The following is a 42306-nucleotide window of genomic DNA, read 5'->3' as shown; positions in this document are numbered from 1 at the left end:
ACCACGGACACCCTTGCTCTTGGCTATCCCCTACTTCTGTCTCCGGGGGTCGGGACTTACACCCTATAGTTCATGCGCATGCCGGGCGCACATAATAACCCTTGACTCGTTCTTACACGAGACAAGGGTTTTTTATATAGCAGTGTTCTAACGAAACACTCCCCTACTATTTAGTTCAATAACCAGCCTTTTTTAAAACCTGCATAAAATAAAAACGATACGTATTTTTTACGAAAGTATCTAAAGGAAGCCCAACATTTAATTGATACTTTGTAAAAATAAAATAAAAACGCTTATCCCATTTTAAACGTAATAATTCCCCAGCATCTTCACCGTATTTCTCTGTAAATTCCTCAATTAAAGGTTCGACCATATAGTAGCAATAGTCTTTTAAGTTTGCGAGGGCCTCTATATCTTTCTCCTTTTGAAAACGCGTAATCCAATCAGCTAATTGTTCATTCATTTAAAAATTCATCTCTCTTTATATTGAGTTTCTTCCTATTATATTATAACTCTTTTTCTATAAATTCTCGCTTCTCACGTTTCTTCGATACTTCAATTCGGATAAGGTCACGCTGAATAAACGTTGATAAAAAAACGCTTTAATCCCTACTAAAGGATTTAAAGCGTTTCGTAATATTAATTATATGAAAGTTTTGCAGCAATGCTTACAGGATTCAATATAAAGATGATTAATTATTGAAGTAGACGACTCATCACCATGGCATTTATTCCTCATTAAACCACAGTTCATCTTTGTTATCAACGTCACCATTATAATTGATTAGAATTTCTTCTCCAGCTTTTATATCTTTATAAGCAAAAAAGTCAAATGTTTGATTTCTAAAATTAATCTCATATGTTGCATTTGGTTCATAAGAATGATTAAACAACATTCCATAACCAAGAAGGATCGCAGAACGACCTATGCCATACTCAAAAGCGTAATCAGCGAGCAAGGTTTGCTCAATGTATTGATGCTCTTCATTTGGATAAGCAATTACAGGTGCCTCATGTAAAAGCTCTCCTTTTTGGATATCGCATGTAGCAAATACCCCTCTATTGAATTCTCCATCACTTAATGGAGATGTTTTTATTTCAATCATGTTTGTTCTCCTACTCATTAATAAAATTTACTTTCTAACTGTAACATTAATTTGAACATTGAGCTCTAAAAAAATGAAATTATTTTAAATTAAACACCTTTAGTGTCACCGAATAATGACTCATCACTATAACGTGTGGTTGATTTCCGTTCCGACTGGGCGCTTTCCTGTCCAGCCTCCACTCCAATCAACCTATATGCATGGCATATGATTTAACAAATGTCATCCACAACTTTTGGTGATAAGCCCGAAAAATTGAAGATCAACAAGGATTATCAAAAAAATCTTTTTGTTTGTGCAGAAAATGTGTAGAGTCTTTTCATTTTCTATCCTTGTCAAACGTATTTAAAGGAAAAGCGCTCCGAACCCTTTATACTTAAGGATCGAAAGCACTTTTCAATTGGTTTGGTCTAGCGTTCCCAACTAAAATTAAGCAGTTGCTTTTTGCGGATTTTTTTTACTCATTTTACTTAACCAAATAAAAATAAACACAATAATTAATATAACCGGGGCTAACTCTTTTGGGAAAAATAGCATTAGAGAAATCCCAACTAGTAAAGGTGTCTTTAAAATAGCAATCGAAGCACTACCACCAATAACAGCTACGATAAAAAGCATATCTAGTTGCGGGAAAAAAGTCGCGATCGCGTAGCCCTGTAAAATGGAAGCAAAGATAACTGGTAAAACATTTCCACCAACCCAACCTGACTTAAAACAAAACTCCATAAAAATCAGTTTTAAAACAGATGCTAAAATTAATGTAGCCATCGAAAGTGTCGGTACTAAACTAGGTAAAGCTTGCATAGACAGTTGACCGGAAAAAAGTAATTTAGGAGCGATTAAAGACATCAAACCAATCCCAATACCACCAATAACAGCACTTAAAATAATTTTATTGTTGATTTTAGAAAAGATTTTATTCATTGCTCTTTCCATTAGTTCATAAAGTTTACTAAACAAAATACCAAACAACACAAAAGGAATAAAAAGATACAATTCATCCAATCCCCAATTCGTTTCGCCTAACTTGGTCACAAAAGGAGGTTGATCTGATATTTTAATAAAAAACATAAAGGTTACTATTCCATTAATGATAAATAATATATATAAGAATTTCTTCAATAAAAGCAGTTTTTTCTCTTTAGGTGCCTGTTCAGGATTATAGGGAATAAGGTAATTATGAGGTAAAGCAAATTTTTTTAGCCTAATTAACCAAGACTCCTTTTTCCATTCATTGTAGGAAAAATAAAAGTAACGCATTTTATCTGCCTGCCATACTGATAACGCAATAACAGAACTTAATATGGCTGCTGCAGGACCAACACTTGCACCAAAAATTAAAATTAAAAAAGCAATTAAAAAATTGAGACCTACATTTGAATAGTTCATTCTTTGAGTTGTTTTTAATTCAACAATAGCTTCATTAGCCGTTTGAGGCAGGCCCCCCCACTTATACTTGCTAACGCCTACTAAAACACCACCAAAAACACATAAAAGTAATGTATAAATAGCGGGTACTTTTAAAGTATTGGATACGTCAGTCCATAAAAAATCTGCCAAGCCATTAACTATTATTAAAAAAACAGAAGAAATAAAACCGATAATCCCACTTAAAATTAAGCCATAAACTAGTAATCCGATTATTTTAAAATACTTCTCATTCAATACAAAATTCACCACTTTTATACATATATTAAGACACTCTCTTGTTAGTAACTATATTTATTTGAAATACAGCCATTTTTATAATGCCCATATAACTATACTAGACTTTGTGCTGAAAGAGCTAGTATTTTCCTCTCTAGTATCTAAACAAACTAATAGATAGATTGCCTATAAAGCAGTAATGGATTATTTAATAGAGCGAGGGACTTTCAAAGGATTCTCTTAAAACAGAGCCATTCATGGCAAATTTAAGCGGTTCAAAAAATTGGATGGTTTCCGTTAAAATCGAAGGTGATTCAAAAACGTATTACTATTACTTGAATCGTGAAAATAAAGTTGTTTTAGAATCTTATGTAGAACATGGTGTAGAAAAAGTAATCGATTAGGTGTGTTGATTAACTATTTTATCCATCCTAATTAATTAGAAGGCTCTGATTTCCGTTCCGACTAGGCGCTCTCTTAGAGGCGTCCAGTCGGAACGGAAATCAGCCACACGTTATGACGATGAGACTACTAAGTGTTAATTTATGAGTCTTTGGTTATATTCAACCCACTTTTCCATTTCTCTCTCAACCGCTCGATTTTGCCATTCAAACCATATACCCGAACACTCACTACAATGACTATCTACTCCACTTTTTTTATGTGCATCTTTACATGTAAATACAGTCTTTTTACGACAACTATAGCAGTAAACTTCTTTTTCTTTATAAAATTCCATAACCATCAACTCCCACATTTTACACATATTCATTTCCGTTTTGTACACAAATTATTCTTATTTACCAAGTAATCGTGCCCGATATACCAGGGCCATACAATAAGCTCAATCGCATTTAACGCATCTGTGAGGGTTGATAATGAAGGAAAGTAATTAAATTGCACAGGTTGTCTAAAAGGAGCTATCACGCCATGTGTGGGGCTACAGGAGTTTCTATGCGCAAACAAAAGGACTTGCAGATATGAAGGATAATCATCATGCAAGTCCTATCTTGAAGTTTATGTCAAATTAGATTATTGTTTCAAGAACCGAATCTTTAAAAATCACACTTTCAACAATCGAAATTCAATATCAAACATTTAAATTTACCTGCCTCCATTAGTCGAATAACAGGTACTCACCCCTTCTTGAATCAACGTACCGATGCAAAGCTAATTTTAACATCTAACATACTTGCGTTTGAATCCGATTCTCCCTTTATCCATTTCTTTTTGAATACTTTCGTAAGCATTTAGGAAACTTGTTTTTTTCTTGTCCCGTTTGACTTCTACTATACCTACTTCCTTTGCGGTCTCGACAGCCTTTTCATGTAGTGGCAAATATGAAAGTCCTACTGTGTATAGAAAATTATTCATAGCAGATTTCGTTCTTTCTGGCGAATTATGAATAGAATTTTTCACAATATCAAGCATATTGGAAATCTTGCTTTCGGAAAATTCATTGTCTTTGCGATTCCCTAAAAGCCAGCAGTAGCAACTCCAACCCGCTGACATTCTTAGCTCGTCACCGCTTGCAATCCATTTATCTGCAACGTCTTGTGCAATAGCTGACTCTGATAAAGTTACTGCCACTACATAATCAGACAGCATATAAAAATACGCTTCATCTATCCAACGATCAAAATCCGGCTCAGTCATAGCTTTTGGGTCTGCTATGATGCCTGCAAAATACATTGCATCATAGTTACCTGTAGCATAAAGCTCTTCAGCTAAAGATTGATTTATTTTTATTTTCTTCGCGATTGGTTTCATAGCACCTGTAGCCACACCAAAAAGAGGCTCGTGTGCACCATTAGATATGTACATTTTTTTAGTGCGTTCCTTACCGAGGGATTCAAGCTCCTGCATAACTGTTTTAAAATCCATAGTTTTATACTTCCTTCCTTAATATTAATACTTTTTTAATGATAACCAACTAGTTTCTATTCCTTATCAAGTCTTCCATACTTCCTGATTTTTTAACCATAATCGTATTCAAGTATTCCGCTTCGTTAGTCTAAGTACATTTCTTCACAATCTTCAAATCTATTTTAACGTAAATATCCAATAAAAAAATCACCTCTTAGAAAAAAACGAGGTGATTTTATCAAACTTTATTACAAATTATCAATCTTTATAGTGAAGTTAATCTAGCACATTAAGTACGAACATGTTTTGATCAACCTTTTTCAAAACATACATTTATTATTAATTTTCATTTCAATGTTAAACCTTAAAACGAAGCTACATCATATTTGAGAAAGTACCTCTCATGACTAATACCTAATTAATAATACCTGTTGGGTATAATGTAGTTCCTCCAATTGAAACATTTATTTCATTCGATAATGGAACATTGTATTCATCAATAATTGTTCTCCACCACTCCCATGCAAGACCTGTACATTCTCTTGCATAAATTCTTATATTTTTTGAATTAGGCGGAAGTGGTATTACTGTAGAGAAATGAGCTGTTTTATCTTTCCAGCTTCCATCCCAAGTTTTATGGGATAGTACTTCATTTCCATTTTCATCATATGAAAATTCATCCCAGGCTACTTCAAATTGAGCAACATATGCACCAGAATGATCAAGATTGATGCTTCCTTTAGAATATTCGGTAGTTGTCGTCTCGATATAATCTGTATTGTTATGAACAGCAGCAATTGAATTATCCTTTAAGAAAACACTTGTATATGATATTGGGTATGCTGGATTTTTAAGACTAAATTCTGCATTATCTTTAATTATTTTTCTAATATCATTAAAGTCTTTTGAGACAACCTGATTATGCGCTTGTGAATCTCCGCCTAATACTACAGCAGTAAAGGAACTTTCTTCAAAAATATCTTTGTACTGTCCACTAGTTTCTACATTGGTATTGACATCATTCAGTAAGGCTTTAAAAGCAGCTTGTACATCCTTGCTCTTAGAGCTTGTTTCTAATTTCACATAAATTGTTCTGCCATAAGCTACATTTGACACCATAACGGGAGGAGCATCATTACTTACTCCTTTACGAGTTAACTCTTCAAAAAGAACACTATCATCAAAAAGGTCTGATGGATTGTTAGGTAGTTCTGCACTTACGGTATAAAATATTTGTTTATATGCCGCAACCATCACCTTTTTCTCTCCACTTTCAATCGCATTAAAGTCAATTCCCAGTGAATTGTCAAGAACTTTGGCGTTAACATTCAGAGTGCTTGCTATTTGAGATTTGCTATAAACCATAGATTCTGAATATTGTAGTCTTGCAGGTAAAGTATGGGTTGTTGAATATTTTTCATTCCAAGTAGATACTAACTCATCTACTGCCCCAGATACATTACCATATGTTGGATTATCCACGGTTACAGTATTTTCTCTTTTCATACCAGGTAAGTCTATGCTAATATTTAGCGGTTTTCTTTTGGCCACCAATAAACTAGGTTGATTGTCTACAAAAGCTTTGTTTGCAAGTTGTAATGCTCCTGGATAGGTACGATTCGCCATAGAATCGATAATTGAAATATCCACCGGTGACGTTGTAAGTGATTTTTTATTACGTTCAACTACTATAAATTTATCTTTTGAGTTTTTACCTTCTTTTGGAACAAAACTATTAATCTTATCACCATTCACTGCCAAAACTTCGCTGTTATTGTAGTTCAAGTTTGCTATACCAGTATCAATGTCATTAGGTTTGCTTTTTTCACTAGCTGAATTGGTATCAAGTGTTTCAGCAAAGGAAATAATTGGATAATTAATAATGCATAAACAAACAGATAAACTTACTAAAAATTTTATTACTTTAAAATAATTTCGCTTTCCCAAAAAAATCCTCCTCCTTTTTTAGGAAATTATACCACAAGAATATTTTAAATAAATATAGTAGTTTAGTTTCATATTTCGGTTGACGTGTAGTGCATTTGATGTGATTCTCTATTAGTTAAGCAAAGTATTTTTGATTATGCAATAAAAAAAGACACCTACTTGTGACGGTGCCTTTTTGGAATGAGACTAGTATTTGATTTTGAGAGTATCCCCCTCGACATAAACTCCCTCGGAACGGGAAATCGGCAGCTTTTGCTCTGCTGAGAAGCCAATCGTTTCTCCATCCCTTAAAGTGACGTTCTCATCTACAATATATCCGGAAATAGTAATCAAAAAGTCACGCATCTCTTCAGGGGATGCTTGGCTGTCCAGGATTTCAATTTCATCCTTGCCAAAGGCTTTTAGCCCATAGGTATATCCATTGACCCCGGTTTCCGTTCCGACAAGGCCGAAATAAACCAGATTCAGTAAAGGGAACATGTCGTCATCCTTCATCATTTCAGCCATATCTAGATAAAGTTCAGGCTGAAATACGGTGCCGCATGTATAGATCCCTATTGCGTTAGGTAGCTTTAGGCAACTGGCCGCTAGCTTGGTGTATAGCCTGCCGCTGTCCAGCGGGGAGCCCGAGCGTGTAAATACAGCCAGAATGATTTGAGCTACATGCGTTTGGGTAACCTCCACGGCTTCTTTCCACAGATAGTTTCCCTGTGCATAATACTCAGCCTCACCATCTGGTATGGGAGCATCGACAAAACTTACTGCTAACATGCAGTCGTCCACCTCAAAGACCAAGGTTCCTTCCTTTGTTTCTTCGTCGTTTTCATCATCCTCTTCTGACGAGCAGGTGATGTTCCAATCATTCAAAAGGTTGGCTTTTATCTGATCAAGATCACATTCTGCAGAGTTAAGCAGAACGAACCCGTTAAAAATACCAGAACCATTGTCTTGCGTTTCCGCCTCGTTCTCCATGGATTGGGCAGCTTCATATGCTGCGGCCTGCTGCATCCAATATTCTCGGATTAATTCTACCATCTTTACAGCTTCTTGCTCTGCAGTCGCAGGGTCATAAGGTTGCATCTCGCTGAATATATGGCCGCAATGCTCGGTGTCAGACGGGTCCTCATAGCCTCCACATACGCCAAGGAGCCATTTTCCGAGCATTGCTTTTTTATACCTGAATATATAGTAGTGCATATCATGTAAATCAAATTCTCCAGCAATTTCTATTTTGCTAGGTTCTCTCCCGAGTTCGCGTTCATCTGCAAGCCATTCAATCATGGATTGCATTGCTGCTTGTTGTTGAGCTGTCATTAATTTCTCCCCTTTATGAATGTATTATTCTACCATTATTATACCAGCTTTTATGGAAAGAAATAGTGAAGCAAGAATTATTCCTCTTATGGTAGATTACTCCTATTTCTATTATAGGAAGTCATTCATCGATTATTGAATGCTGGGATGAGTAGCAATATAATCCCGACTTTTTGGTCATAAAAAAATCCTCCATTCAATTGAATTGGAAGATAATTTCGGTACAATATTCACGTAATTTTCGGAGTAATAATAAAGGGATTCTACGTCAGTGACCGAATCCCTATTCTTTCAATGGTTTGCATGTGTAGTTCAAACGGTGAAATTTTGTAGATGTTCAGAACTAATACTATATGAAACAACCTTCTTCTTGTACTTCTTGACTACATCAACGTGATTGTCGTAACTAAAAACAAAGAAATTAAAATCTTTTTTGCCTCTTTTTACGTTCATGATAAATGGAGTAACATTAGTCTCTGGCTGTAAAAAGAATTTTTCATTACCTGGAAATATATAGTGTTTTTTCAAAAATGAAGCTTTATTAAAATAGTTTGTAAATCTATTTTTTTCTTCCTCTTCTAAATTCTTTCCATTAAATGTTACCGTAACATCTTTTGAATCAAGTTTTTTATGAAGTTCAAATTTACGTACCCCCCATCCCACAACTATACTGGGAGGGCTCATTAACAATTTAATAATAGATCCAATCACTATCGTAATAATCAAACCTGTTGTCATACCATACCAACTCTTTCAAAAATTTTATCATTTTAGTAGCATTTACTATATTACTATATTATTACCTACATTGCACATTATTTCACAAAAAATAATTAGTAATTAGGCTATATCGATGTTTAACCACCTACCTCTCAATGATAAGGGATTTATCTTTTTTATAACCATCCAATTCGAAGCTTTTTTGACCATCCATTCACCTTAAATTTTAAATTAAACCATCAAATCTAACACATTTTTAGTCATCCCATGTCTACATACTATTAAGAGCTTCTGCAAACCTTTTGATTCCCTCATCTATTGAATCTTCATCTTCCTTTGCGAAAGTAAATCGAACAAATCCATCTTTGGATCCCAGTGTAGAACCAGGAACATAAATGACGCCTCTTTTAATAGATTCTTCAAGCAATTGGATTTCATTATAATTTTTAAGTATTTTACACCATATATGAATACCACCTTGAGGAATAGAATATTCCACCTGATCTTTTAAATAAGTATCAAGGCTTTTTATTATTTTATCTCTCCTTTTTTCTAATTCCTTAATTAAACTTTTTATATGAATATGAAAATTTTCTGATTCTAAAAAATCATTCGCTATCCATTGTGTATAGCTAGAATGACCGAAGTCAACTTGTTGTTTTGCATCGGATAATCTTTCAATGACCGATGTTGGGCCAATAATCCACCCTATTCTTAATCCTGAGGCAACAATTTTGGACAAAGAACTAATGTATAATACGTTTCCATTCCTATCCATTGATTTAAGGGTAGAGATTTTCTCTCCCGAAAAAGCTGTTAAACTATACGGATCATCTTCTACTACTGGAATGCCAAACTTTGAGGATATGTCTAAAATCGCTTCTTTTTTCTTTTTATTCAATAAGGAGCCCGTTGGATTTTGAAAATATGGATTTAAAAAAATCATTTTAATTCGGTGTTTTTTATATAATGACAGCAAATCTTCTGGGTTCATTCCATCCTTATCGACAGGTAGATAATGTACTTTTATACCTGCTGATTTGAAAATTGGAAGATTATAATTGTAGGAAGGATCTTCTATTGCTATTGCATCTCCAGGCTTTAACAAACACTGTACAATTAAATGTAATGCTTGTTGCGCTCCTGAAGTTATAAGTATTGAAGAAGGATTAGTTTCGATTCCCCGACTTTTTTTTACGTGTTTTGTAAGGGTATTTCTAAGGATTTCATTCCCCAGTGGATGATCGTATCCTAGGCTTCCAATAAAAGAACGTGTTGACGTTATCTCGCTTAAAAAGCTTTTTGGGAAAAGTTCTTCTGACAATTCACCGGAAGCTAAATTTATTAATTTATGTTCAACAGCTTCTTTTCTTATTTTTTGCGTTACAGGTTGACTAGGTAAAAAAGAACCCGCCTCAATATACCTATTCCAGCTAGGAATCCGTTTTTTTGTTATACCCCATATATCTTTACTAATGGTAGTACCGCTTCCTCTATTTCTTTCAATTAGTCCCATCGATTCTAATTCATCATATGCATTAACGACAGTACTTCTGTTTAAACTTAGAGCACTTGCTAAATATCTCTCTGATGGTAATGGTTTATCAGGTGGAAATGTACCATCTGCAATTCCCTTTTCAATATATTCTGCGAGTTGTTTATAAATAGCTTTTTTCGCTTGTCTATCAGGTTTCCAATCCAACTATACTCACCTCATTAGTTCCTTCAAACTTGCTCTTTCTTCTTTAGCAGTGTTTTTTCAGGTAAAAGATTATATATTAATATTATTTCAATTGTATTTAACCATCCACTTCATTGTTATTCTAGCCATCCACTAAAAAAAATCAATCATCATTTTCTATTTTATAACCAATGGTACAATGAGCGTGAAATCCGCTGAAAGAAGTTAAAACGGAATAGTAAAGCTTTATTTCAAATATCCCCTTCTTTTTGGACAAAGAAAAAAGCGCCTTCACATACAATCCATTCGTACAGAAACTCGACTTACCGAGTACTGTAAAACTGAATCATTAGCAAAAGTGCTTATTTCTCTAGGTTTAACGTTATAAAACTGTATGTCCCAATATTCAAGTTGTTTTTGTGGTGTTCCAAGTAAGTCCTTTTTTTATGAAAAAAATCAAAGCTGGTGAAATTGGTTTTGTCCCAACCTCTTGACGCTTACTGATGAAGAAAATAAATAGATGTCTTCGAACATACCTTAAAGTATGCTCAAGCTTGTTTCCTTAATATCAGTGATTAGCATATGACCCGGTGCATGGGTAATTATAATAGAAGGTTTACTTTCCATTGCTACTGCTTGAGGGGTTACGCCACAAGCCCAAAATACTGGTATTTCCCCTGGCTTAATGGACACGGCATCACCGAAATCTGGTTTTGAAATATCCGTAATCCCTATTTGTTCAGGACTACCAATATGAATGGGTGCACCGTGCACATTTGGAAAACGCGAAGTAATTTGGATTGCACGAATCGCATCCTCGGGTGTCATAGGGCGCATACTGACAACAGTTGGTCCTTCAAACACACCTGCTTTTTCACACGCGATAGTTGTTTTATACATTGGCACATTACAGCTTTCTTGAATATGTCTTATTGGAATACCTGCTTCAAGAAGAGGTGTTTCAAATGTAAAGCTACACCCTATTAAAAAACCTACCATATCCTCTTCCCAATAATCTGTAATATCTAATACTTCTTCAGTTAAAATACCATCCCGATAAATACGATATTTCGGAATGTCCTTACGAATATCTGCATTTTCAGCAATCTTTGAAGGTATAAATGATCCAGGTTCTGTCACGTCTAATAATGGACATGGCTTTGGATTTCGCTGACAAAATAGTAGAAAGTCAAAGGCATGCTCTTTCTTCAAAATCACTAAATTTGCTTGGGTAAACCCAATCGACATGCCAGAAGTTGGTCCAGAAATTTCTTGCTTGCGAATAAGTTTACGGATCTCATTCGGCTCTAAAGTACTATATGTTGTCATCATCAATTCACTCCTTATCAATTATGCCTTGGCGTAATTGCGTCCGGATTTTGAATTGTGCCAGCACAATTCATTCCTTTGAAAATCCGTGACATCCGCCGGAGGCTTTTATCTTTATTCAGTAGGTGTTTGGATACCCACTGAAAAGGTACAAAAATCGCATTCATCTCACCACCTATAGAGGTGGGAGTCTTCTGCTGAATAAAGATAAATTAACCATCCATGAAAAGATGCTCATGGATGGTCGGTTGTTAGATTAACTAAAAATTTTCGGAATTTGTTCAATGAATGTAATAATGCTGAGATATCCCATAAGAACAACTACAATTGCTCCAGTTACAGTTAACCAACGTGGATGCTTATATGTGCCAACAATTTCTTTTTTGTGTGCAGCAACTAATATAATGCCAAGTGATAATGGTAAAATCAGTGCATTTAATGCACCTACCAAAATTAACACATTAACAGGCTTACCAACCAAGGCAAAAGTTGCTGTTGACATGATGATAAATGCTATAATCACCCAATTATGATATTTATCAATGTTAGGGTGGAATGAACGAATAAATGAAACGGATGTATAAGCTGCACCTACAACAGAAGTAATCGCTGCAGCCCACATAATCATACCAAACATACGATAACCTATATTACCCGCAGCTAGTTGGAAAACAGATGCAGGTGGATTGGCAGGATCAATGACTAAACCTTTTGAAACAACACCAAGAACCGCTAAAAATAAAGCAACACGCATTACGCCAGTAATCAAAATCCCTGTCACAGAGCTTTTTGTTACTTCTGACAAGGATTCTTGTCCTTTGATGCCAGCATCCAAAAGGCGGTGACCACCAGCAAAAGTAATGTAACCTCCAACTGATCCACCAACCAAAGTTACAATCGCAAACCAGCTAATTTCTTTAGGCCAAACAGTGTTCACAATCGCTTCTCCTACAGGTGGTGACGTTTTAAAAGCAACGAATAGCATGAGTAGAATCATGACACCGCCAGCTATTTGCGCAACCTTGTCCATTGCCTTCCCTGCTTCTTTATAGATAAATATAAAAATAGCAAAAAGTGCACTTACAATGGCGCCCATAATTGGATCTACGCCAAGCATTGCATTTAACCCTAATCCAGCTCCAGCAACGTTACCAATATTGAATGCTAAACCACCTATAACAATCATAATTGCAAGGAGAACACCTAATCCAGGTAACACCTTATTGGCAATTTCTTGCCCTCGTAAGCCAGAAACAGCAATGATTCGCCAAACGTTTACCTGAGCGACAATATCTAGAATCAATGAAATTAAAATGACAAATCCAAAGCTAGCCGCTAATTGCTGTGTAAATACTGTCGTTTGTGTTAAAAAACCTGGTCCTATAGATGAGGTAGCCATTAAAAAGGCTGCTCCCATTAACACACTTTTACTTGCTGTTTTCTTAACAAATTTACCTTTTTTCTCTTGCTCGATCGCTGCTTCACTAACTTCCGTTTTTTTTGCTACCATTGACTTACCCCTCCTTGATTGCACGTACTGATATTTGATGTTCTGCTAATCTTGAATGAATATATTTTGCAAACTCTACAGCATGTTCCCCGTCCCCATGAATACAAATAGTATTTGCCTGTAATGGGATTTCGATTTGCTGCTGTGACAGCACAATTCCCTCTTTCACCATTCTCACAACCTGATTCACAGCTTGTTCCTTATCGGTAATCAATGCATCAGGTTGTTTACGAGATGTTAAAGAACCGTCCTTCTGATAGGTACGATCTGCAAACACTTCATGAGCTGTTTGAAGCCCTACTTTTTCTCCAGCTTTTGTTAATTCACTACCTGAGAGACCGAATAACACAAGTGAAGGTGAAATATCATAAATGGCTTGTGCAATTGCCTCAGCAATCGCTGGATTTTTAGCTGCCATATTATAAAGTGCTCCATGCGGCTTAACATGCTGCATGGTTTCATTGTAAGTCGTTAGAAAACCTTGCAATGCTCCAACTTGATAAATAACCATATCATAGGCTTCCTGTGGTGTGATGTTCATCTCACGTCGTCCAAAGCCATTTAAATCCGGTAATCCTGGATGTGCCCCGATTTTCACACCATTAGCAATGGCTAGCTTAACTGTCTCTCGCATGACTGTTGGATCTCCTGCATGGAATCCACAAGCAATATTAGCAGAGGTTACATATTTTAAGATTTCTTCTTGCTCTCCAAGTCGATAACGACCAAAACTTTCCCCTAAATCACAGTTTAAATCAACTCGAAACATCTTCTTCCCCCCGTTTTCTTCCCACTAAAGTAGTTACAATGAATACGTTTACAACTATTTTGTACCGATATTCGGAACTTGAGTTTTGAAATTTAAAAAAATCTTAACATATTTTATAATTACTGAAAAGTATAAATTTAAAATTTTGAGAAAGAATATTTTTTTTAAAATTTTCATATAAATTAAACTTGTTTTTGTTTATTCTTTAAATATAATATTAATAATCCGTTATTTAAAACTGATATACCGAATTACGAAACTTCAGGAGATGATTTTTATGCTGAATTTAAAAGAGAATGTACAGATAAGACCTTTAAGCGATTCTGCACTAGTCATACATGTAGGTGAAGGAATCAGTGAGGCAATTCACAACAAAGTTAAAAGTGTATTAAATTTATTAGAGAGAAATCCATTTGAAGGATTCATCGAGGTTGTGCCTGCCTATAATAATGTGACAGTTTATTACAATCCGATTGAAGTATACTTTTCAAATATAGAAAAAGGAGGCGAAATACCTTACGAAAAGGTGAAAGCAACAATTCTTTCTTTATTGAACCAATCTCACATAGTTGAAACAACGAAGGAACGTGTGGTAAAAATCCCTGTAGTATATGGTGGTGAAATGGGACCAGATCTAGAATTTGTAGCCTCTTATCATGGTTTAACACCTAATGAAGTCATTAAAATTCACTCTTCTGTAGAATATCTTGTTTACATGATAGGCTTTGCTCCAGGTTTTCCGTTTATGGGAGGTATGGACAGACAAATTGCAACACCTCGCAAAGAAACTCCACGGTTATCGATTACTCCGGGATCTGTTGGAATTGCGGGCAATCAAACAGGGATTTACCCATTAGAAACTCCAGGTGGATGGCAAATCATCGGACGAACACCTTCTCGTTTGTTTCTACCTGAACAATCTCCTCCAACCTTATTACAACCGGGTGATCGAATTCAGTTTGTACCAATTTCGTTGGAAGAATATAAGAGCGAATGGGAGATGGAAACATGGGCATAAAGGTATTACAGCCAGGTATGCTGGCAACCATTCAAGACCTAGGAAGATATGGGCTACAAAAGTTTGGTGTTATTGTCGGAGGAGCAATGGATTCAATTTCCTTACGAATTGCGAATTTACTTGTTGGAAATTCGGAAGGAGAAGGCGCTCTTGAGGTGACGCTTTATGGAACAACCCTTTTATTTGAAACTGATGAACTGATCGCAATTACAGGTGGCAATTTACAACCTACAATAGACGGAAAAGAAGCACCAATGTGGCGACCACTTTTGATTCAAAAAGGATCTGTTTTAAAATTTAATACTGCGATTAGTGGTTGCCGAGCCTACGTATCGTTTAGTGGCGGAATTCAAGTGCCCAAAGTGATGAGCAGTAAAAGCACCTACATACGTGCTGGAATTGGAGGATTTCAAGGTAGAAAATTGCTGAAGAATGATGTCTTTGAATTAGATAGACGATCTGAGTTAGGCGAGGATCTTTTTAAACAATTAAAAAAAGAACCAACATACCTTTCTTGGTCAGCTGATTACACATCCTTTGTTACATTTAAAAAAACGCAAACAATCCGCTTCATAAGAGGCTCTGAATATCAGCATTTCGATGAGGAGAGTTTAAAAAATTTCCTTTCAATGCCTTACACCATCACAACATACGCAGATCGAATGGGCTATCGATTAGAAGGAGAGGCTATTCAATTAAAAGAGCCATTTGAATTATTATCCGAAGGGGTTACATTTGGAACAATTCAAGTGCCTGCCAATGGGCAACCTATTATTTTAATGGCAGATCGTCAAACAACTGGTGGCTATCCTAAAATAGGACAAGTGATTTCTGCCGATTTACCATCATTAGCACAAATGCAAGCAACTGGTCGAGTCTATTTTAAAGAGGTCACTCTTGAAGAAGCTCAATTGGCATTAATACATCAAGAAAGAAAACTAAAAGAATTAGCATTTGGGCTCCGTTTAAAAAGGGTATAGCAACTATAAGTAGAGGCTATTCTATCGTCCAAAATTCGTTTATTTAGATAGTAATGTTTTCAGTTAGCAATTTCAGCGCAAAATGGGTAATCTCAAATGACTTTTGAGACTACCCATTTTTTAAAGCTGTTCATACCCCAATTGTTTAGAAATCTCTGCGGTAGCCTTCTTAAGTTTATCGACGAAGATTTCAACGTTTTCCCCTCGATAATTGCTTTCTAGTCCCGCAATACTCATTGCTGCAACGACTTCTCCTTTATGATCGTAAATCGGTGCTGCAACAGCAGATGTATAATTTTCTAATTCTGAATGGCTGATTGTATAACCAAGTTCTCTAGCCTGCACAATCGTTTCAAAAAGCCTTTCCTTTTCTGTAATCGTCCCCATTGCAAATGATTTAAGTTCTACCGATTCGAGATATTCCTTTATGTCTGCATCTGGTAAAAAGGATAAAACAGCACGAGGGCATGCCCCTGCATAAAGAGGACTTTTTCTACCAATTGCTGTGTAGAGTCGAACTTTTTGCTTCGTATCTATTTTCTCGATATAAACAGCATCATCACCATCACGAACGATTAAATTAATCGCTTCTTTTACATCATTATGTAACTCATTCATAATTGGATCTGCAATTTTTCGCACATCTAGGCGCGTTGATACTAAATGTCCAAATTTAAGGAAGAGAATACCTAACCTATATTTTGCATCAGTTCCCTTTTCTAAAAATTCCATTTCCTCAAAAGATTTCAACATGCGGAAAGCAGAGGTTTTAGGGATTCCTGATAACTCAATTACTTCTTGAAATGACAGTTCAGTATGATCGATAAATAAATTTAAAATATCCATTGAACGGATAACCGTTTTATTATTATTTGTCAATTTAAGTTTTCTCTCCCTTCTATACTAGATTTAATCTAATCATCATTTTTCTTTTCTTAATTAATAATTATACCTAACATCTTACTATTTTTATATACCTTGTAAATCAGATTGACAAAGGCATAAAAAACAGGAGCAAAGAATGGCTGCTTTGCTTCCATGCTCTTTACCCCTGCTTGTTATTCTTATTTTGATTCCCTCGATTACTATGCTAGTTAAAAAATGCGGATATTCTATTTTTGTCCTACGCTTTGACGTTTTTCCTTAAATAAAATCACTCCAATCAAACCAACGATGGAGAAGATCACTGGCGTGATGAAACCATAGTAATATCCATCAAATAGATTTCCTGAAGTTGATTGAAAATGATCCAATATATATCCAAAAATGATGGGTAGCAATACAGCACTTAGAAAGCCGCCCGTATTCGCAATCCCTGAAACAATTCCAGATTCCGCTAGATTAAAAGATTGCCGTACAGCTGCAAAGGTTAATGCACTTGCCCCATATCCAAAGCCAATAATAAAGAAAATAATAATTAGAAAGAAAAAGGAAAGAAAACCACCCTAATAAAACAATGATATGAACAACAATATACGGTCTTTTAATTGTTTCTAACCGACTTGAAATCCAACTAGCTAGAGGTGCTCCAATAAGTGCCCCGATAAGACCGATCATAATCAGCTGGCTGGCATCTGAACGAGTCATTTCATACATATCCATCCCATATGGTACTGCCCACGAACTGATAAATCCTACATAACCGCCGACTACCCCAAAATGGCAAAAGAATAGAGCCCACGCTTGCGGATTTGAAAATATTTCTGACTACGTTTTTTTGAATGTTCTTCATGCACAATTTTTTATTATTTTTTTACGACTAGCACTAAACACCGTTAGATAGATGCTTCTGTTAGCCAATTTTCGATGAATGGATGGATTTCGTTAATTGCTTTTCGGCCAGTTACAACAGATACGTGACCTGTATTTACATAATGAAGTGTTTTATTTTTACTTGAAACTTTGTCATTGAGCGGCTCAATTTGTTGTGGTAGAACAATATTGTCACGCGTTGCGACAATATTTAACAAATTGGCTTTGATTTTGGAAAGCTCAACCTTGTGTCCACGGATATAGAGCTCATCTCTAATCAACTTATTTTCTTGATAAAATTCACTAATCCACTGTCTGTATGATTCACCAGGGAACGGAATCCCATCGTTAAGCCATTTTTGCATAAGCTTCCAGTTTAATACGAAATCTTCATTCTCTACTCGATCTGCAAGACTGATGTATGGGCCGTAAACATTCGAAATTGGATTTAGCAGTTTATTGCCATAATCAATCATTTCGAATGGTACATTGCCAAGTGTATCGACTAACTGATCTAAATTGAAGTATCGCTTATCCAACCAATTTGAATAATGTCCAGCATCTTCAAAATCAATTGGACTCGTCAATAAAATAAGATTTCGAATCGGCAAGTGCGGATGAAGTGCAGTAAAAATAGCTGTCATTGTCCCACCCATGCAATAGCCAAGAAGTGAGATCTCTTTTGCCGCAGAAGTATGAAGCACCTTTTTTACAGCACGCGGTATATAATCCAATATATAATCATCTAGTTTCATGTGTCGGTCTTCATGACCAGCTGTTCCCCAATCTAACAAGTAGACATCATGTCCCTGATTTGTTAAATGCTCGATTAAGCTGTTGCCCGGATAAAGATCCAATATATATGGTTTATTAATCAGGGCATAGATCATCAGAATCGGAACTTTATTCGTTTTCTTTAATGCAGGCTGATAACGATATAACTTTGTTTTGTTTTTTGTCCAGACTACTTCTTTAGGTGTCTGGCCAACTTTGGGTTCAGGTTCCCTTGTAATGACTTCTGTCAAACGTCTGAAACGATTAAAACTTTTCTTAGAATCTCCTTGCATTTGATTGATCCAATCTTCTAATTCTTGCGTACCAAGATTCATCATGCGACCCCTCCTTCAGTATCGTTCACCCATAAAAAGAGCTTCTCTAGGAAGCTCTTACCATTAGTTACATATACAATCCGCCGTTTACATTGATTTCTTGACCGGTAATATAACTCGACTTTATGAGGAATAGAACCGTATCAGCAACCTCATCAGTTTGCCCTAAACGTCGCATTGGCACTTTAGCAATTATAGATTCCTTCACATTTTCTGGCATCGCCAAAACCATCTCTGTCTCAATGAAACCTGGGCAAATTGCATTTACAGTAATACCATTCTTTGCAGTCTCCAGCGCTAGTGATTTTGTAAAGCCCAGTAATCCAGCTTTCGAAGCCGAATAGTTTGTTTGACCGAAACCACCAGATTGACCGATAATTGAACTGATATTGATAATTCGTCCATATTTCTGTTCGAGCATATGATTGATTACTTCAGATGTCGTCTTAAATACACTATTTAAATTGACATTAATTACTTCTTCCCATTCTTCAATCGACATCTTTCGGAATGTTTTATCTCTTGTAATTCCAGCATTATTGATGAGAATATCAATTTGGCCGTAACGTTCTAAGACTTCCTCAATAAATTTATGGACATTATCTGCCACCATTACATCTGCTTTAAATGCAAATGCAGTGCCACCCTCTTGTTCAATTTCGTGAACAATGTCATCTGCTTTTCCCGAACTACTTTGATAGTTAATCGCAACTAGTGCTCCATTTCTTGCTAATACCTTAGCAATTTCTGCACCAATACCACGTGACCCACCTGTGACAACTGCTACTTTTCCTTCAAGAGGCTTTACATATTCAGCTGGTTCTAAAACATTTGGTTGCAAATGTACCATAATTGAAATCACTCCTAATTCGTAAATGTTTAAAAAAATGAGAATTAAGTATTATTTCTTTGTGTTTGTATCCTCTGATGTTGATTGTGGTGTCGCCTTTGCCTCAGGCTGTGTTGCTTCAGTTTTCGTTGCAACGATGACTTCACCTATTTGTATTTTTTTATCCAGTTCTGTTAAAGCTTCTAACACCTTGTCGAATTTCTTCTCCAAGTTACCAACAGAACGTTTTAATTGGTTAATCTCTTTTGTCACTGTTTCACTATTTTCATAGAGTTGATGATCAATATCATCGATTTTATCTTCTAGGTTGATGACAAGTGAGGCAACATTTGCGACTTCATCTCGTGTAGGAATATTTGCTTGTTTGAAATAAGCTTCTGTAAAATTACTGATCATTTTATGATATTGCAAATAACTAGATTGGATTTTGCCTAACCCTTCAGAGAAGGATTCTTTTCCAAGTGTATCCTGAATAACGTCATGCCATGCCTTTTCAGTATGTTCGTACATATCCTTCCACATCGTAAAAGGTTCAAATGGAATTTTTTGAGTCAATGAATATCACCTCCTTAAATGAACTACCGTTGAGATCATAACATATATTTTCTATTTTTACATATTTTTTACTTTTATTTTACAAAAAATTCAAAATATTATTCTTTATGGCTCATCACCAAAAGGTGTGGATGACATTAGTTAAAACGTATGCTATGTATAAAAGTTGATTGGAGTCGAGGCTGGGCGACTCATCGGACGCCCCCAGGAAGCTTTGCTCTGTGCGAAAGCGTAGTGCTAACGTAGCGGCAGCAACAAAATGTTTTATCTGCGCGAAAGCGAAGCGGCAGCGACAAAATGTTTTATCTGCGCGAAAGCGAAGCGGCAGCGATAAAAGCGCACAGCCGGAACGGAAATCAACCACACGTTTTGGTGATGAACCTTCTTTATGCCTCTAATAAATTGGAAGTCTCATTATAAAATTACCTCATGAAACATTTTACAATCTACACCAAAGTACATGTTTATGTTTCTCTTTATATATTTATGAAAGCAAATTTAAATCTATGATGATTCTCTTTAAAATCAGTTCTTTTGGTGGGTATATAATCTAGGATTTACTATTTTTCTTTTATTAATTGCTTTAATTAGCAGTCGAGTACTACATTACACATTTATAAAAATAGAAAATCCTTCATTATTTTAAAATAATTTACCTTAGATTCCTAAAGTTGACAATTAAAACAGATAGGTGTAATTTACATGTATAAGTATTTTTATATTAGGTAGGTGGATAACGATGGAACATAAACCAGAAAAAGCAAAAAAAAGTAAAACAACAAGTATGGGTACGCCTAAAAATTTTCTTGTACCAATCATGTTGTTACATTTACGTGATTGGAATAGCCATGGCTATGAATTAATGGAGAAAATCATGCAATTTGGGATTGAATCAGTAGACCAAGGGAATTTTTACCGCTTGCTGCGACAACTTGAGAAAGATGCATTAGTAACATCCGAGTGGGATGTTACATCAGGTGGTCCAGCAAAGCGGATTTACTCAATTACAGAAGCCGGTGAACAATATTTGGAAATGTGGGCAGGATCTTTAAGCCATTATCAAAAAATGTTGGATCAGTTTTTCAATTTGTATAATCCCTTTTTCTCCCCTTTTAGATCTGCTTCTCAAACGAAGAATGATGACGACTAACGATAGGATGTTATGCAAAAATTTGCATTCATTATACATCTCATGAGTTTATGGAACCATGTTAAAGGAGGAATTATTAATGGCAACGGTACAAGACAAACAATTTGTAAACCAGGTGGATATGATTTGGGATGGTTGGCTAAACAACCTTAATGCTGTGCAAAATTTCCAAGAAGATCTGCAACAAAAAGCACTACAAGCATTCTCTTACCAAAAGGAACTGCTCAATTTTTCAGTAAAGACATTGAACACAATGGAAGAAGAGTCTAAAAAAGTTACAAAGGATTGGAACGAGAAAGTACTAAGCAAAGTAGAGCAAAGTAGAATCAACCAAGGTGAGCAAGTTTCCGAATGGTTGAACAGTATTCAAGATGTTACAGAAAGAGTCCAATTACTTTCATGGAGTCCGAGCCATGCAATGTTGGATTTGTTCATTGAATCACAAAAACAATTAGAAGCGACTATGAAAAAAGCGCTGGAAAGCCAACAAAAAGATCGTACTGAAAATTTTAAGAAAATAGAAGAATTAACTGAACAAATGAAAGCAACTCATAAAGGGATATTAAAGCTTACTAAGTCTTAAAATTCCCTATTGAGTTAACCCCTTTCTACAACATGAATATGGAGGTTTTAAGAAAGTGCCTAACTACGAAGAGATCCATATAGGCGATAAGGCTAGTTTTACAAAAACTATTTCCGAATCAGATGTCTATCAATTTGCAGGAATAACAGGTGACTTTAACCCAGTCCATGTGAATTCTGAGTATGCAAATCAAACCATTTTTAAGGAACGTGTTGTACACGGAATCCTTACAGCTGGTTTCATCTCAGCAGTACTAGGGACAAAACTCCCTGGAACAGATACAATTTATTTATCACAAAAAGTGGATTTTAAAGCGCCTGTCAAAATTGGAGACACCGTCACGGCTGAAGTCGAAGTCTTAGAGAAAAAAGACCGAAAAAAAATAATTCGCCTACGCACAATTGTCAAAAACCAATTGGATGAAATTGTCGTAGATGGAGAAGCAGTTGTTATGAAATGATTAAACAAAAGTAGACGATTATGTTCCAAGTTTGAGCTGGCACAATCGTCTACTTTTTTGTCGCAATTGACTTCAATTTTCTTCAACCACTAAATTTATATAATATCAGGAGTGTTGTTTAACCAATTTTCCCCACTACTACTAAAGTAGTAAGTTGATTTCCGCTACGGGTTACTCGCTTTCCGCGGGCAAGCATCGAGCCGCTTCCTTCACTACCATGTCTCAGACCGAATCACGCTCGAAATAGCTACGGGAACGATTGAAAAACTGATCCGTAATAAGCGCGCTCAGCTTCATCCAGAGGCCTTTATCCATTCAGATCAAGGGGGTCCCACGCTATCAAACGCTCTTAAAAAAACATGGCTTAGGTCAATCGATGTCACGCCGAGGAAACTGTTGGGACAATGCGCCACAGGAATCATTTTTCGGTCATTTTAAAGACGAAGTAGACTTTAGCTCCTTGAAGACACTTGAGGAACTAAAAGCGAAAATCAATCACTATATGGTCTATTACAATAATTATCGTTATCAATGGAATCTAAAAAGGATGGCTCCTGTGCAATACAGAAACCATCTCTTAGCGACTTAATCTCTTTTTTTAGTTTTGTCCTTGACTTGGGTACCACATCAGATTTACGTTCCCTACCAATTTTCTCCTTCTTTTCATTTCAAATAACATTATTTCTCTTATTCTATTTAACTGCGAACGCCGAAGTTGAATCTGCTGCTAGTTCTACTTGTAGATCCGTATATGGTAATCCATGTGCATCAGCTACCGCTTTATATACTATTTTTCCATTTACTACGTTTATCCCCTTCGCTAAAACAGGACTATCTAAAGCAGCTTGGCGATAGCCTTTATTAGCTATTTGCAAACCGTATGGAACAGTTACATTTGACAAGCCCATTGTTGAGGTACGCGCGCAAGCACCTGGCATATTCGCAACTGCGTAATGCACAACACCGTATACTTCATAAGTAGGATTACTATGAGTAGTAATTCGATCAATTGTTTCAATAGAACCCCCTTGATCTACCGCTACATCCACTACAACAGACCCCTTTTGCATCGTTTGAATCATTTCTTTTGAAACTAATTGTGGTGCACGTGAACCTGGAATTAGCACAGCACCAATTAACAAATCTGCTGTTTTCACTGCTTCAGCGATATTGTAGGTATTTGATGCAAGTGTACGAACACGTCCTTGGAACATATCATCTATTTGACTTAAGCGTGTAATATTAACGTCTAAAATTGTTACGTTTGCACCTAATCCTACTGCCATTTTCGCAGCATTCGTCCCGACAACTCCAGCACCTACAATCACTACATTTCCAGGTGCAACACCAGGAATACCACCTAAGAGAACTCCTTTTCCTCCTTTAGAATTTTCTAAAAACTGTGCACCAATTTGTACAGACATTCGGCCTGCAACTTCACTCATTGGCGTTAACAACGGTAAGGCACCTGAATCTAATTGAATTGTTTCATAAGCAATTCCAGTAACTTTACTTTCAAGCAAAGCTTTCGTTAATTCTGGCTCTGGAGCTAAATGTAGGTATGTGTAGAGAATAAGATTCTCTTTAAAATATTTGTACTCCTCCTGAATCGGCTCCTTCACTTTAATCACCATATCAACATCCCAAGCTTCCTTAGTCGATTTAGTAATTTGAGCGCCTACATCTAAATAATCTTGGTCTGTAAATCCACTACCTAGCCCTGCACTCGATTCAATTATTACTTCATGACCACCTTTTTTGTAAGCCTCTACACCTGCTGGAGTAATTCCTACTCGATTTTCATTATTTTTTATTTCTTTAGGTACACCAATTATCATTATATTTCCTCCTACCTATTTTTTTATTAGTTTTGGTTTATAACTACAAGTTTCATTTCTGTCATTTCCTCAATTGCATACTTCAGCCCTTCTCTTCCCATACCACTTTCCTTTACGCCACCATATGGTAGATGATCTAAACGGAATGTAGGAATATCATTTATAATGACACCACCTACATGGAGTTTTTGCGTTGCCTGTAAAGCAACATGGATATTATCTGTATAAATACCAGCTTGCAAACCATATTTGGAGTCATTTACTTGGTCAAATGCCTCTTGAATAGATGTAAACTTCATAATAGATACGATTGGTGCGAATACCTCCTGACAGGAAACCTTCTGCTCCGGTTTTACATTTAATAGTACGGTAGGTTGTAAGATATTCCCTTCAGATTCTCCACCAGTTGCAATAATTGCCCCTTGCCCCTTTGCTTCTTCAATCCAACTTAATGTTCGTTTTACATCTTGTGGACTAATTAAGGCTGAAACATCCGTTGTAGGATCTAGGGGATCACCAAGTTTCAACTCTTTTGTAGCTGCTACAAATTTATCTACAAACAAATCATACATTTTTTCGTGAACATAGATTCGTTGAACTGAAATACATACCTGCCCTTGGAATGCAAATGCACCGGAAACGACACGTGGAATTAATTTATCAATATTAACATTTTCATCGATAATAACAGCCGCATTAGAACCCAATTCAAGCGTTACTTTCTTAAGACCTGCTTGATTGCGTATGCCAATACCTACAGCGGGGCTACCTGTAAAAGAAATCTTTTTCACGCGATGATCCGTGACTAATTTGTTACCAATTAAAGAACCTGCACCAGTAACGATATTTAACGCACCCTTCGGTAATCCTGCCTCTGCTAATAATTCACCAATAAAATAGGAAGTTAATGGTGTTTGACTTGCAGGTTTTAATACAACCGTGTTACCTGATGCTATTGCTGGCCCTACTTTATGAGCTACTAGATTCATTGGGAAATTAAAAGGTGTAATGGCTGCCACGATGCCTAATGGTTCACGAACCGTATAGGCAATGCGCCCGTCTCCACCGGGGGCAGCATCCACAGGAATTGTTTCTCCGTGTATTCGCTTTGCTTCTTCAGCAGCAAATTTATACGTTTGAATTGTACGCTGAACTTCAGCTTTGGCGGTTGAAATAGGCTTGGCTGCTTCTAGTGCTATTAGCTCTGCTGCTTCTTCAGCACGTGCTTCTAATAAAGTAGCTAATTTTTCAAGAATAATCGCACGCTTATACAAAGGCATATTCGCCATCGTTTTACGTGCAGCATCGGCAGCTACTAAAGCTGCTTCTACTTCCTCGACATTTGCCTTCGGTATTTCTGCAATGACCTCGCTACTATATGGAGAGTATAATTCTGTATACTCTGCTGCTTCCACCCAATCCCCATTGATAAATAAATTTTTCCTCAATATAATTACCTCACCTTTCGTATTACAACTTATTTGCCAATACTAATCATTCAGCTACCCAAGCTAGAAGCATTATGAGAGACACTATCTTAGTTTGAAATGGATATTCCCAAAAGTTAGCGATGACTAACTCTCGCTCCACTTAATAATATAATTTGCCAAAACATTAGTTACTTCTACTATGCTATCTAAATGAACACATTCATCTGGTCCATGCATATTTTCTCCAATTGGCCCAAAGCACAATCCTTGTTTTCCGTAATACTGAGTAAATCGTGCATCATTCCCTCCAGCTCTTCCAACCATTATTACTTTATGTCCCATAACATCTTCTGCATTTTCGATGAATAATTTTACAAAAGGGTTCTCAGGATCTTGGTACCATGGCTCCGTTGACCATCCAAACCACTCTATAACAGGTGGATTTTTATCCATCCACTCATCGCCTAAGACAGATTTCATAATCGCATCTTGTACTAGTTCCTTAATTTCTTCGCGAGTTTCCCCTGGGATAAAACCAATTCTTCCTTCGAGGATTGCTTCCCCTGGAACTGTCGATACCCAGTCCCCAGCTTTTAGTACACCTAAGTTTAAGTGAACGGACTGTCCAGACCCCTTTTCAAATAAATCAAACTTAACATTTTTAGCACGCCATTCACTTAATTCATCCAGCGCACTAAGGATTTTCATCATTTTTGAAATAGCATTTATGCCTTCATGCGCTAAACCAGCATGCGCTGTTCTTCCCTTTACGTACACTCGGAAATACATAATCCCCCCATGACTTATTGTCATATTCAAATTATGTGGCTCTGTCGAAATGTACCCATCTGTTACGAAGCCTTCCTCCAAACATGCTAAAGCTCCGCCTCCACCACCAGCTTCTTCTTCTATAACTGAATGTAGCTGAACATCTCCAGCAATTGGATAACCTAAATCAATTAATGCTTTCAATGCGAACCAATTTGAAATAAGTCCTGCTTTCATATCGGCAGAGCCTCGACCGTATAACTTGTTTCCAATAATAACTCCACTCCATGGGTCCATTGTCCAGTTTGAATATGGTTCTGGAGAAACAACATCTACATGCCCATGAATCGTTAATGACTTACCATTGGAGACACCTTTATGTATTCCGATAATATTTTTTCGGTCTTCAAACGGAATACCTGAATCAATAAACGCTTCATGAGCTGAAACCTTCTCATATTTTGGTTCAATCTCATGCAAAATCAAGTTAAGTTCTTCATATTTTTTTTTCATGTATAATTGCATCTCTTGTTCATTACCAACAACGCTTTTTATACGTACGACATCTTGAATTGTTTTAAATAATTCTTCTTTATTTTCTTCTATATACAGTCGAATTTTTTCTTTCAAAGCAATCACTCCTTTATTTACTTCTTGTGTCATTAAAAAGAGGAAGATTATCTAAGAGATTCTCATCCTCTAAAAAGTTAATTCAAGACTTTAATCTTATCTTCATTAAAAATCTCTTTATCTAATGACTCCAAGTCATCAATAGAGTCCATGCTTCCAAGTTCTTTTTTAAAGAATCTTGTTATAAACAGCATGTAAATGATTCCGATTATTAGCCAAACGATTCCACCTATAAATGCATCAGCGTGTAAATGATACCAAAGAACTCCAGTAGCTAATGCTCCGAAAGAAGGCATTATTAAGTATTTAACGGTTTCACTGCCTGATCTCCTTTTCTGACGAATATAGAAATGAACAATAACAGATAGGTTAACGAATGTGAATGCAATTAATGCCCCAAAGTTAATGACTGAAGCAATTAATTCTAAATTTGGTCCAATTGCAAATAATGATACGATTCCCGTCAAAACAATCGTAAAAACAGGCGTTCTAAATTTAGGGTGTAAGTATCCGAAAGTTTTTTTAGGAAGTACACCATTTCTGCCCATAACAAACAGCAAACGAGATGCACTTGCATGAGATGCAAGTCCTGAAGCTACAGTAGCAGCGAAAGCTCCTGCAATGAAAAGCAGTTGGAATAACTCCCCTCCTACATATAAACCAATTTCCGGCAATGTATCATCTACATTTTCGAACACAGAAAAATCGGGGAATAATGCTTGTGTAAAATAAGAAGCAATAAAGAAAATACCCCCACCGATTAGAACAGTTAGAAGGATTGCTCTAGGAACTGTTGATGTATCCTTTGCTTCTTCCGTATACATAGTTATTGCGTCGAAACCGATAAACGAGAAAGCTACTACTGTTGCCCCAGTTAAAACCGCTATTAATTTCACATTTTCATGTGATAGTGGATGAATCGTGAATAAAGTACCATTTCCCATACCGTGATAAAGTTGTACAGAAGCAAGTATTAAGAAGATACTTATTAAACAAATCGTGAAAACAACGAGTATAAAGTTTAAGCCGGATGTTGATTCCATACTATAAGCATTAATTGCAGTTACTACAATGACATAAGCAAAAACCCAAATCCAAACAGGTACATTCGGAAACAGAGATTCCATATATATTCGAATAATTAATGCATTAACTAAAGGTAATAATAAATAATCTAATAACGATGCCCATCCTACGAGGAATCCTAGGTGAGACCCCATTGTTTCCCGGGTGTAAGTGTATGCTGAACCAGCAGCCGGGAATACCTGTACCATCTTTCCATAACTAATCGCTGTCAATACCATTACTAACAAGGCGACAAAATACGCCATTGGTACTACACCATTTGTTAATTTTGATACAATACCAAACGTATCAAAGACCACTGTAGGCGTCATATATCCTAATCCCAGAGCAACAATTGACCAAACACCTAATGACCTTTTGAGCGTAGTGTTATCTGTCATTCATCCATCCCCTTACATATTTTTAGCTGCTTCATTAAACTGCGACGAATCAATCTCATCTGTTTTGAGCACTGGTGGTTTATGCTTAAGACCTTTTGTCATAAATAATAAATAAATAACACCAATTCCTAACCAAACACTACCAAGAGCAATCGAATAAAAATCTAGGTTGATAAGCAAACAAGTTGTAAGTACTGCTCCGATTAATGGAAAAATCAAATAGAAGATAGTTCCCTTTAAGGAGCGTTCTTTTCGCTTACCGTAATATAAAAAAACGACGGATAGATTCACAGCAGTAAATGCAAGTAGGGCGCCAAAGTTAATGAAAGACGCGACAAAGGTTAGACTTAAAAACAATGCAGATAATGATAAAAGACCAATTAATAAAATGTTGTTAACCGGAGTTCTCGTTCTTTTATTTAGTTTTCCAAAAAAATTTTTAGGTAATTGTCCATCTCTTCCCATTGCGTATAATACACGTGCAGCACTTGCTTGAGATGCGGACGCGGAACCAAATACAACCACTGCAGTTTTTGCTAGGAATGCTGCTTGTAAGGCATTCCCGCCTACTAGGAAAACAATTTCATAGGAAGCAGAATCAGAATCTTTAAAACTCGTATAATCTGGCCAAACATTATGTGCTAAATAAGATACGACAACAAAACATAATCCACCAATTATTGTTACTAAAGATATTGCACGCGGTATGTTTTTCTCCGGATTTTTTACTTCTTCTGAAAAAGTAGAAACTGCATCAAAACCGAGGAAAGAGAAACATAATAGTGCAGCACCAGCAACTATATACTTAAATGACTCCTCGGTATTAATAAAGGGATCAAGGTTAAATAAAATGCCAGTCCCGGTTCCAGTTACTATTGATTTAACTGATAAGATGCAAAAGACAATTATAAATAATGCTGATAAGCCTATTACAATCATGTTGATATTTGCGCTTAACTTTACACCTCTAACATTTACAAACGTCACAAGAACTATTAATGTAAATATCCAAACATACTGTGGAACTTCAGGTATAGCAGCTGAGAAGAAAATACCAAATAGTAAAAAGTTAACCATTGGAATCAAGAGATAATCCATTAAAATTGCCCATCCCACTAAGAAACCTACATGAGAATTAATAGCTTTTTGCGCATAGGTATAGGCAGATCCCGCAATGGGGTACGCTTTTGCCATTTGACCATAACTATGAGCCGTAAACATCATCACAATTAATGCAAGTACATACGATCCGGCGACCATTCCATGAGATATTTTAGAGGCTATACCGTATGTGCTAAACACTGTAGTTAAAGCCATAAAGGCCATCCCAGTAACAACAACAGACGTTAAAGAAAGCGATCTAGACAAATTAACTGGATGTTTTATTTTTGTTCACTCCTCGAATAGTAATAAAAAAATCTTCCCGGTAAAATGATCAATTAACTAAAATAGTAGGATTGTAGACTGATTCACTATCAATTTCGCCTTGGCGTAATTGCGTCCGGATTTTGAATTGTGCCCGCACAATTCAAAATCCGTGACATCCGCCGGAGGCTTTATTTTCATTCAGTAGGTGTTTGGACATCCACTGAAAAGGAACCAAAACCGCATTCATCTCACCACCTGTAGAGGTGGGAGTTTTCTGCTGAATGAAGATATACAACTTCACCATCCATAATGGTTAACAAAACTTTCGTTTGCAGAATTTCTTTATTTTCTATTTCAAAGAGGTTTTTATCTAGTACAATAATATCTGCTAATTTTCCAACTTCTAATGTACCCAAATCTTTTTCTCTGAATGTGCTGTAGGCTGAACCTATTGTATACGCTTTCAACGCTTCTGCGAGTGTTATCTGCTCTTGACTATTCCACTCATAATCACTAGTAAAGTCTAATCTCGTAATCGCATGGAAAATTTCTTTAAAAGGATCTAATGTTGTTATTGGATAGTCTGTACCAAAAGCAATATACTCGACTGCGTCGTATAACGTTTTACATAAATACGTATAAGGGTCTTTTTCTTTACCGACACGCAATGTATGACTTTCTTTTGGCATCAATGCTAGATGAGAAGGCTGTACAGATGGAACAACCCCCAATTCTTTAAATCTCTTAATATCTGTTGGATGAATCACTTCAATATGCTCTAGCGCATGTCGTGAATCTCTCACACCATTATCCATCCTTGCTGCTTCAAATATATCTAGAGCAAGCCTAACTGCGCCATCACCAATTGTATGGAAACGAATTTGAAATCCTTCTTTGTCCGCTTTTGTCACCCAGTTTTTGATCGTTTCTACAGGAAAAGCAGTACTCCCTCGTGTTATAGGTTTGTCTAAGTATGGATCTAACATGTATGCGGTATGTCCAGTTACAACGCCATCAATAAACTGCTTAAGTCCTGCAAGCTGTAATTTTTCGGAATTGTACTTTTCACGCAAGCTTATCGCTCTATCTATATCATCATTTAACTCAGGGTAAAGATGAATTCGAGTCGTAAGTTTTCCGGCTTCATCATATGCCTTATACATATCGAAACTATTTAACTTATCAAAACTACTTGCAAACAAATCATTTACTGATGTAATGCCTAATTGAGCTGATTTTTTTAAGAACTCTTCAAACAATTCTTCTTTCCGTTTATCCGGAAATGAGAGAGCAATATCCACAACTAAATTCATTGCTGTTTCAAGAAGAATTCCTGTGATTTCATTATTTTCATCTTTTTGAATCGTACCATTAGGAGGGTCTTCAGTTTCATTTGTAACCCTAGCATTTTCAAGTGCTAAACTATTAACCCACGAATAATGACCTTCTGCGTGGAAAAGAATAATCGGGCGATTAGGAACTACTTTGTCTAAAGAAAAACGTGTCGGCAAGCATTTCTCTGCCCAATTTGTATGATCCCATCCATAGCCTATAATCCACTCATCAGCATGCACGTTTTCCGAGAATTGCTTTACTAAACTAGTAACTTCTTCTTCTGAATGAGCATCCGATAAATTGATACTTGCATGCGAGAAAAGACTACCAAACATGAGATGAAGGTGAGCATCATGAAATCCTGGCATAATAAGTTGGTTGCCATAATGATATTCCTTCGTGTCTAAATCTATAAATGGTTTTATCTCCTCCATCGAACCTACCGCAATGATTTTGTTACCTTTAATCGCAATAGCAGCTGGCTTTGCTTCATTTTCTAAACCTGTAAATACTGCTTCACTTGAAATAACTTTATCAGCGATAACCATTTATAACTCCTCTCTTTACCTAAGATTTACTTCTAATGGAACTCTTATAACAATCGATTGAAAGCGCTTACATAACTAAAGAGGTTAAATAATCGCAATAAACAATGGGCATCCACTGTTCGCCTATTAAAATAGGCGAACATAACGGACAAAAGACTCATACTAATTTAAGTTTATAAACCATATTTTTCCATTCCAAAAGTGTTGCATATTCTAATGACTCAACGTCCCCAGGTAAATAGCCAGGCATTATTTTATTTAGGATGAATCCGTTTTTCATTTGGAATGTTAATACAGGATCATATATTTTTCCTTTCATTACCTCAAGCGCATACTCATCTGCACTCATCTGCTCAGCATATTTATAGTAATTAGGTATACGACCACCAACTAAGATACTTTCTAAGTTAAGTTTTTCACATATCTTTCTTCGACCATCATAGAGATGATGCGCCAATCGTAACCCTCTATAATCTTCATGTATACCAACTTCAATACCATATAGATTTCGCCCATTAGGGTTATGATTTCGAATAAATCCTAAATCACAGATTTCAAAATAGGAGTGACTATCTCCGTAATCTTCAAAATTCACAATTAGACTTAAAGCGGTTCCTACAATTTTACCGTTATATTCTAGACAAATTTGACCTTCAGGAAACAACTCAATCTGACTTTCAAAATGTTCATATTTTAATGCCATATCAGGTCCAAAACACATCAAAGAAAGTGCGGCAACTTCAGCAAGATCCTCTTTTAAAATATTGCGGACAACTATTTCTTGTCCATTTTTTTTAAAATGTACTTGAGACATAATAAATCCTCCCTCTTATTTTATTGAAATTAAATTAAAGTTTCAGGTGTGTTGATTAACTAATTTTATCTAATTCTAATGAAAGAAAAGGGTGATTTCCGCTACGGGATACTCGCTTTCCTGCGAGCGAGCGTCAAGCCGCTTCGCTACAATCTATAAAATTGGCATTATTTATACGGTAAATATTATTAGGAAGCTGAGGAATAAGGGTGAAATTATTCAATAAACCCCTAATCAACACGCCTGTTAAAGTTCATTACTTTATTAATTGTGTAGATTTAATCCACATCCTTTATAAACTAAGTATGGGGAAAGTAATCTTTGGGAGAATGCAGAAAAGTCTACCACAATATATTTAGTTACCTAGATTGAGTCATAACCACAATATGCACTTGATTTAATGTAAATCTTATGCCATGTAAGCACATGGAACGAATGGCGGCGACTCCTTGGGGATTAGCGAACAACTTGAGACCCCGCAGGAGCGTTAGCGACGAGGAGACTCAAGGTTCGCCTCCAGGAAAGCGTCCGCCTGTAGTGGAATGTGCTGTCAAGTACAGACTTTGATGTAGAGCCCCTAGATTAGTAACAATTTTTTAATTACTTTATAAAGATCGATACAAACTTCTTCTCCAAGTACTCCTCAAGTCCGTACCAACCGCCTTCTTTCCCCATTCCACTTTCCTTCATACCACCAAACGGAGCTTGCACAACCACTGGAGCTGGATCATTAATACCAACAATTCCGAACTCTAAAGCACGCATCATTCGTAAGCCTCGACCAATGTCTCGCGTATAACAATAAGCTGCAAGACCATATTCAGGATGGTTTGCTCTTTCAACTACCTCTTCTTCCGTCTTAAATGTATAAATTGGTGCAACTGGTCCAAATGTTTCTTCTGTTGTAATCTTCATATTATCGCTTGCATATTTAATAACTGTAGGCTCAAAGAAGTAACCGCTACCATTATTTAATGTAAATACATTACCACCCGCAATTACTTTACCATCATGTTTCACAGCGTCTTCTACTTGACTTTTCACTTTTTCAAGAGCCACTTCATTAATTACTGGACCGACATTTACGCCATCTTCTAATCCATTTCCTACAACTAATTTAGATACCTTTTCAGCTAACTTTCCTGAGAATTCATCAGCTACAGTTTCTGCTACGTAAATCCGGTTGGTGCTGATGCAAGTTTGACCTGAGTTAATAAACTTAGACACTAAGATACCATTAACTGCTGCGTCAATATCAGCATCCTCAAACACAATATACGGTGCGTGTCCACCAAGCTCCATTGATATTTTCTTCACTGTATCAGACGAATCACGGATAAGTTTTTTCCCCACACGCGTCGAGCCAGTAAATGTGATTTTACGAACGTCTGGGTTACTCGTCATCTCGTTCCCAATTTCTTCAGCTGGGCCAATTACCAGGTTTGCAACTCCAGCAGGTAGTCCAACTTCATGAAAGCATTCGAATACTTTTATCGCCGAAAGAGGAGTTAAGTCAGCCGGTTTTAAAACAATCGTACAACCTGCAGCAAGTGCAGGTGCAATTTTTCTTGTAATCATCGATAACGGGAAATTCCATGGTGTAATAGCTGCACATACCCCAACAGGTTCGCGAATTACCATTAAGTGTTTATCAGCTGCAGATGCAGGAATTGTTTCCCCATAAATTCTCTTAGCTTCCTCTGCATACCATTCTAGATAGCCGATTGCACCTGCTACTTCACGAGTAGCATCTGGTAAAGGCTTACCATTTTCAAGTGTAATTGTTTCAGCTAATTCTTTTGTTTTTTCTTTCATCAATTGAACCACTTGAAACAGGTAGTTGCTGCGCTCATTTCCAGTTGTCTTACCCCAGAATTCAAATGCTCTCTTCGCACTTTTGATTGCTTCTTTAGTTTCAGTTTTACCACCTGTAGCAACAGTTCTAATTATTTCTCCTGTCGCAGGATTTGTTACATCTAATTTATTTCCTGTATCTCGCCATTCACCATTTATATAAAGCACTAGAGAACCTCCCCCTTTTTTAACTATAACCACCACTACTCGCGTGTATTTTTAAAAGCAGTAATCGAATCGTCTATAATTTGAATCATTTTTTCAATTTCTTCTTTGTTAATAATAAGCGGCGGTGCAATTGCCACAATTTGGTTATGCGCCCCGAGTGCTCTTACTATTAATTGGCGATTGAAACATGCGTCAACTACCGAATTTGCTGGGAAAACAGTTGGATCAAACAATTTTCCACTTGTTGGATCTTCATAAAGTTCAAATGCAGCCAACAGACCAATTACTCTGCAATTTGTTACAATACTATGTTTTTCAGCTAAGTAATCTAAACCTTTTTTAAGTTCTTTCTCCATTTCGTTTACGTGGTCAATAATATTATCACGCTCTAGTATTTCAATGTTTTTCAGTCCAATCGCACAAGCAGTCGGATGGCCACTATATGTGAAACCATGTGGGATAACAGCATCGAAGTTTGCAATTGTTTCTCTAATTTCATCATTCATCATGACCCCGCCAAGTTGCGAATAACCACTCGTAATTCCTTTTGCAATTGACATCATATCAGGGACAACATTCCAGTTGTTTACACCAAACATTTTCCCCGTACGACCAAATCCACAAATAACTTCATCTGCCATGAAAAGGATATTGTGCTCGTCGCAGATTTTACGAACTGCTTCTAAGTAACCTTCTGGTGGAATATTAACTCCACCCGCACCTTGCACAGGTTCAATAATAATTCCGGCAATCGTCTCCGCACCTTCTCTTTCAATTGTTCCACGGATAGAATCTGCATAGTTCGGGTCACTTTTATCACCTAACTCGCTGTTTAATAGGTGGGCTGTTGCACGAACAACTCCGTCTATATTTGATGATGCGAACTTGTGGAATGCTGCAAGACCAGTAGCTGTTTGCGCTCCTATTGTTACACCGTGATAAGCATTCGTTAGCGCAATAATCTTTCTTTTTTCTGATTTCCCTTTAAGCTCCCAGTAGAAACGAGCTAATTTAATTGCTGTATCATTTGATTCAGACCCACCTGAAGTGTAAAATACACTATTTAAATCTCCTGGTGCTAACTCAGCTAATTTTTCGGCAAGAAGAATGGATGGTTCATTTGAAAATCCTTTAAATGATGATGCATACGCAAGAGTAGATAATTGACTATTACCCGCATCTGCAAGTTCTTTGTTCCCATGTCCTAAGTTTACGTTCCAAAGCATTGACATTCCGTCGATGTATTCCACATCATCCGTACTTGTAACTATAACGCCTTTACCTTTAGCAAAGATAATAGGCGGTCCGTTGTCAATCAGAGCCTTCGGATTTGTAGCAGGATGAAGCAAGTGCTTTTTGTCCAGTTTAGCTAACTCTACAGTTTTTGATTGTTGAGTAATTTTAGTTGTCATTGATAAAACCTCCATTTATAAATTAATAATTTGCGATTGGATGGACACACTCTGGTACCAACTAACTTCAAAATAAAATTGAATCCAACTTTAATTTTCTAATTATTCTTAATTATGTAAATAGTATATCTTTACATTTTTATAATGTAAATTATAATATTTATATGACTTTCATATATTTTATGAATACTAAAAGGAGGAGTAATCAAAATGAACCTTCATCGTTTACATTGTTTTATTACAGTAGTTGAGGAAGGTAGCATTACAAAAGCTGCTACTGCCCTGCAAATGACTCAACCCCCCTTAAGTATTTTAATTAGAAAATTTGAACAAGAATTAAATGTCACTTTGTTTAATCGTTTAGGTAGATCTCTTGAATTAACACCAAGTGGAGTATTTTTATATAAAAAAGGAAAAGAATTACTTGATTTATCTGAAAATACAGAGAAGAAATTAGTCGAGTTTCATGAAGGAATTAGAGGTACTGTGAAATTGGGTTGTACTACCTCAGCAAATCTATTTATTTTGCCAAATGTCTTAAAAAAAATTCAAAAGGAAACTCCTAACATAGTTACACATGTTCGCGAGGGTAATACATCCTATATTTTAGAAGAACTAAGAAGTCATAAAATAGATATTGGAATTGTCCGAACTTCAGTGAGAGCGGAGGACATCCATACTTCAACACTACTAACAGAACCTTTACTTTTAGCTCTTCCACCCAACCATCATCTATGTGAAAAAGATTCTATTGAAATTGCAGACTTGAAAAACGAACGATTTCTTTTAAATACAACATCTTATGGATCAGGTGTTGCTGATGATGTGATCGAGGCATGCCAAAAAAGTGGATTTACGCCTAATGTCGTTTACTGGGGAACAGAAACATTACCAACACTTATGATGGTAATGAAAGGCGCAGGAATTTGTTTTGTACCTAGCTGTTTCAAGCTACTTAATTCTCCTGATTTACCGGTACTTAGACCACTAGCAAATCCAGTGTTACAAACAAAACTTAATATAATTACACTTAAGGATCGTTACATGACATCAATTTCCAAACGATTTCTTGCGATTACCGAAGAGGTTGCAGAGAAAATGACAAGCATTTTCAATGATTAATGTGATTTAAGTAATGGCGTTTAAGTTAAAATATTCGGTAGATAATGCATAATAAATAAAAATAAGCATTCTCACTTTAATATCAGTTAAGATAAGAGTGCTTTAAATTACCACCTGCTAAAGCAGGTGGATTTTGTCATGAATGTCCACGACTAAAGTCTTTTTTATTTATGGCTGAAGCCCTTCTCAAAGCTCTTGTGCTCAAGCACACTGAATATGGACTAAACTCATTCTTCAATACAGAAAACATCATTCTCATGTTCATTAAATTGTTTCGCAATGTAATTTCTTATAATTCCCTCGTTTACTGTACCAACTGTCACACAAAAGTATCCCATCGCCCATAGATGTTAGTCCCAATATCTTTTTTTATTCAGGAAATTCGTCTTACAACAGTCTTGACGATCTTCCTTTTAGATATTGCAAGATTTTGCTTGGTGCCAAACTTGGTGGGTATGATAGTAACAAATGAATATGGTCTTTCCCAGTACTGCCTTGCAAAATGATGATTCCCCTTGCTTCACAACCCCGTCTTATTAGAACTTTTACTCGAATTGTGGTTGGATCACTCAGTATTAAACTACATTTCTCTACTATTCTATCGATGCACCATCATCAAGGAGGTTCTAGGGTGATAAATAGACAAAAAAACAATGTACTTAGTGTACGGATTAGGATTTTTATATGTCAATTGTGCTTGATGTTATGTACATGGTGGATCAGGTCATTATGCGTTACTCTATATGTATGGCCAGACCAATACAAGAACAAGGAGCCCTGGAAGAAAAAAGCACCTACACATACAATCCATTTGTACAGAACCTCGACTTACCGAGTACTGTAAAATTGAATCATAAGCGAAAGTGCTTATTTCTCTAAGTATAACGTTATACGTCCCAATGAAAACATCAGGATATCCTTCACCATGGTTGCTTTGCTTCCATGCTCTTTACCCCTGTTTATTATTCTTATTTAAGCTCTGACGTTTTTCCTTAAATAAAATCACTCCAATCAAACCAACGATGGAGAAGATAACTGGCGTGATGAAACCATAGTAATATCCATCAACTAGATTTCCTGAAGTTGATTGAAAATGATCTAATATATATCCAAAAATGATAGGTAGCAATACAGCACTTAGAAAGCCGCCCGTATTCGCAATCCCTGAAACAATTCCTGATTCTTCAAGTTTAAAAGATTGACGTACAGCTGCAAAGGTTAATGCACTTGCCCCATATCCAAAGCCAATGATAAAAAAAATAATAATTAGAAAGAAAAAGGAAGGATGACCATTACATAAAAGGAAAGAAAACCACCCTAATAAAACAATGATATGAACGACAATATACGGTCTTTTAATTGTTTCTAATCGACTTGAAATCCAACTAGCTAGAGGTGCTCCAATAAGTGCCCCGATAAGACCGATCATAATCAGCTGGCTGGCATCAGAACGAGTCATTTCATACACATTCATCCCATATGGTACTGCCCACGAACTGATAAACCCTACATAACCGCCGACTACCCCAAAATGGCAAAAGAATAGAGCCCACGCTTGTGGATTTGAAAATATTCTTCGTAGTAAAACTGATGTTTTTTCACGTTGCACTTCTGCTGTATCAACTACTTGCTCATCCCCCAAAATTTGTTTTGTTTTTTTTACAAGTACAAAATAAAGGAGAAAACCACATAAACATAATAGTAGTCCTACAGAGAAAAATGTTACCCTCCAACCAAATAAAAGTATCCACGTGGAGTAAGGTACTGTCGCCAATAAGAAACCAAGACTTCCTGTCATGCCCGCCAGTCCAATTAATCGAACAAATTCCTTTGGTTGAAACCATTGGGCCAAAATTAGCACCATATTAACCCATATGGTCGCATCCCCTACCCCAGTTAGTATTCTGGCCAAAAACAGGACGAATTCATGTGTACTTAGACTATAAATAATAGTACCTAAACCTGTAAAAGTAGCACCAATAATAAGAAAAAAATTTGGCCCAAATCGATCAGCTAAAATCCCCATCGGAATTTGCAAACTCGTGTATACAAAAAATTGTATACTCGTCAATAACCCAATTGTTGATGCTGTTACATTAAAATCTCGCATCAATTGGTCTGTAATCAATCCTGGGGCGGTTCGTTGACTCGCCATTAACAAATAAGTAAATAATACAGAAACAAATACAACCCATCTATATCTGCTATTTTGTTTGTCCAATGATTTCTACTCCTATTAGCTTTTACTCTATATATATGAATTACAGGTAACGTTAAAAACCTGTTTTTCAAAGTAGTTTTATGATTTGAATTTGGTTGAAAATGCTTTTAATCGTGAACAAGAAATTTTGTTATGCATTGAGAGTAGTAGAGTATATCTATTCTATTAATTACATTAGTAGCTTTGTAAAAAAATCTAAGAGAAAAGATCGAATTTTTGTTTACACAGTCTTTATTAAGCTTTAAAAATATCTACATACTAGTTCAACATCCCTTTTCTAAAATATAGTTGAATACATATTTTTAGATAGGAGATGGAGAAAATGAGTAAAAAGTTATTAATAGGTGCAGGGCTGGCATTTTCATTGTTATTCACCCCGTTCAATCAAGCGTTTGCAGAAAAACCAACAGTAGGCGAAAGAAAACAGGTAGAAAATGTAGCACACCGTGGTGCAGCAGGTTATGCACCTGAAAATACGATTGCTGCTTATGATTTAGCAGTTGATATGAAAGCCGATTATATTGAAATAGACGTTCAAAGAAGTAAAGATGGGGAATTAGTATCGATTCATGATACAACAGTAGATCGTACAACAGATGGGACAGGAAAAGTAGGGGATTTAACACTTGAACAACTTAAAAGTCTTGATGCAGGTAGTTGGAAAGGGGAACAATTTACAGGCGAACAAATTCCAACATTTGAAGAGATTCTTGATCGTTACCATGGGAAGGTTGGAATTTTAATAGAATTAAAAGCTCCAGAGTATTACCCTGGTATTGAAGAACAAGTGGCAGAGTTAATAAAAGAACGAAATCTGGATAAACCACAAAATAAAAAAATCATCATTCAATCTTTTAACTTTGAGTCAATGAAAAAGATGAATCAGCTTCTTCCTCAAGTTCAAATTGGTGTATTAACTTCTAATCGTGCACATACAACTATGGATGCTTTAAAAGAATTTTCTACCTATGCGGATTGGTTTAACCCAAGCTATGGAATTGTAACAAAAGAATTAGTGAATCAAGTTCACTCTAATGATATGAAAATTGGATCATGGACGGTACGTAGTCAAGAAGCAGCAGACTTTCTATTCGAAATGAAGGTAGATGCAATAATTTCTGATTATCCAAATTATGTAGATCCTAGAAATTAATATATTTGTAGAGAAGTTAAGAAGGAGTAGTTTGGGGCTTATCCTAAGAATACGGGCATGATGTACTTCATTTAAATCATCATACAGTTGTTCTGCTTGCCTGTTTGCATAACATAAATGGTTAATTAGGTCACGCTTCTCTCCGTCAGGGGTAAGCTCCCATCCTCCATCAAGAGCGTATGTTTCAGGAGTTACATACAACTGCTTCGCCCATTTTGGCGGCTGCATTTGACACTCCAAAAGCTGATCTTAAATATCTTGTGGTGCATCTTTAAAAACAATCGGATTATGAAACAAGCCGCGCTCCATAAGCTCAGACAAAGCATTCGAGATATTATCATTCCGATAGCATACTAGAGATAATAAAATGTCTTCTGCTTCACTTTCATTGTTAATAACGAGTAATAATTAGATAAATCTAGGATACACATTATAACCGTGTTCCTATTTATAATTCAAATAAGAGCACAGATCTATCCAGCTTTCCTGAAGTCATCTGTGCTCCTCTACGTTTTCACACCTAGTACCCACAATGTTGGCCCATTGGACCTGAATATACTTCACCTAATTACTGGGCATAATCACCAGTATAGTTTACAAGTGAACAAGAATGCACACCTTCAATTTTATTTAATACATTCATAAAGGCCGTATTATCATCTACTAAGCGGATTTCTACCGTCATTTCAATAAAAGCATTGCGTATTGTTTTTGATTTTAGCTTCGTGTTTAATTTTTGCAATGTTTTACGCACCTCGTCTCCAGCTTCCTCATTATGTTGGAGAATTAATAAATACGTTTCGCCACGTACTTTTTTCTTCGATAACCAAGCTAGTGTTGGGAACGATATTAACGTTTTCTAGTGTATAAAAATTATTAATTTTTTGAGATAGGTGTAACCAATCGATTTAACCAAAAGGACTTTTTTACATATGTCTGTTGAAGAAGTATCAGTTAAATGAAATGATTTAACTACTTTTTAATATTTATTACTTTGTATCCAACAAATATGATTAAAAACCAAACTGGTGCGACATATAGGGCAACACGCATTTCTGGAATAAACGCCATTAATACAATAACCATTAATAAGAATGCAATGGCAATATACGTAGAAAATGGATAAAGCGGAATTTTGAATTTCAGTTCGGCTACTTCATCTTTCGTTTTTGACTTTCTAAATTTCAATTGTGCTAATAAAATAATCATCCAGCTTGTAATGACTGCAACAGTCGCAACAGCAGAAATATAGATGAACACTTTTTCAGGTACTACATAGTTTAAGACAACCGCAATTAATAACACCGCTGAAGAAAATAAAATCCCTCTACGCGGACTACCGTTTTTGCTTACTATTTTAAAATATTTTGGACCATTTTTTTGTACCGATAAGTTGTGTAGCATACGTCCTGAACCGTATAAACCACTATTAAATGCAGACATTGCTGCTGTAATTACAACAAAATTAATAATGTGAGCCGCAGCAGGGATGCCGACGTAATCGAAAATTTGAACGAACGGGCTACCTTCTGAACCAACTTCGTTCCAAGGATAAATAACCATCATAACGCCTAATGCACCAATGTAGAAAATTAAAATACGCCAAACGATGTTGTTAATAGCTGAAGGAATTGACTTGCTAGGATTTTTTGCTTCTCCTGCAGAAATACCAACTAATTCAACCCCACCGAATGAGAACATAACTAATACTAGTGACATTAAAATACCATGGAAACCATTTGGCATGAAGCCACCGTGTGCCCATAAATTATCGAAGCCAATTGCTTCACCGTGGTTGCCAACACCGAAGAAAATAATGGCTAATCCTAGAAC

The 42306-nt window shown here is 36.2% G+C and carries 39 protein-coding genes and 2 pseudogenes; 10 read left to right on the top strand and 31 right to left on the bottom strand.

The window, feature by feature from the left end; genetic code table 11:
* Positions 1 to 175 precede the first annotated feature (175 nt).
* From ACVWXS_RS21215 to ACVWXS_RS21205, 3 genes are all read right to left on the bottom strand, one after another.
* Complete coding sequence (locus tag ACVWXS_RS21215; protein ID WP_068983827.1) at positions 176 to 463, bottom strand: hypothetical protein; 288 nt, start codon at positions 461 to 463, stop codon at positions 176 to 178.
* A 265-nt stretch (positions 464 to 728) separates the two neighbouring features.
* Positions 729 to 1106, bottom strand: a complete 378-nt coding sequence (locus ACVWXS_RS21210) for an SET domain-containing protein (protein ID WP_402984524.1) — start codon at positions 1104 to 1106, stop codon at positions 729 to 731.
* 429 nt (positions 1107 to 1535) lie between these two features.
* Positions 1536 to 2771, bottom strand: coding sequence for a chloride channel protein (locus ACVWXS_RS21205; protein WP_456960050.1), 1236 nt, complete (start codon positions 2769 to 2771; stop codon positions 1536 to 1538).
* Positions 2772 to 3010: 239 nt separating this feature from the next.
* Between ACVWXS_RS21205 and ACVWXS_RS21200 the strand changes: the two genes are divergently transcribed.
* Positions 3011 to 3157, top strand: coding sequence for a hypothetical protein (locus tag ACVWXS_RS21200; protein WP_456960049.1), 147 nt, complete (start codon positions 3011 to 3013; stop codon positions 3155 to 3157).
* A gap of 134 nt (positions 3158 to 3291) precedes the next feature.
* Here ACVWXS_RS21200 and ACVWXS_RS21195 read toward each other — a convergent pair whose 3' ends face one another.
* The 9 genes from ACVWXS_RS21195 to ACVWXS_RS21155 all read right to left on the bottom strand — a co-directional run bounded on the left by ACVWXS_RS21195 (position 3292) and on the right by ACVWXS_RS21155 (position 13889).
* Complete coding sequence (locus ACVWXS_RS21195) at positions 3292 to 3492, bottom strand: hypothetical protein (protein ID WP_368635727.1); 201 nt, start codon at positions 3490 to 3492, stop codon at positions 3292 to 3294.
* Positions 3493 to 3929: 437 nt separating this feature from the next.
* On the bottom strand, positions 3930 to 4637 hold the full coding sequence (locus tag ACVWXS_RS21190) for a DNA alkylation repair protein (RefSeq protein ID WP_456960048.1): 708 nt from the start codon (positions 4635 to 4637) through the stop codon (positions 3930 to 3932).
* A 396-nt stretch (positions 4638 to 5033) separates the two neighbouring features.
* A complete protein-coding gene (locus ACVWXS_RS21185) occupies positions 5034 to 6566 on the bottom strand; it encodes a thiol-activated cytolysin family protein (RefSeq protein ID WP_456960047.1) in 1533 nt (510 codons plus the stop codon).
* A 186-nt stretch (positions 6567 to 6752) separates the two neighbouring features.
* A complete protein-coding gene (locus ACVWXS_RS21180) occupies positions 6753 to 7880 on the bottom strand; it encodes a DUF4261 domain-containing protein (protein WP_456960046.1) in 1128 nt (375 codons plus the stop codon).
* A gap of 312 nt (positions 7881 to 8192) precedes the next feature.
* Entirely contained in the window at positions 8193 to 8618 is a 426-nt protein-coding gene (locus ACVWXS_RS21175; protein WP_456960045.1) for a YfmQ family protein, read from the bottom strand.
* Between the two features lie 253 nt (positions 8619 to 8871).
* The gene (gene pdxR, locus ACVWXS_RS21170; protein ID WP_456960044.1) at positions 8872 to 10302 is read right to left on the bottom strand and encodes a MocR-like pyridoxine biosynthesis transcription factor PdxR; all 1431 of its coding nucleotides are present in this window, start codon (positions 10300 to 10302) and stop codon (positions 8872 to 8874) included.
* 516 nt (positions 10303 to 10818) lie between these two features.
* The gene (locus ACVWXS_RS21165; RefSeq protein ID WP_456960043.1) at positions 10819 to 11610 is read right to left on the bottom strand and encodes a putative hydro-lyase; all 792 of its coding nucleotides are present in this window, start codon (positions 11608 to 11610) and stop codon (positions 10819 to 10821) included.
* Positions 11611 to 11866: 256 nt separating this feature from the next.
* Complete coding sequence (locus ACVWXS_RS21160; RefSeq protein ID WP_456960052.1) at positions 11867 to 13084, bottom strand: NRAMP family divalent metal transporter; 1218 nt, start codon at positions 13082 to 13084, stop codon at positions 11867 to 11869.
* Positions 13085 to 13124: 40 nt separating this feature from the next.
* Positions 13125 to 13889, bottom strand: a complete 765-nt coding sequence (locus ACVWXS_RS21155) for a LamB/YcsF family protein (protein WP_456960042.1) — start codon at positions 13887 to 13889, stop codon at positions 13125 to 13127.
* A 277-nt stretch (positions 13890 to 14166) separates the two neighbouring features.
* On the opposite strand from ACVWXS_RS21155, the gene pxpB reads away from it, so the two are divergent.
* Together pxpB and ACVWXS_RS21145 are read left to right on the top strand one after the other, a co-directional pair.
* Positions 14167 to 14907, top strand: a complete 741-nt coding sequence (pxpB, locus tag ACVWXS_RS21150; RefSeq protein ID WP_456960041.1) for a 5-oxoprolinase subunit PxpB — start codon at positions 14167 to 14169, stop codon at positions 14905 to 14907.
* Complete coding sequence (locus tag ACVWXS_RS21145) at positions 14898 to 15887, top strand: 5-oxoprolinase subunit C family protein (RefSeq protein WP_456960040.1); 990 nt, start codon at positions 14898 to 14900, stop codon at positions 15885 to 15887. Before pxpB ends, ACVWXS_RS21145 begins: the two co-directional genes overlap by 10 nt.
* 120 nt (positions 15888 to 16007) lie before the next feature.
* Here ACVWXS_RS21145 and ACVWXS_RS21140 read toward each other — a convergent pair whose 3' ends face one another.
* The 5 genes and pseudogenes from ACVWXS_RS21140 to ACVWXS_RS21120 all read right to left on the bottom strand — a co-directional run bounded on the left by ACVWXS_RS21140 (position 16008) and on the right by ACVWXS_RS21120 (position 20153).
* On the bottom strand, positions 16008 to 16766 hold the full coding sequence (locus ACVWXS_RS21140; protein WP_456960039.1) for an IclR family transcriptional regulator: 759 nt from the start codon (positions 16764 to 16766) through the stop codon (positions 16008 to 16010).
* Between the two features lie 233 nt (positions 16767 to 16999).
* Positions 17000 to 17588 (bottom strand): annotated as a pseudogene (locus ACVWXS_RS21135) (MFS transporter); the annotation flags it as partial.
* Positions 17589 to 17662: 74 nt separating this feature from the next.
* A complete protein-coding gene (gene phaC, locus ACVWXS_RS21130) occupies positions 17663 to 18748 on the bottom strand; it encodes a class III poly(R)-hydroxyalkanoic acid synthase subunit PhaC (RefSeq protein WP_368635980.1) in 1086 nt (361 codons plus the stop codon).
* Positions 18749 to 18815: 67 nt separating this feature from the next.
* Positions 18816 to 19598, bottom strand: a complete 783-nt coding sequence (gene fabG, locus ACVWXS_RS21125) for a 3-oxoacyl-[acyl-carrier-protein] reductase (RefSeq protein WP_368635717.1) — start codon at positions 19596 to 19598, stop codon at positions 18816 to 18818.
* A gap of 51 nt (positions 19599 to 19649) precedes the next feature.
* Positions 19650 to 20153 (bottom strand): polyhydroxyalkanoate biosynthesis repressor PhaR, encoded by a 504-nt coding sequence (locus tag ACVWXS_RS21120; RefSeq protein ID WP_402984489.1) that lies wholly within the window; start codon positions 20151 to 20153, stop codon positions 19650 to 19652.
* 170 nt (positions 20154 to 20323) lie between these two features.
* Between ACVWXS_RS21120 and ACVWXS_RS21115 the strand changes: the two genes are divergently transcribed.
* From ACVWXS_RS21115 to ACVWXS_RS21095, 5 genes and pseudogenes are all read left to right on the top strand, one after another.
* Entirely contained in the window at positions 20324 to 20551 is a 228-nt protein-coding gene (locus ACVWXS_RS21115; RefSeq protein ID WP_456960038.1) for a hypothetical protein, read from the top strand.
* 341 nt (positions 20552 to 20892) lie between these two features.
* Entirely contained in the window at positions 20893 to 21303 is a 411-nt protein-coding gene (gene phaQ / locus ACVWXS_RS21110; protein WP_368635714.1) for a poly-beta-hydroxybutyrate-responsive repressor, read from the top strand.
* A gap of 79 nt (positions 21304 to 21382) precedes the next feature.
* Entirely contained in the window at positions 21383 to 21886 is a 504-nt protein-coding gene (locus tag ACVWXS_RS21105) for a hypothetical protein (RefSeq protein WP_456960037.1), read from the top strand.
* Positions 21887 to 21941: 55 nt separating this feature from the next.
* A complete protein-coding gene (locus tag ACVWXS_RS21100) occupies positions 21942 to 22346 on the top strand; it encodes a MaoC family dehydratase (RefSeq protein ID WP_368635712.1) in 405 nt (134 codons plus the stop codon).
* 192 nt (positions 22347 to 22538) lie between these two features.
* Positions 22539 to 22935 (top strand): annotated as a pseudogene (locus tag ACVWXS_RS21095) (IS3 family transposase); the annotation flags it as partial.
* A 103-nt stretch (positions 22936 to 23038) separates the two neighbouring features.
* On the opposite strand, the gene ald reads toward ACVWXS_RS21095, so the two are convergent.
* From ald to ACVWXS_RS21050, 9 genes are all read right to left on the bottom strand, one after another.
* Positions 23039 to 24184: an alanine dehydrogenase gene (gene ald, locus ACVWXS_RS21090; protein ID WP_427519983.1), complete on the bottom strand. Its 1146-nt coding sequence runs from the start codon at positions 24182 to 24184 to the stop codon at positions 23039 to 23041.
* A gap of 26 nt (positions 24185 to 24210) precedes the next feature.
* Positions 24211 to 25638, bottom strand: a complete 1428-nt coding sequence (locus ACVWXS_RS21085) for an aldehyde dehydrogenase family protein (RefSeq protein ID WP_423474267.1) — start codon at positions 25636 to 25638, stop codon at positions 24211 to 24213.
* A gap of 120 nt (positions 25639 to 25758) precedes the next feature.
* Complete coding sequence (locus ACVWXS_RS21080) at positions 25759 to 27012, bottom strand: ArgE/DapE family deacylase (RefSeq protein WP_456960036.1); 1254 nt, start codon at positions 27010 to 27012, stop codon at positions 25759 to 25761.
* 77 nt (positions 27013 to 27089) lie between these two features.
* The gene (locus ACVWXS_RS21075; RefSeq protein WP_456960035.1) at positions 27090 to 28478 is read right to left on the bottom strand and encodes an APC family permease; all 1389 of its coding nucleotides are present in this window, start codon (positions 28476 to 28478) and stop codon (positions 27090 to 27092) included.
* A 12-nt stretch (positions 28479 to 28490) separates the two neighbouring features.
* Positions 28491 to 29846, bottom strand: a complete 1356-nt coding sequence (locus tag ACVWXS_RS21070) for an APC family permease (protein WP_456960034.1) — start codon at positions 29844 to 29846, stop codon at positions 28491 to 28493.
* Positions 29847 to 30094: 248 nt separating this feature from the next.
* Positions 30095 to 31729, bottom strand: coding sequence for an amidohydrolase (locus ACVWXS_RS21065; RefSeq protein WP_456960033.1), 1635 nt, complete (start codon positions 31727 to 31729; stop codon positions 30095 to 30097).
* Between the two features lie 157 nt (positions 31730 to 31886).
* Positions 31887 to 32543 carry a GNAT family N-acetyltransferase gene (locus ACVWXS_RS21060; protein WP_456960032.1) on the bottom strand — a complete coding sequence of 219 codons (657 nt, stop codon included), beginning with the start codon at positions 32541 to 32543 and terminating at the stop codon, positions 31887 to 31889.
* Between the two features lie 600 nt (positions 32544 to 33143).
* Positions 33144 to 34565, bottom strand: coding sequence for an NAD-dependent succinate-semialdehyde dehydrogenase (locus ACVWXS_RS21055; protein WP_456960031.1), 1422 nt, complete (start codon positions 34563 to 34565; stop codon positions 33144 to 33146).
* A gap of 35 nt (positions 34566 to 34600) precedes the next feature.
* The gene (locus tag ACVWXS_RS21050) at positions 34601 to 35977 is read right to left on the bottom strand and encodes an aminotransferase family protein (RefSeq protein WP_456960030.1); all 1377 of its coding nucleotides are present in this window, start codon (positions 35975 to 35977) and stop codon (positions 34601 to 34603) included.
* Between the two features lie 210 nt (positions 35978 to 36187).
* On the opposite strand from ACVWXS_RS21050, the gene ACVWXS_RS21045 reads away from it, so the two are divergent.
* On the top strand, positions 36188 to 37099 hold the full coding sequence (locus ACVWXS_RS21045) for a LysR family transcriptional regulator (RefSeq protein ID WP_427519990.1): 912 nt from the start codon (positions 36188 to 36190) through the stop codon (positions 37097 to 37099).
* Between the two features lie 227 nt (positions 37100 to 37326).
* Here the strand turns inward: ACVWXS_RS21045 and ACVWXS_RS21040 are convergent, their stop codons facing one another.
* The 3 genes from ACVWXS_RS21040 to ACVWXS_RS21030 form a co-directional block, all read right to left on the bottom strand.
* Complete coding sequence (locus ACVWXS_RS21040; protein ID WP_427519991.1) at positions 37327 to 37437, bottom strand: hypothetical protein; 111 nt, start codon at positions 37435 to 37437, stop codon at positions 37327 to 37329.
* A 49-nt stretch (positions 37438 to 37486) separates the two neighbouring features.
* Positions 37487 to 37672, bottom strand: coding sequence for a transposase (locus ACVWXS_RS21035; RefSeq protein ID WP_456960051.1), 186 nt, complete (start codon positions 37670 to 37672; stop codon positions 37487 to 37489).
* 376 nt (positions 37673 to 38048) lie between these two features.
* On the bottom strand, positions 38049 to 39320 hold the full coding sequence (locus ACVWXS_RS21030) for an MFS transporter (RefSeq protein WP_456960029.1): 1272 nt from the start codon (positions 39318 to 39320) through the stop codon (positions 38049 to 38051).
* Between the two features lie 322 nt (positions 39321 to 39642).
* Here ACVWXS_RS21030 and ACVWXS_RS21025 point away from each other — a divergent pair, with 322 nt between their 5' ends.
* Positions 39643 to 40473 (top strand): glycerophosphodiester phosphodiesterase, encoded by an 831-nt coding sequence (locus ACVWXS_RS21025; RefSeq protein WP_456960028.1) that lies wholly within the window; start codon positions 39643 to 39645, stop codon positions 40471 to 40473.
* A 568-nt stretch (positions 40474 to 41041) separates the two neighbouring features.
* Here ACVWXS_RS21025 and ACVWXS_RS21020 read toward each other — a convergent pair.
* Together ACVWXS_RS21020 and ACVWXS_RS21015 are read right to left on the bottom strand one after the other, a co-directional pair.
* Entirely contained in the window at positions 41042 to 41215 is a 174-nt protein-coding gene (locus tag ACVWXS_RS21020; protein WP_456960027.1) for a hypothetical protein, read from the bottom strand.
* 230 nt (positions 41216 to 41445) lie between these two features.
* The coding region (locus tag ACVWXS_RS21015; RefSeq protein ID WP_456960026.1) for an amino acid permease at positions 41446 to 42306 on the bottom strand (861 nt) is incomplete at its 5' end.

Source organism: Lysinibacillus sp. TE18511 (genome assembly GCF_054062295.1).
Note: the sequence above shows the minus strand (reverse complement) of the source record. Positions and strands in the feature narration are given on the sequence as shown.

What these genes read in the sequence shown, in the direction of transcription:
- ACVWXS_RS21215 (WP_068983827.1), bottom strand. Translation starts at nt 463, where the DNA reads ATGAATGAACAATTAGCTGATTGGATTACGCGTTTTCAAAAGGAGAAA.
- ACVWXS_RS21210 (WP_402984524.1), bottom strand. Translation starts at nt 1,106, where the DNA reads ATGATTGAAATAAAAACATCTCCATTAAGTGATGGAGAATTCAATAGA.
- ACVWXS_RS21200 (WP_456960049.1), top strand. Translation starts at nt 3,011, where the DNA reads ATGGCAAATTTAAGCGGTTCAAAAAATTGGATGGTTTCCGTTAAAATC.
- ACVWXS_RS21195 (WP_368635727.1), bottom strand. Translation starts at nt 3,492, where the DNA reads ATGGAATTTTATAAAGAAAAAGAAGTTTACTGCTATAGTTGTCGTAAA.
- ACVWXS_RS21190 (WP_456960048.1), bottom strand. Translation starts at nt 4,637, where the DNA reads ATGGATTTTAAAACAGTTATGCAGGAGCTTGAATCCCTCGGTAAGGAA.
- ACVWXS_RS21180 (WP_456960046.1), bottom strand. Translation starts at nt 7,880, where the DNA reads ATGACAGCTCAACAACAAGCAGCAATGCAATCCATGATTGAATGGCTT.
- ACVWXS_RS21175 (WP_456960045.1), bottom strand. Translation starts at nt 8,618, where the DNA reads ATGACAACAGGTTTGATTATTACGATAGTGATTGGATCTATTATTAAA.
- ACVWXS_RS21165 (WP_456960043.1), bottom strand. Translation starts at nt 11,610, where the DNA reads ATGACAACATATAGTACTTTAGAGCCGAATGAGATCCGTAAACTTATT.
- ACVWXS_RS21155 (WP_456960042.1), bottom strand. Translation starts at nt 13,889, where the DNA reads ATGTTTCGAGTTGATTTAAACTGTGATTTAGGGGAAAGTTTTGGTCGT.
- pxpB (WP_456960041.1), top strand. Translation starts at nt 14,167, where the DNA reads ATGCTGAATTTAAAAGAGAATGTACAGATAAGACCTTTAAGCGATTCT.
- ACVWXS_RS21145 (WP_456960040.1), top strand. Translation starts at nt 14,898, where the DNA reads ATGGGCATAAAGGTATTACAGCCAGGTATGCTGGCAACCATTCAAGAC.
- phaC (WP_368635980.1), bottom strand. Translation starts at nt 18,748, where the DNA reads ATGAATCTTGGTACGCAAGAATTAGAAGATTGGATCAATCAAATGCAA.
- fabG (WP_368635717.1), bottom strand. Translation starts at nt 19,598, where the DNA reads ATGGTACATTTGCAACCAAATGTTTTAGAACCAGCTGAATATGTAAAG.
- phaQ (WP_368635714.1), top strand. Translation starts at nt 20,893, where the DNA reads ATGGAACATAAACCAGAAAAAGCAAAAAAAAGTAAAACAACAAGTATG.
- ACVWXS_RS21105 (WP_456960037.1), top strand. Translation starts at nt 21,383, where the DNA reads ATGGCAACGGTACAAGACAAACAATTTGTAAACCAGGTGGATATGATT.
- ald (WP_427519983.1), bottom strand. Translation starts at nt 24,184, where the DNA reads ATGATAATTGGTGTACCTAAAGAAATAAAAAATAATGAAAATCGAGTA.
- ACVWXS_RS21075 (WP_456960035.1), bottom strand. Translation starts at nt 28,478, where the DNA reads ATGACAGATAACACTACGCTCAAAAGGTCATTAGGTGTTTGGTCAATT.
- ACVWXS_RS21065 (WP_456960033.1), bottom strand. Translation starts at nt 31,729, where the DNA reads ATGGTTATCGCTGATAAAGTTATTTCAAGTGAAGCAGTATTTACAGGT.
- ACVWXS_RS21060 (WP_456960032.1), bottom strand. Translation starts at nt 32,543, where the DNA reads ATGTCTCAAGTACATTTTAAAAAAAATGGACAAGAAATAGTTGTCCGC.
- ACVWXS_RS21050 (WP_456960030.1), bottom strand. Translation starts at nt 35,977, where the DNA reads ATGACAACTAAAATTACTCAACAATCAAAAACTGTAGAGTTAGCTAAA.
- ACVWXS_RS21045 (WP_427519990.1), top strand. Translation starts at nt 36,188, where the DNA reads ATGAACCTTCATCGTTTACATTGTTTTATTACAGTAGTTGAGGAAGGT.
- ACVWXS_RS21040 (WP_427519991.1), bottom strand. Translation starts at nt 37,437, where the DNA reads ATGGGATACTTTTGTGTGACAGTTGGTACAGTAAACGAGGGAATTATA.
- ACVWXS_RS21025 (WP_456960028.1), top strand. Translation starts at nt 39,643, where the DNA reads ATGAGTAAAAAGTTATTAATAGGTGCAGGGCTGGCATTTTCATTGTTA.